We start from the raw sequence: 55566 nt of genomic DNA on the forward strand, positions 1-55566 counted from the left end.
AGTCGAGCGCGTCTACCAGTTCCGCCACAGGGGCCTTCGGTCTGCCCAAGGGACGTCGCGAAGCCGGCGGACTATAGCCATGGACAGGACGGGGTCAACCCGCGCCAAAGTGATCCCCGCCGTTCTCGACAGCCGCATGGGCCGGAGTTAGAGGCTTAGACGCGCGACCCATCGGAGAGAGGCTGCCGTGACGACCCGGAGTGCTGCCATACCAGCTTTCAAGCCGGCCAGCGCCGGTCCCGCGCTGACCGCCTCACTGCTCGTCACGCTGATCGCCGCCGCCACGATCGCGGGGGCCTGGTTCTTCCAGCTCGTGCTTGAGATTGTGCCCTGTCCGCTCTGCCTGGAGCAGCGCTACGCCTATTATCTCGCGATCCCGCTCGGTGCCCTCACGGCGCTTGCGGCCAGGAGCGGCGCGCCGCGGCCGCTGCTGCTCGCTGCGTTGGCGATCCTCGCGCTGGCGACGCTCGCCAATGCCGGTCTCGGCACCTATCACTCCGGCGTCGAATGGGGGTTTTGGCAGGGGCCGACTGACTGCTCCGGTCCCGTGGTCAATCTCGGCAACGCCGGCGACCTTTTCTCGCGGCTCGACACCGTGAAGGTGGTCCGCTGCGACGAGGTGCAGTGGCGCTTCCTCGGCCTCTCGCTGGCCGGCTACAACGTGCTGATCTCGCTGCTGATGGCCGCAATCGCCGCATGGGGATTTATGCGGACGGCGAAGCGTTAGGTAGCTGCCGTAGGGTGAGCAAAGGCGCTCTTCGCGCCGTGCCACCATTCATCGACGCTCACACCAGTCGCTGGTGGGCACGCTGCGCTTTGCCCACGCTACGAGAGCCCGTCAATCATCCACATCATCTTGCGTGCGCCCGAACAAGTGCACGATGCCGGGTGTCGCGATCGTCACGAAGACGAAGCGCGACAGATGATGGGCGCCGACGAAGATCGGGTCGATGTGTAGCGTCAGGGCCAGCGCCAGCATCGCGTCCATCGCGCCCGGTGCGAAGGCAACGACGACATCGGAGAATTTCACCGGCGTGGTGAGCGCGACGATGCCGACGAAGAGGGCGGAGACGGCGATTGCCACTGTAAACGAGCCCAGCGCCGCGTTGAGATGACCCGCGAGCGTCTTGATCCGCATCCGCGCGAAGCGGCTGCCGATCAGGGCGCCGATTCCGACCAGGGCCACGCCGCGTACCCAGTTTGGCAGGCCGCCCTCGACCCAACCGGCGCCATGCAGCACGCTGGAGGCGATCATCGCGCCGAACATCCAGCTCGCCGGAAATTTGATCAGCCGCAAGAAGAGCGCCACCGCCAGCGAAGCTGCGGCCAGCACCACGAGGCCGAGCGGCGAGGCGATCGTCGTCGTCAGCGACGGTGCGGCTGAGGGCGCCACGCCCGCGATCGCCAGCACCATCGGCAGCGCCGCGGTGAGGATGATGACGCGCATGGTCTGCACCACCGCGATGCCCGGCAGGTCGGCGCCGCGCTCGACCGCCAGGATCGTGATCTGCGACAGCGCGCCGGGACTACCGGCAAGGAAGGCCGAGGTACGGTCCCAGCCATGGACGCGCTGCAGGTAATAGCTCGATCCGAAGGTCGAGCAGAAGGTCGCGAGCGCAAGCAGGCCGATGGTGACGGGATAGGCGCTGACCTGCTGGATCAGATGGCGTGAGACCACCGAGCCCAGCGAAATGCCGAGCAGCACCAGCACGGTCTGGGTCAGGATCGGCGGCAGCGCCAGCTGGCGGCCGGCGATTGCGGCGATCCCGACCGCGATCATCGCGCCCGAGATCAGCCCGCCGGGAAGGCCCGCGACGAGAAACACGAGGCCACCGGCGGTGCCGATGACAAGCGTCTCCATCGTGCTCAAGACATTGGCACGGCTCGGCCATTCGAACGGCAGGGAGGCGACGATTTGTTTCACGCCGCCTTATCGCAAATCAGCGAGAAGCGCACAATTGCGGGTTCGTCATGCCGCAATGCGCATGCCTCTCACTGATGTTCGCGGAGGTCGGGACGGACTTACTTCTTGTCGGCGGCAGGGGCGGCGGGCGCGGCGGTGCCGGCCTTTGCTTCCTTCATGCACTCGCGGCGAAATTTCTTGCGCTCCTTGCCCTTCAATCCCTTGGCGTCCGCCTGCTTGGAGCATTCGAGCGATTCGGCCGAGCGCTCCTTCGGCGCCTTCCTGTCGGCGGTGGCAGCAGCGTCGGTTTTGGCGGCCGGCGCGGCGGTCTGTGCGAAGGCGGTGCCGGTGGCGAGCAGGGAGACGAGAGCGAGGGCGGCGAGGCGGGAGGTGAAGGTCATGTGTTGCACTCTTCTTGGGAGAATTGCGAAGGCTTGGGAACGTCGGCTCGCCTTGCTGAACGCGACATGAATGAGTTGAGCGACGGGATCACTATATTTTGCCGGCGCAACTCATCGCATCCTTGTCGCAAGCGATCGACACGCTAGGATAGCAATCCTCGTTTCACTTCCCTCGAGGAAGATCAAGGAGGAGACCCAGGGATGACCATTCAGACAAAATTGTTGTGTGCGATTGCAGCGTCAGGTGTCGCGGCATTGGTGGCGAGCGCGCCGGCGCAGGCACTGACCGCGCAGGAGTGCAGTGCAAAATATCAGGCGGCCAAGAAGGACGGCTCGCTCGGCACCATGAAATGGAATGACTTCCGCAAGGCCCAGTGCGGTGCAGACGCAACGCCTGCCGCTGCGCCCACGGCGGCTGCTCCGGCTGCGCCCGCCGCTCCCGCCGAGCCGAAGCAGGCGAAGAAGGAGGCCGCGCCCGCCGCCGCGCCGACGCTGCCGGCCGGACCCGCGATCTATCCGAACGCGGTCGATCCGAAATACGCCAAGGAGACCCCCGGCAAGGCGCGACTCCACACCTGCGTTGATCAATACAATGCCAACAAGGCCACCAACGGCAATGGCGGCTTGAAGTGGATCCAGAAGGGCGGCGGCTATTACAGCGAATGCACCAAGAAGCTGAAGGGCGCCGCCTGAGCTTCGAACCATGCACCGGCCGGAGCAACGCTCCGGCCGTTTTGTCTAGCCCAACAGCTTCTCGGCCGATTTCGCCACGAGCTGCGACCGCTTGCGCGGGCCGCGCTCGACGAACAACATGCTCTGGCCGAAGATGAAGCAATAGAACAGGAAGGCCTGCGCCTCGGCCTCCTCGGCCGCAAGGCCGGTCGCGCGATAGAGCTCGGCGACGTGCTTGAGCCGCGCCGCGTCCACGCTCGCCACCGCCGCCGCTGCGCCCTCATCGGAGCGAGCCCATTGCCGGATCGCGAGCTCGATCGCCATGGCTGCCGGATTGAGCCGCTCGGAATAGAGCTGGATCACCGCCTTCAGCCGCTCGCGGGGCTGTTGTCCGTCGAGACTCGTCTGCTGCGCGATCGCCGCGATACGTCCCTCGCGCCAGCGTTCCAGAATGGCTTCGAGCAGTGCGGCCCGGTCGGCGAAACGGCGATAGAAACCGCCCTTGGTGACGCCGAGATTCTTGGCGAGCACCTCCACCCGCACCCCCTCGACCCCCGAGCGGGCGAGCTCGGTAAACCCTGCCTCGACCCAGACATCGCCCTTGCCGTCGCTCATGAAGGAAGCCTCGCCGGTTTCTTGATACGGTACCGTATTGCTAGCGCGACGAAGCTCTGATACGCTACCGTATCAATCCGCAAAGGCGGAAGAAAAGGACAGGGAGCGAATTGCGATGGAGGAGGCGACCTATCGCGGCACGGTCTATCCGTGGCAATGCGATCATGTCGGCCACATGAACATCATGTGGTATGTCGGCAAGTTCGACGAGGCCAACTGGAATCTGTTCGCCCGGCTCGGACTGACGCCGAGCTATCTGCGCAGCTCGGGCCGCGGCATGGCCGCGGTGCAGCAGAACATCGCCTACAAGCGCGAGCTGCTCGCCGGCGACATCGTCGAGATCCGCAGCCATCTGCTTGAAGTTCGCGACAAGTCGATCCGCTTCCGGCATGACATGATGAATGCGGAGACCGGCGAATTCGCGGCGACCTGCGAGATCACCGGCGTGCACATGGATCGCCAATTACGGAAGTCCGTACCGTTCACCGATACCATCCGAGAGATCGCCATGAAGCACCTTTCCGTGCCGGCGGAGGCGTGAACCATGGTCGCATTCGAGCCGAAAAACCCCGATTACCGCGCGGCGGCCATGGCGATGTTCGCGGCCCAGCCGGCAATGCACACGCTCGGCATCTCGATTGTCCATCTCGCCCCGGGCGAGGTGGAGCTGGCGATGCTGCATTCGGCTGCCTTCACGCAGCAGAACGGGTTTGTCCATGCCGGTATCATCACCGCAGGCCTGGACAATGCCTGCGGCGTCGCCGCTTTCACCCTGATGCCACGTGAAGCGGACATCCTCACCGTCGAGTTCAAGACCACGCTGCTCGCACCTGCTCGCGGTGCGCGCTTTGTCTTCAGGGCCGAGGTAGTCAAACCCGGCCGCATGCTGACCTTCTGCGAGGCCAGGGCCTTTGCCGAACATGAGGGCAAGACGACGCTGATCGCTTCCATGACCGGCACGCTGATGGCGATGCTGCCACGCGCTGCGGCGTCGCAAGCGCCGGCCGCGATCCGCGCATAGCATGGCGATGACATCGCGCCCGCGACGCTCTATATCAGCCGTAACAATTCCCGGTCCCGAATCGTATTTGCGGCGATGGGACCGAAACGGGACGAGATATGGCTGGATCTGGGAATAAGCGCCTTGTGGCGACGCGGCGCGCGGCGTTGACGCTGATCGGGGCGGGTGCCTTGGCGGCGGGCGGGATCACTTTCGCGCGCGCCGCCGCCGATGACGACGAGGTGCTGACCGAAACCAAGGTGCTGCGCGATCCCGACACGCCGGTTGCCGGCAATCCCGACGGCAACATCACCATCGTCGAATGGTCCGACTACAATTGTCCCTATTGCCGCAAGCTCGAGCCCGAGCTGCGCCAAGTCGTCCAGGACGACGGCAAGGTGCGGCTGGTGATGAAGGATTGGCCGATCCTCGGGCCGGTCTCGGTCACGGCGGCGCGGACCGCGCTCGCGGCGAAATTCCAGGGCAAGTACCATCAGGCCCACGACGCCATGATGGGCGTCAGCTCGCGCCTGACCGAGCCGCGCATCAACGAGCTTCTCGCTGGCGCCGGCGTCGACATGGACCGCCTGAAGCACGATCTCGCCGGCCATGCCAAGGACATCGACGCGATTCTCAAGCGCAACAATGAGCAAGCTGAAGCCTTTGGCTTCCGCGGCACGCCGTCCTTCATTGTCGGCAAGTACCGCGTACCGGGCGTGCTGAGCATGAACGAGTTCGAGCAGGTCATTGCCGACGCACGCAAGGCCAAGATGAACTGAGCCGAGCGCTAAAGCATGATCCGGAAAAGTGCGCAGCGGTTTTCCGAAAAGATCATGCTCAAACAATAACCTAGAGCGCGATGACAATTCATCCTAATCTCATCGCGCTTTAGTCATCACGCAACACAAAGGCGCCGCCGCGGAGTTCGCGACGGCGCCTTGTTCATGATGCGGCGTCGCTACTTCGATGAGATCCGGACCCAGTCCTTGTGCGCTCGGTCGCGCAGCGCGTCCCAATCGGCCTTGGCGACATCCCAGTTCACGATGGTGCGATTGGTGGTCGCGACCTCGCCATTGGCGACCGACGACGTCTGCATGGAATCATAGACGTAAACGCCGCCCGCGAGCAGCAGTGCGCCCAGGATCATTCCAAAAAAAGTCTGCATAGCGAACCTCCGGTGACCGGCGATAACGTCGGCCCGGAGCAATGGTTCCCGCGGCAGTACGGCATAGATAAGGACGGATCGTTCATGTCCCATTCAGCCATTCCAGCAGCTCCGCGTTGATTTCGCGCGGATAGGTGTGACTGAGGTCGTCGATCTCCCGATAGGTGACGTCGGCGCCAGCGGCAGCGAGCGCCGCCTGCGTCTGCCGCGCGGTCTGCACCGGAAACATCCAGTCGAGCTTGCCGTGGGTGATGAAGACCGGCAGGCGCTGGAGGCGCGTGGCGTCCGCCATCTCCGCCATCAGCGGATGGAAAGTCGCCGACACCGGCGCAAGATGCGTGAATGGCGAGGCGCCGTCGAGGCCGGTGACGTAGCAGAAGGTGCCGCCGTCGCTCATGCCGGTCAGCAGCATCCGCGAGGCATCGACCGTCCATCGGCCGCGCACGGTCTCGAGGATGCGCATAAGATTCGGCGTGTCGCCATCGTCGCCCATCAGCGCCCAGGTCGGGCCGGTTGCCGTCGGCGCCACCAGGATTGAGCCAAGGCTGCGCGCATCGCGCAACCAGCTCCACAGGAAACCGCGCCCGTTACCGCTGCCGCCATGCAGCGCCATCACCAGCGGCATGGCGCGATCGGACATGTAATATTCGGGCACATAGACCGAGAAGCCACCGCGGCTGCCGGGCTCGTTGTGATCATGGAAGATGCCGGTATTTTCGCTCGCGCCGACTTCGAGCCGCGACAACAGATCGGCATTTTCGCGATTGGCAGCGTTGAGAAAGAAGCTGCTCACCGGGGGAAACTGCAGGGCCAGCGGATAGAGCGCCTCCTGTGCGCGCGGCAGGTGGCGCAGCGCGCGGAACACCGCGACGAGGTCGCCATTGCCACGCTCGACCTCGCGAATGCCGGCAAAGGCGGCGAGCGTCTCGTCGCAGGCGCGATCGAGCCGATCGCGTAGGCCGGCGAACTGCTCCGGCCAGTCGCCGATCGCTGCCTGCGCCGCTTGCAGCGCCTCGTCAGGCGCGCCGATCGCGTTCATCACCGACGCGAAGGCCGGCGGGTGCAGATGCCGCTGGAAGAAGCCGAGCGCCTCCAGCGCGTTGAGCAGCGGCGGCAGCACGGCCACGATGTCGTCCACCACGGCCTCGGTCATCGCGGCTTCCTCAAGCTTTTGGGTCAGTGCAGCTTCGGCGCCTTCAAAAGCTTGAAGCGATCGGTCGAGGTCACCGTGACGTCGAAGGTGACGCCTTCGTGATGCACGGTCAGCGGCACGTCGACGCCGGCGGCGCCGAGCGCCCACATCTTCTTGTAGAAACCGGTCTGGCTCGTGACCTTGTCGCCGTCCACGGCGAGGATGACATCGCCGGTCTTGAGCTCGGCGCGCGCGGCCGGACCGTTGGCGGAGATCCCGATCACCACCACGCGGTTGTCGATCTCGGTCGAGTAGAGCCCGAGCCAGGGCCGTGCCGGCTTGTTGACGCGGCCGAACTTGCGCAGGTCGTCGAGGATCGGCTTCAAGAGGTCGATCGGCACGATCATGTTGACATGCTCGGCCTTGCCGTCGCGTTCGCGCTCGAGTTGGAGCGAGCCGATGCCGATCAACTCGCCGCGTTCGTTGAGAAGCGCGGTGCCGCCCCAATTCGGATGTGCGGGATAGGTAAAGATGGCCTCATCCAGCAGATATTCCCAATAGCCGGCGAATTCCTGCTTGGCCACGATCTGGCTCGCAACCGAGCGCGTGCGGCCGCCGGCGCCGCCGACCACGACGCGGTCGCCGATCCGCGTTTCCGCCGAGGTGCCGAGCGGCAGAGGTTCGACGTCGAGCTGGCCGAGCGCCTGTACGAGGCCGAAGCCGGTGACGGAATCGAAGCCGAGCGCATGCCCTTCGACCACACGCCCGTCGGCGAGGTGCAGCCATACGGATTCCGCCTCGGTGATGAGGTAGCCGATGGTGAGCACCAGCCCGTCGTCGATCACGACGCCGTTGCCGGCGCGTTCGGTGCCCAACGTCTCGGCGCTGAAGGCGTCCGGCGGGATGATGGCGTGCAGGCCGACGACGGAGCCGAGCGCGCGGTCGAGATCGAAACCATAATCGCTCGCACGCGGCTGGTTGGCCGGCGGCACTCTCCATTCGGTCAGGGTGGGCATGGAGTTCTCCTGGCTGAGAGCATCGCTCCGCCGTGGCCGGCGGAACGAGGCGCGAAGCACGCATAATTTAGGCCGGAGGACGCCGTCTTGAAAGCCTCGTTCCCAACTATTCCAGAGAACGCCGCGTGAAATCTTCGAAAGGCTTAGCGACGGTTCGTGCACAGACGGCGGGCGTCACTTCGATCCGGCCGCCGCCGCATGGCTGGTGTCCGGCGAGATGCTAGGCGGCGTGCAACGAAGCTGCTAACCATTGCCGCTTCGTTTGACCAGGGATCACGGATCGAAGCATGGATAACCGCAGCGACATCTGGCGTGGCGTCGACACGATCAAGGCGCGTTTCATCGACCTCAGCGACAAGGTCTGGGGCACGCCCGAGGTGTGCTACACCGAGGCGCGATCAGCCGCCGAGCATCTCGCCGAGCTGCGCCATCAGGGTTTCCGCATCACCGAGAACGTCGCCGGCATCCCGACTGCGCTGATGGGCGAGTGGGGCCAGGGCGGTCCGGTCATCGCCTTCATGGGTGAATATGACGCGCTGCCGGGATTGAGCCAGGAGGCGGGTGTCGCCGAGCACCGTCCGATCGAGACCGGTGGCCATGGCCATGGCTGCGGTCACAATCTGCTCGGTTCCGCCGCGCTGCTCGCCGCGACCGCGGTGAAGGACTGGCTCGCCGAGAACAAGGTGCCGGGCCGCGTGCGCTATTACGGGTGCCCTGCGGAAGAGGGTGGCGCGGCAAAGGCCTTCATGGTGCGCTCCGGTGCGTTCGAAGATGCCGATATCGCCATCACCTGGCATCCGCACAGCTTCTGGGAGGTGGCGGTGACGCCGTCGCTCGCCAACACGCGCGCGGATTTCATCTTCACCGGCCGCACATCGCATGCGGCGGCCTCGCCGCATCTCGGCCGCTCTGCGCTCGACGCGGTGGAATTGATGAACGTCGGCGTCAACTACATGCGTGAGCACATGCCGAGCGACGCGCGCGTGCACTATGCCTTGCTCGACACCGGCGGCATCGCGCCCAACGTGGTGCAGGCCCATGCGCGCGTGCGCTATTCGATCCGTGCCCGCGATCTTCCCGGCATGAACGAGCTGGTCGAGCGCGTGTCCAAGATCGCGCAGGGCGCGGCGCTGATGACCGAGACCAAGGTGGAAATGAAGATCATCTCCGCGGTCTCCAACATCCTGCCGAACACGCCGCTGGAACAGGCGCTGCACCGGGTGATGGAAGAGCTCGGACCGCCGCATTTCGACGACGCGGACAAGAGCTTTGCCGGCCAGATCCGTGCGACGCTGAGCGACAAGGACATCTCGTCGGTCTACTACGCGATCGGCATGGAGCCGACGGATCGGCCGCTGGCCGACTTCCTGGTGCCGCTGGATGCCAAGCGCAACCCGCTGGTCGGCTCGACCGATGTGGGCGACGTGAGCTGGGTGGTCCCGACCGTGCAGGTTCACGCACCGACGGTTGCAATCGGTACGCCCTTCCACACCTGGCAGGTGGTCGCGCAAGGCAAGAGCCCGCATGCACACAAGGCCATGGTGCAGGCGGCCAAGGCGATGGCCGGGCTCGGCATCAAGGCGCTGACGGAACCGGAGCTGATCAAGTCTGCCAAGGCGGATCTTCAGAAGCGGACGGCCAAGACGCCTTACGTTTGTCCGTTGCCGGACCACGTCGCGCCGCCGCTCGATATGTCCGTGGCGTAGAATTTCGCCTCGATACTTCGTCTGATCCGGCGAACAAATTTTCCGCAGTGCAGCGCGCAATCCAGCATGTTTTGATGCTGGATTGCCGAACGGATGGGCTCACGGAACGCCGTTTTGCCCAACAGGCAGCCAGAAGACCGTTTGCACACACACGGTCCCAGTTGACGTCCACCCCATTCGGTGTGCCATCTACTGCCAGCCAAATAGGCGGCCGCACTTCACGGCCGCCTTCATCACTATGGAAACCAGACGGGGGACAACCATGCTGGATAAAGAACTGCGTTCGATGATCGGCCAGGTGAAGGACGGGCGGATGGATCGCCGCGCCTTCATCCAGCGCCTGGCTGCCGTGGGCCTGACCGCACCGCTGGCCAACCAGATCCTCGCGCTCGGCGGTGTCGCCATGGCCGAGGGCGCCTCGACCTACAAGCCGACCAAGCGCGGCGGTGGCGGCGCATTGAAGCTGTTGTGGTGGCAGGGTCCGACCTTGCTCAATCCGCATTTCGCCACCGGCACCAAGGATCAGGACGGTTCGCGCCTGTTCTACGAGCCGCTCGCCTGCTGGGATCCGGACGGCAACATGAAGCTCGTTCTGGCGTCCGAAATTCCCTCGACCCAGAACGGCCTGCTGGCCGCCGACGGCAAGTCGGTGACGTGGAAGCTGAAGCCCGGCGTGAAATGGCACGACGGCAAGCCGTTCTCGGCCGACGACGTCGTCTTCACCTGGGAATACATCATCGATCCGGCGACCGCCGCCGTCACCGTGGCGACCTACCGCGACATCACGGTCGAGAAGGTGGATGACCTCACGGTTCGCCTCACCTTCAAGAAGCCGACGCCGTTCTGGGCGGACGCCTTTGTCGGTGCAACCGGACAGATTCTGCCCAAGCACCTGTTCGCCGAGTACAAGGGCTCCAAGTCTCGCGAAGCGCCGAACAACCTCGCGCCCGTCGGTACCGGCCCCTACAAGTTCCTCGAGTTCAAGCCCGGCGACCTGATCCGCGGCGAGATCAACAAAGACTATCACATGCCGAACCGGCCCTATTTCGACACGCTCGAGATGAAGGGCGGTGGCGACGCTGTGTCGGCCGCACGCGCGGTGATCCAGACCGGCGAGTATGATTTCGGTTGGAACATCCAGGTCGAGGACGACGTCCTCCTGCGCCTGGAGAAGGGCGGCAAGGGCAAGACCATCTATGCCGTGGGTGGCGACACCGAGTTCATCGCGCTCAATTTCACCGATCCCAACACCGAGGTCGACGGCGAACGCTCCTCGATGAAGACCAAGCATCCGTTGTTCTCCGACCCCGCCGTGCGCAAGGCGCTGTCGCTGCTGGTCGATCGCGAGTCCATCAAGAAGGCCATCTATGGCCGCGCCGGCCGCACCACCGCGAACTTCCTCAATGGCCCCGAAAAGTTCGTCTCCAAGAACACCTCATGGGAGTTCAGCATCGAGAAAGCCTCGAAGATCCTGGACGATGCCGGCTGGAAGCCGGGCGCCGACGGCATCCGCGAGAAGGATGGCAAGAAGCTGAAGCTGCTCTACCAGACCTCGATCAACGGCCCGCGCCAGAAGACCCAGGCGATCGTCAAGCAGGCCTGTCAGAAGGCCGGCATCGACGTCGAGCTGAAGTCGGTCGTGGCCTCGGTGTTCTTCTCGTCGGACGTCGCCAATCCCGACACCTATGCGAAGTTCTATGCTGACATCGAGATGTTCCAGATCCCGATGAGCCAGCCGGATCCGGCCCAGCACATGCGCCGCTATCATTCGAGCAACGTGGCGACGAAGGAGAACAAGTGGCAGGGCACCAACTTCCCGCGCTATGTCAACAAGGAGTACGACACCACCATCGACGCCGCCGACGGCGAGATGGATCCGGTCAAGCGCGCGGCGCTCTACATCAAGGCCAACGACCTCCTGTTCCAGGACACCGTGTTCATTCCGGCGCAGCACCGGCTCAAAGTGGAGGCGGCCTCGAACACGCTGCGCCCGGTGATCTCCGGCTGGGCCAATGAAACCGACAATCTGTTCGACTGGTACCGCGAGGAATGATCCCCCAACTCTAGACGGGGCCTTTCCCTCATGAGCCAATACGTCCTGCGTCGCCTGCTGATCGCGATTCCGAGCCTGCTCGGAATCTCGGTCGTGCTGTTCGTCGTGCTCGCGCTCGCGCCCGGCGATCCGTTCTCCGAGCTGGCGACCAATCCGAACGTGCCGCCCGAAGTGCAGGCGGCGCTTCGGGCCAAGTTCGGCCTCGACGATCCGATTCACCTCCGCTATCTGCACTGGCTCAACGCCATGCTGCACGGCGACTGGGGCTTCTCCTTCGTCAGCCGGATGAACGTCGACACGCTGATCCTCCAGCGCCTGCCGGCCACCCTCTACGTGATCGGCTCGGCGCAGATCCTGGCGCTCCTGATCGCAATCCCCGTCGGGGTCTATGCCGCGACCAAGCCGTATTCGTTGTTCGACCAGATCGCGAATACGCTCGCCTTCGTCGGCTTCTCGCTGCCGACCTTCTTCACCGGCATCCTGTTCATCCTGATCTTCTCGGTCACGCTGGACTGGCTGCCTTTCGTCTATACGACCGACATCAAGGCGACCGGCATCCGCTGGGTGCTGGAGATGATCAGGCAGGCGATCATGCCGGTGGCGGTGCTCGGCCTGTTCCAGGCGGCGTCGATGACGCGCTTCGTGCGCTCGGCGATGCTCGACGTGATCCGGCTCGACTACGTCACCACGGCGCGTGCCAAGGGCCTTGGCCAGGCCAAGGTCATCATCAAGCACGTGATGCGCAACGCCATGATCCCGGTCGTGACGCTGATTGCATTGCAGATGCCCGCGGTGTTCGGCGGCGCCATCGTCACCGAGCAGATCTTCCGCATCCCCGGCATCGGCTCGCTGCTGATCTCCTCCATCCTTTCCAACGACACGCCGGTGGTGATGGCCGTCACCTTCGTCTTCGCGTGCCTCGTCGTGCTGTTCAATCTCATCGCGGACGTGCTTTATGGCTGGCTTGACCCTCGCATCTCCCTCCGCTGAGCGGGGCGTCTACTCGCCCTGGCGCGAGACGTGGCGGCGCTACAGCCGCCACAGACTCGCCGTGATCAGCGCCTTCCTGCTCCTGATCCTGGTGCTGGCGGTGGTGATCGGCCCGTTCATCTGGCGCATCAAGATCAACGACATCGACATCATCGCAGGCATGCAGGGCCCATCGCTCGCCCATCCCTTCGGCACCGACGATCTCGGCCAGGACATCCTGGCGCGCATGATCTATGGCGGGCGGATCTCGCTCGCGGTCGGGCTCGCCGCCATGCTGGTTTCGGTGTTTATCGGCACGCTGATCGGCGCGCTCGCTGGCATGTCGCGCGGCGCGCTCGGACACGGCCTGATGTGGCTCACCGACCTCTTCCTGTCGCTGCCGCAACTGCCGCTGCTGCTGCTGCTCATCTATCTCTTCCGCGACGGGCTGAAGCAGTTGTTCGGACCCGAGGGCGGCATCTTCATACTGATCGTGCTCGTGATCGGAGGCCTTCGCTGGATGCCGGTGGCGCGCCTGGTGCGTGCGCAGTTCCTGTCGATCCGTGAGAAGGAGTTCGTCGAAGCCGCGCGCGCGCTCGGCGCCAGCCCGGTGCGGCAGGTGGTGCGCCACATCCTGCCCAATGCGGTCGGCCCGGTGATCATCGCCGGTACCATCGACGTCGCCGCTGCCATCATCGCGGAATCGACGCTGTCCTTCCTCGGCCTCGGCTTCCCGCCGGATACCCCGACCTGGGGCCGGCTGCTGTTCGATGCCAAGGACTTTCTCGACATCGGTCCGCACTGGGCGCTGTTTCCGGGCGGCGCGATCTTCATCGCGGTGGTCGCCATCAACTTCATCGGTGACGGCCTGCGTGACGCGCTCGATGCGCGACGGGTGATCTGATGGCTCCGCTGCTCGAAATCAAGGGCCTGAAAACCCACTTCTCCACCGACGACGGCATCCTCCAGGCCGTCGACGGCGTCGACATCTCCATCAACAGGGGCGAGACGCTCTGCGTCGTCGGCGAGTCCGGCTGCGGCAAGACCGTGACGGCGATGTCGATCCTGAAGCTGATCGCGATGCCACCGGGCCGGATCGCGGCGGGCCAGATCATCTTCGAGGGCCGCGATCTCGTGCCGCTGACGAGCAATCAGCTCGACGAGATCAGGGCCAAGGAGATCGGCTTCATCTTCCAGGAGCCGATGACCTCGCTCAATCCGGTGCTGACCATCGGCGAGCAGATCGCCGAGAGCCTGCGCCGGCATGAAGCGGTGACCAAGAAGCAGGCGCTCGAGCGCACCATTGAGATGCTGAAGCTGGTGCAGATCCCCAATGCCGAAGGCCGCGTGCACAACTATCCGCACCAGTTCTCCGGCGGCATGCGCCAGCGCGTGATGATCGCGATGGCGCTCGCCTGCAAGCCGAAGCTGATCATCGCCGACGAGCCCACCACCGCGCTCGACGTCACCATCCAGGCGCAGATCCTCGACCTGCTCCAGGACATGAAGGACCGCTTCGGCATGGCGGTGATGCTGATCACCCATGCAATGGGCGTCGTCGCCGAGACCGCGCAGCGTGTTGTCGTGATGTATGCCGGCAAGGTGGTGGAGGAGGCGTTGGTCGACGACCTCTTCGGCGATCCCCGCCATCCCTATACGCAAGGGTTGATCCGCTCGATTCCCCGCATCGACCTCGACAGCGAGCACAAGACGCGGCTGGAGGCGATCGGCGGCTCGGTGCCGATCCTGATCAATCCGCCGGTCGGCTGCCGCTTTGCCCCGCGCTGCAAGTTTGCCATGAAGGTCTGCACCGAGAAGGAGCCGCTGCTGCGCGAGATCGCGCCCGGCCACCGCATGGCCTGTCATCTGGGAGATCCGAGCCTGGGAGGCGCGTCATGAGCGAACCTTTGCTGCGCGTCAGCGGCCTGAAGAAGCATTTCCCTGTGCTCGGCGGCCTGTTGTCGCGCCAGGTCGGCACCGTCTATGCGGTCGACGGCGTGTCGTTCTCGGTCAATCGCGGCGAGACGCTTGGTCTCGTCGGCGAGTCCGGCTGCGGCAAGTCGACGACGGGACGCTGCGTGCTGCGCCTGATCGAGCCGACCGACGGAGAGGTCACCTTCGACGGCCAGGATGTGCGCAAGCTCGGCGGCAACGATCTGCGCGCGATGCGACGGAACATGCAGCTGGTGTTCCAGGATCCGTTCGCCTCGCTCAATCCGCGCATGACGGTCGGCGCGATCCTCGGCGAGGCCTTCACCATCCACAATCTCGCCTCATCCGCGAAGGAGCGCGAGGAGCGCGTCGCGGCTCTCCTGGTCAAGGTCGGGCTCAAGGCCGAGCACATGCGGCGCTATCCGCATGAATTCTCCGGCGGCCAGCGCCAGCGCATCGTGATCGCGCGCGCGCTCGCTGTCGAACCGAAACTGATCGTCTGCGACGAGCCGGTCTCCGCGCTCGACGTGTCGATCCAGGCGCAGGTGATTAACCTCCTGGAAGATCTCCAGGCCGAGCTGAACCTCACCTATCTGTTCGTCGCGCACGATCTCTCTGTGGTCGAGCACATCTCCGACCGTGTCGCGGTGATGTATCTCGGCCGCATCGTCGAGCTGGCGAAGGCGAGCGACCTCTACCGCAACCCGCAGCATCCCTACACCAGGGCGCTCCTATCCGCAGTGCCGGTGCCCGATCCCAAGCTCAAGCGCGAACGCATCCGCCTCAAGGGCGACGTGCCGAGCCCGATGAAGCCGCCATCCGGCTGCCACTTCCACACCCGCTGTCCGATCGCCCAGCCGCGCTGCGCGGAAAGCGCGCCGGAGCTGAGAGAAGGGGCGGGCGGGCATTTTGTCTCGTGCCATCTGGCTTGATGCCGGCGGAAGGCGGCGCGGATCATTCGTGAAGCAGGCCGAGCTCCGAAAGGGCCTGCCTGAAGCTCTCCACTGACGTGTGGTGATGCGCGAACAGACCCGCCTCGCGTGCGCCGGCGACGTTGGCCATGAGATCGTCGACGAACAGGGCGGTCTCCGGCCTGACGTTGAGTTCCGACAGACAGAGGCGGTAGCAGCGCGGGTCCGGCTTCGCGGTCTTGAACTGGGCTGAGGTGTAGATTCGGGAGCCGAACAGCGGGCGCAAGTCCGGTAGCAGCGTGTCGATATGATCAGCGACCAGCGTGGTGTTGTTGGTCAGGACGGCAATGTCGACGGTCTTACGCAAGCTGCCGGCAATCTCCAGCATCACGCCTTTGGCCTGCATTGAACGGCGCCGCGCCTCGACCCATTCGTCGAGCGAGAGCGGATAGCCGATGCGCTCGCCGAAACCGCGCAAATAGTCGGCGGCATCGAGAGCCCCGCAATCGCCGAGCAGCTCGAATCCGCTGTCCCAGATCGCCTTGTGGATGAACTCGCTGGTCGATCCCGCAAGCTCCGCCAGACACGCGACGCGTTTTCCCCTGTCGTAGTCGCACAGGACATTGTCCATGTCGAAGAGGACGAGCTTGATCCCATTAGTCACAGCAGCACTCTCGGAGTGGCCGAACATCCGGCCGTGATCCGAGTCATATCCTGTCCGAATACGGGCGACAAACGCGGAGCAGAAACCAGCCGATGCGAGGCCCGACGTCGGCGAGTTTCGAGGGCGGAATCTCCGACGTCACGCGCTCTTCGCGGGCCAGGGGACCACCTGTCCCGACATCACCAGCCGGTCACGGCCGCTGTCCTTGGCGGCGTAGAGCGCGCGATCGGCGGCCGCGACCAGCGTGCTGCAGTCCATCGTGGTCTGGGACGGAAGAGCAGCCGCGCCGCCGACGCTTGCAGTCACCAGCCGGGAAGGCGGATTCTGCGCATGCAGCATAGCGAGATCGAGCAGCGCCTGGCGGATTCCTTCGCCGACCTCGGCGCAACCATCCGGGCCGGTGTTCGGCAACAGCACCGCGAATTCCTCGCCGCCGTAACGCGCCGCGAGGTCGGCCGGACGTCTCGCGTAGGTGGACAGGATCCGGCCGAGCGCGCGCAGGCAGGCGTCGCCCGCCAGATGTCCGTAATGGTCGTTGAACTTCTTGAAATGATCGACATCGATCAGCAGCAACGAGAGCTGCGTGCCGTCGCGCCGGGCACGCGCCCATTCGTCGGCAAGGCGTTCGTCGAATGCGCGCCGGTTGGCGAGACCGGTGAGACCGTCGGTCGTTGCCAGCGAGGCGAGCTTGTCCTGAAGGTCCTTCTGCTCGGTCATGTCGCGCACCACCGCGACGACGCCGTCGATCGCGCCGCTGTCCGACGCCAGCGTCACGTGCAGCGCCGCCTCGGCCCAGATCTCGCCCTTGTCGCGATGATGCTGGCGATAGACGAACCGCGCCTCCTCGGCCTCGCCGTTCCTCAGCGCGGTGATGGCCTGCCGGACCCGTTCCATGTCGTCCGCGTGAATGCCAGCGAGCGCCGACGTGCCCAGCAATTCCTCGGCGGACCAGCCGGTGATGCGCGCGCATGAGGGAGAGACGTAGAGCACCCGGTTGTCCAGTCCGATCCGGGTCACCATGTCGCTGGATTGCTCGGCCAGCAGGCGGAAATTTGCTTCCTTGGCGACCAAGGCCTGGGCCATGCGCTGCCGCTGCACCAGCTGACGGACCAGGTAGGAGCCGATCAATGCGATCAGCACAACGAGGCCGAGGACGAAGGTCATGCGTGTGGTCGCTGCGCGCCGCCAGGAGGCCAGCACGTCGTCTTGCGACTTGCTCGCCAGCACCATCAGGGGATAGCGGCTGCTGCGCTGATAGTAGCTCAGCCGGTCCACGCCATCGATCGGCGACCTGAAATAGTAGACCGCCCCGGGGGGGCGGCTTTTCCAACTTCTGAACAAGGGCGCATTGGACAGGTCGCGTCCGACGAAGGCGCCGCTCTCGTCGCGACTGCGCGCCAGCATGATGCCGCTATTGTTGAGCAGCGATACCGAGCCGTTCGGCCCGAAGTCGAAGCGCTCGTAGAATTTGACGAAATAGCTGACGTCGATCGTGAGCAGGACAACGCCGGCGAAGCCGCCGTCGGAATCGTTGATCCGGCGGGACACGGTGATAATCCATTGGCCGCCGGCTTTGCTCTTGACGGGGGGTCCGATCAGCGTGCCCGTCGCCGGCGAGTCGCGATGATGACGGAAATAGTCGCGGTCGCTGTTGTTGAGCTTGGAGAAGTCGAGGTGTTCAGTCGTGGCAAGCCACCCGCCGGTCGCGTCGTAGACGAAGATGCCGCGGATGCGGTCTGATGATTTGCGTGTCGGCAGATAGGCCTGGAGTTTCGCAATCGCATCCGGACCCGTCCCGTCGATTTCGAGCCGGTGAACCAGCCCGACCAGGATCGTATCGGCGAGTTCGAACGTATCGTCCGCGTGCTGGATCAGCGAATGTGCCAGATTGGTGACGTCGATCTCGGCGGTCCTGAGATCGGCATTGCGCGCCTCCCATTCGCGCCAGGCGCTCAAGCCGAGGATCTCAACGCAAATCAGCACGATGAATCCCGCGGCCCAGAGCGGAAGGCGCGTCTTGCCGAGTTCGCGGCTCGTCACCATCAGGCTTGCTCCATTTCGGAGCAAACCTCTCACTTTGGCCTTAACGGCCTATTGCAACTTCTGCGATGATTTTGTGCGTCCGTATTCAACCGGAGGGAGTTGACGATATCTTGATTGACTCTCCTCGGCGGTTGTTAACCACCTTGCCGCAGCGCGACAGCTTCATCCGCGTCCGCTGCGTCATCCCTCCAGCGTGAAGCCGACGCGCAGCGTCACCTGATAGTGACGGACAGTGCCGTTCTCGATGTGACCCCGTGTCTGCACCACCTCGAACCATTTCATCTCGCGAATGGTCTTGGCGGCGCGGCCGATCGCGTTCTTGATCGCATCGTCGATCGACGTCTCGGATGATCCGACCAGTTCCAGGATCTTGTAGACGTGATCATGTTCGGCTGTGGGCATGATGAGCCTCCCTCGGTTGCGCCGCGGCACGGCGCAGCGTGCGCTCTCATCTGAACGAGCGCCGGCCGGTCCGGTTCCGTGCTGCGCGATGGTGTCACGCTCGGGTAGGCTATTCCGCGGCCTGCGTCACGATGGGGGCAGGCTGCAGTCCACGCCACAGCAGCCGCAGCAACATGGCCAACAGCGCCATCATCGCGAAGCCTCCGAGCGAAGGCGTAAACTTGTCATCCAGATCCGCTTCATTGCCGAACTGCGCCGCGAGCCTTGCCGATTGCAGCATTCCATAGGCGCCGGCAAGCAGGATCAGCCCGTAGACGAAGCTGCGCTCGCGCACGTTTGCCACTTGTGCCAGGTCGGGGAGCATCAACGCGAGGCCAATCCCGATGATCGGCAGGTCATAGTCATAGGCGTACGGGCTGATCATCACCGAGACCATGGCGACGACACCGAGCGCAAACGAGGGCGACATTCTGCGCGCCGCTCCAAGCCAGAGGGCAAGCACGATCGCAGACAAGGCGAGGCTCGCCGCAGCTGCCTGTGCCCAGAAGGCAATGCTCGGGGGTACGCCGGCCCGACTGAGCGCAGCGTAGGTTGAGACCATTCGGAACAGCGGATAAAAGCCGCGGTCGAGGAAGATCGCAGATTCCCTGATTGCGCCTAGCCATGCGGCCCAAATCTGCCATCCGAACACTAGCGTGCAGACGAGCGAGCTTGCGAGCACGACTGCTGCGGCGGTTGCAAGCGCCGTCCAGCGGCGCGTCGCAAGCATGTAGAGGCCCGCGGCGATAGCCAGATGTGGCTTGATCACCATTGCTCCGAGCGCAAGACCAGCGATGATCTGGCGCCGCTCCACGTTGAGGCAAACGATGCCGATCAGGGCGCCGGTGAGAAAGCCATTCTGGCCGCAGCCGACCGTGATCGCCAGCGCGGGAAACAGCACGACCAAGATGTGCGCGAAATTGTTGCGGGCGATGGCCCGAATCGTCAGGAGATAGGCAGTGAGCGTCGCGGTGATAAACAGCAGATAGGCGATGCCGGCCGGCAGGAGCGCAAAGGGAGCCACCAGCAGGTCGAATTGCGGCGGATAAGTCCAGGGCATGAAGCTGGTCGAACCGTTGAACGCCTGCTGAAGCTGGACCAGCGTCTCGAACCGGTAGACGAGATCAAGCTGACCATGCCAGATCTGCCGCGCAACGAGGTAGAAGGCGTCGAAATCGGACAGTTCGCGGACTTGCCAGGCGCTCCAGCGGCCGAACCTGAACGTCTTGAACAGCACCATCACCGCGAGCGTCGCGAGCACGAAGCGGACATAAATCGTTCGCTTCGACGGTGAGGATTGAACCGCTTCCAGCGTTTCGGCAAACATTGGTGACGACCTCGAACCTGACAGATCGCGGCCTGGCACGCGGTTCCGCGGATCCCGGCCAAACTGCCACCAGAGGTTTAAGGGACGGTAACGACTGCTACAGAATTTACGTCAGCATGGCCCCGGAAGAGCAGCTGATAGCCCATGTATAGAGCAGTTGCGGGGATAGGGGATGTGCGGTGGTCATCGTCGCGGCGCGTGGACAGGAACACGCCGCGGGTAAATTAGTTCGCACTCGCACTCGATACGACAATCGCCTTCAAGCACCCGAAATGCCCTTACGGATCCAGCTCGGTATCCCAGTAAAGATAGTCCAGCCAGCTGTCGTGCAGATAGTTCGGCGGAAACAGGCGGCCGTTGCGGTGGAGCTGGTGCACGGTCGGCGCGAACGCGTTCTGGCGCGGAAACATTTTTGCTTGCGCTGGCGTGAGATTGCCTTTGCGCAGATTGCAGGGCGAGCACGCCGCGACCACGTTCTCCCAGGTGGTCTGGCCGCCTTTGCTGCGCGGGATGATGTGATCGAAGGTGAGGTCTTCGGGCGAGCCGCAATATTGGCAATTGAAGCGGTCGCGGAGGAAGACGTTGAAACGGGTGAAGGCGGGATGGGTGGTCGGCTTGACGAAGGATTTGAGCGAAACCACGCTCGGCAGTTGCATCTCTAACGTCGGACTTCGAACCGCCTGGTCGTAATGCGCGACGATGTTGACGCGGTCGAGGAACACCGCCTTGATCGCGTCCTGCCACGACCACAGAGACAGTGGGTAGTAACTCAGCGGCCGGAAGTCCGCATTCAGCACCAACACCGGCCAACTGCCTTGCGAGACATGTGCGTTCAAGTAACGCTCCCGGCCTCCAATATACGCTGCGAAGCAGCATGTAGTGACATACTACATGCAGCGTGACGGGATTGTGAAGCCCGTTGAGCGACTTATTCAGTCGCGAGCAATGCGGCGGCGGGATGGCAAAAGCGCCCAAAAGGCCGCGATTCCGGGCAGGGCCATGCAGCCGGCCCGGAACCGCCTTCCCGGTGCGTTGCGCCTGCCTTAGCTACTCGCGCACCCGCTCAAGCTTTTGCAGGCACCGAGTCGTGCGCACCGCGGCCGGCATCTCCTCGTCCGGAAAGCTCGTCCTCCAGTCGGTGACGCCGACCTCGCCGACATAGATGTCGCCCTTCGAATCCAGCGCAATGCCGTGGGGCGCCAGGAATTTGCCGCTGGCGACGCCCGGACCTTCCTCGCCGCCGAGCCGGGCAATACGCTTGCCTTTGGCGTCCACGATCGACAGTCGCGGCCCGAGATTGGGCACCTTGCGGTTGACGGCCATGCCGGGGCCGAGTTCGCCGATCACGAAGGTCGGGCTCTTAGCCCCGCCGCAGCAGCACAGCGCGCAAGGGCGGTGCAGGTTGTTCCACTGCGTCTCGTATTTGCCCTCGCCGTTGAACACCTGCACCCGGTGGTTCTCGCGGTCGGCGACGTAAACCCAGCCGTCGGCGTCGGTGGCAACATTGTGCACGATGTTGAACTGCCCGGGATCGGTGCCGGGCTCGCCCCAGCTCTTAAGCAGCTTGCCGTCAGGCGTGAACTTGTGCACCCGCGCATTGCCATAGCCGTCGGAGACGTAGATCTCGCCCTTCGGCGACAGCGCGGTGTGGGTGCAGCGATGGAAAGGATCGCCGCTCATGAACGGCGCCGGCTTTTCGGGGATACCGATCGTCAGCAGCACCTTGCCGTCAGTGGTGCATTTGCGCACCGTGTGGTCGCCGTCATCGGTGCAATAGAGATTGTCGTCGGCGTCGATGTGCAGGCCGTGCGCGCGCGAGAACAGGCCTTCGCCGAAACTGCGCAAAAAGCTGCCCTCGCGGTCCAGCACCACCATCGGATGGGCACCGCGGTTGAAGACGTAGATCTGGTCCTTGCTGTCGACCGCGACGGAGGCGACGTCGGTGAGCTGCCAGCCGTCCGGCAGTTTTGCGAAATTTTCGACGACGCGGTAGCGGTGCTCGCCGGTGCCGAGAATGGCTGGCATGTGTATCTTCCCTCAATTCCCGAGTGGGGGTGCGATGCAGTCCCCACGTTGTCATTGCGAGCGCGGCGAAGCAATCCAGAATCCCTCCGCGGAGACAGCCTGGATTGCTTCGCTGCGCGCGCAATGACGATGTTGCCCAAGCTGTGCTCAATGGCATAGTCACAGCGCTTGGCAAAATCCCTTCCTCGATCGCCTTGATCTGGAGCGCGAGATATTTCGAGGTGATCCGGCACAGATCCCGAAAGTGTGCAGCGGTTTTCCGAAGCGATCATGCTTCGAAATGAGCTGACGCTATACTGGTTCGGCTGACGTCAAAAGCGTTTTACCCGGAGTGCCGTCAACTGTGGTTTGCCCAATAAGGATCGCGCAGCTTGCGCTTGAAGATCTTTCCGGTCGCCTCACGGGGCAACGCGTCCAGGAATTGGACCTCCTTCGGCACCTTGAAGTTGGCCAATCGCTCGCGCAGAAAAGCCCGCACGCCCGCGGCCGTGAGCTGCGCACCGGACTCCGGCTCGACGCAGGCGCACAGCCGCTCGCCAAATTCGGCGTCGGGAATGCCGAACACGGCGCAGTCGCGCACCCCTCGCATTGCGATCAGCACGCTCTCGATCTCGGCGGGATAGATGTTGACGCCGCCCGAGATCACCATGTCGCGCTTGCGGTCGCACAGGAACAGATAGCCGTCTTCGTCGAGATAGCCGACGTCGCCGACGCTGACGAGGCCGTCGCGTCCGGCTTCGGCGCGGGCCTGCGCCTTGCCGTGATAGTCGAAGTCCGGCACCGCCGTTTGGCGCATGTAGATCTCGCCGACCTCATTGACGTCGCAAAGGCTGCCGTCATCGCGAAAAATCTTGACGATGCCGCCTTCAATGGCGCGGCCCACCGTGCCGGGCTTTTTCAGCGCCTCCTCGGCCGAGTGCCAGACCGGGATGCCCGTCTCGGTCGAGCCGAAATATTCGTTGATGACCGGTCCCCACCAATCGATCATGGCGCGCTTGACCTCGGGCGGGCAGGGCGCGGCGCCATGCACGACGAAGCGCAGCGACGACAGGTCGTAGTGCTGCCTGACGGCTTCGGACAGGCGCAACAGGCGGACGAACATGGTCGGCACCATGTGGATATGCGTCACACGGTGGCGCTCGATCAGCGCCAGCAACTCCTCGGCGTCGAACCGCGCCTGGAGCACGATGGTGCAGCCGTTGCGGAAGGCCATCATGCCGTAGGAATGCGGCGCCGAGTGATACATCGGGCCGTTGATCAGCACGACCTGGTCCTCGCGCGGCTTGATGCCGTAGGCGATCGCGCCGACGCGCTCGGAGGCGGCCGCCTGTTCCGGCTGCATCGGCATGCGCCGCACGCCCTTCGGCATGCCCGTGGTCCCCGACGTGTAGATCATCGCCGCGGCACGGCGCGGCGGCTCCTGCATTTCCGGATGGCTGTCCCGCCAGCCGTCCCAATCGGTCAGTCCGGCCGGGACCTCGGTCAGCTCATGGGAAATGGCGAAGGTCGTCGCCAGCTCGGGCGGTGTCGCGACGACGAGCAGGCGGACGTCCTCGGGCAAGCCGGCGCGGATCTGCGGCAGCAGGTCGGCGTGGCAGACCAGGATCTTCGCACCGCTATCCGTCAGGATATAGCGGACCTCCTCGGCTTTCAGGTGCCAGTTGATCGGTACCACGGGGCTGCCGAGCGCGGCCGAAGCCGCGACCACCTCGAACAGAGCGAAATCGTTACGCAGCATCATGGCGACCGGCGTGCCTTCGGCAAGGCCGAGGGCGCGAAGCCCGCTCGCCGCGTGTCTGATGCGCGCCTGGATCTCGTCGTTGCCGATCTGGCGCTCACCGCTGATGATCATTGTGTGTCCTCGAGTCTAGCGATCGTCCAGCACGTCACCGAACCCTACCCAGCTCTTGCCATTGAAGCGCCGGAGCTGAAGCTGCTGGAACGGCAGGTAGTCGTCGGGGCCGGTGGTGACGGACATGCCCGGCAGCAGCAGCGGCAGCTTCACCTCCTTCAGCGAGGCCGCCTGGCGCATGATGTTGTCGCGGCTTAAATCATCCTTGCACGCCTTCAGCACGGTCATCAGCAGCGTCGCATAGTGGTAGCCGGCTGCGTAGTTGGAATTGGAGAGATCCGCGTTCGGCATGTATTGCTTCATGAAGGAGAAATATTCCTTCACGCCGGGATCGCTGGCCCATTGCGGGTCCATCGTGTCTTTCTGGTTGCTCGACGAGATCAGGCCGACGGCGTTGTCGAGCCCGGCGGGCTCCAGGAACGAGATCGACGAGGCTGAGGTCGGCACGAAGAACAGCTCGGGCTTCCAGCCGATCTCAGCCACGCCCTTGATCATCTGCGAGGTGAACTTGCCGAGCACGACGCCGAACAGCACGTCGGCGCCCGACGCCTTCAGGGTCGAGAGCTGCGAGCTGATCGTCGGCGCGCTGGTCTCATAGGTCTGCTCCGCAACGATCATGCTGGCGGCCTTGGCGCCGAGCGCGCGTTTGAAGCCCGCGACATAGTCGCGGCCGAAATCGTCGTTCTGGGACAGGATGGCGATCTTGGCGTCGGGCTTGGTCCGCAGCACGTGCTTGGCATAGACCACGCCCTCGGACTCGTAGGCGGCCATGCCGGGCATGGTCCACGGATATTTCTGCGGATCGGCCCATTTCGTCGCGCCCGAGAGCACGAACAGCTGCGGGACTTTCTTGCCGTTGAGATAGCGCTGCACGGCGCTGTTGGTGGCGGTGCCGAGCGAGCCGAACATCATCAGCACTTCGTCCTGTTCCACCAGCTTGCGGGTCTGCTCGACTGTTTTCGGCGGCGAGTAGGCGTCGTCCAGCGTGATGAACGTGACCTTGCGGCCGTTGATGCCGCCCTCGGCATTGACCTTCTCGAAGAAGGCCTCCTGCGTCCGCCCGATCGCGCCGAAGCCGGAGGCCGGACCGCTATAGGGCAGGGTTTGTCCGATGCGGATCTCGCCGTTGCCTTCGGCATGGGCGCCGCCGCTGGCGAGCGCCAGCAGGGACAGGCCGATCAGTGCGGCTGCCAGCTTCATGATGTCCTCCCGCTCTTTCTTGCCCGGTCCGAGACGTCAGGCGCTCACACGCATCAGGAAATCCTGGCGGGCCTGATCGAATTCACTCTTCATGCGGTCGACGAGCTCCGCGACGGGAGGGACATCGGTGATCTGTCCGATGCCCTGGCCCGATCCCCAGATGTCGCGCCACGCTTTCGATTTCATGTTGCCGCCGGAGCCAAAGTTCATCTTCGATTTGTCGGCGACCGGGAGATTGTCCGGGTCGAGCCCGGCGGCAGCGATCGAAGGGCCGAGATAGTTGCCGTGCACGCCGGTGAACAGGTTGGTGTAGACGATGTCGTGCGCGGCGTGCTGCGTCAGCGCCGACTTGTAGGCTTCGTCGGCATTGGCTTCCCTCGTGGCGATGAAGCGCGTGCCCATATAGGCGAGGTCGGCGCCCAGCGTCAGCGCGGAGGCGATGCCAAAGCCGTCGCTGATCGCGCCCGACAACAGAATCGCGCCGTCGAACCATTGCTTGACCTCGCGCACCAGCGCGAAGGGCGACAGCGTGCCGGCATGTCCGCCGGCACCGGCGCAGACCAGGATCAGGCCGTCGACGCCCTGCTCGGCGGCTTTGCGTGCATGCTTGACGTTGATGACGTCGTGGAACACCAGCCCGCCATAGGAGTGCGCGGCCTTGACGATCTCCGCCGGCGGCCGCAGCGAGGTGATGATGATGGGCGCCTTGTGCTTGACGCAGGTCTCCATGTCCTTCATCAGCCGGTCGTTGGAGGCATGGCAGATCTGGTTGACGGCGTAGGGCGCGACCTTCTTGCCGGGATTGCGCGATCTGTATTCGCCGAGCTCGTCCTCGATCCGGCTCAGCCACTCGTCGAGCTGCTCGGCCGGACGGGCATTGAGCGCGGGAAACGAGCCGACGACGCCTGCCTTGCATTGGGCGATCACCAGCTCCGGGCCGGAGACGATGAAGAGGGGCGAGCCGACGACGGGCAGCTCGAGCGAATCCTTCAAGAGAGTGGGCAGCGCCATCATGTCCTCCTGAAACGCGGCACCGCCGGCGGGCGGATGACGAGGCGTTTCCATGTTGATTGTGCCTGGGCGGATTGGCGCCCGTGTTGCAGATTTGATCCCATTATAAGGTTGGACGGCGCGGCCCGGCCGTTCAATAATGAACGGACAACCTTTTAGATTTGAACAAGGCTGCCGATGGACTGGGACCTTTGCAAGACCTTCGTTGCGGTCGCCGATACCGGCAGCTTCACCGCCGCCGCCCGCAGGCTGCACACCAGCCATCCAACCGTCAGCCGCAACATCGCGGCGCTGGAAGCCCAGCTCGGCACGCGGCTGGTGGCGCGCGCCGCCGACGGCCTGGCGCTGACCGCGGATGGAAGGACGTTGCGCGAGCACGCCGAGGCGATGGCAGCTGCGGCGCTACGGGCCGAGACCGCGGTTGCGGCGAAGGGACACAAGGCGCGCGGTATCGTCAAGCTATCGATCGGCGCGACGCTGGCCTCGCATTGGCTGATGCCGCGCTTGCCTGCCTTCCTGCGTGCGCACGACCATATCCAGCTCGAGATCATCACCCATCCGTTTCCGGCAAGCGTGCGCCGGCGTGAGGCGGACGTGGTATTGCGGCCTGTCGACAGCGGCGAGGAAAACCTGGTTGGCCGCAAGATCGGCCGTCTCGGCACGGGATTCTATGCCTCCCGCGATTATGCCGCCGGGCGGTCACTGCCTGAACGGCGCGGCGAGTGGAAGGAGCACAGCGTCATCGGCTTCGCCGACCAGACGTCCAATGCGCAGCTTGCGCGCTGGAGCGACGTCGTCACGCGGCAGGCGAGGGTGGTGATGCGCTGCTCCTCCCAGGGGGACATGCTGGCGGCGGTCCGCGCCGGGATCGGAATCTCGGCACTGTCGTGCTTCGTCGCCGAAGCCTATTCCGATCTCGTGCGCGTCGCCCCGCAGAAGCTCGCCAGCGTCGCGGATCTGTGGCTGCTGGCCCATCCCGACCTTGTCGAGCTGCCGGCGGTGCGCGCCGTGGTCGATTTCGTCGCCGAATGCGCCCGGGCCGACCGCGCGCGGCTGCGGGGCTAGCCCGCCCCCGCGAGCACGCCCTCGCGCTTCTTCACCGCGCGATAGTAGCTCCACCACAGATGCGCCGCCGCGCCGCGCAGCGGACGCCAGGGCTCGGCGAGCGGCGCCATCTGCTTCTCCGTCGGCCGCGCCTTGAGGCCGAGACCAAGCTTGATCCCCTCCTGCACGGCGAGGTCGCCCGCCGGCCAGGCGTCGCCATGACCCAGGCAAAACAGCAGATAGACGTCGGCCGTCCAGGGGCCGATGCCGGGCAGCGAGATCAGCGTGTGATGCGCGGCGTCGGCATCCTCTTCGGCGAGAACCTCGAGGTTCAGCCGTTGCGCCGTGATCTCGCGCGCAAGGTGTTTCAGCGTCTTGATCTTGGCGGCGGACAGGCCGAGCCGCCCCAGCCGGTCGGTGCGGGCGCGGCGGACAGCCTCGTGGTCGAACGGATCGAGGGCGGCGGCCAGCCCCCCCCAGATCGCCGCCGCGCTCGCCGTCGAGAGCTGCTGCCCGCACACGATATGGGCGAGCCCCGCAAAACCCGGCTCGCGCCGCCGCAAGGCCGGCATGCCGGCGATTTCCAGCACGGGCTTGAGGCGCGGGTCGCGCTTGATCAGCGCATGGACGGCCTCTTCGAGATCGGATTGGGATTCGAGGTGGATGGTCATTGCTTGCTCAACTCGTCATGCGCGGGCTTGCCGTCTCTGCTAAAGCTACGCTGGCCCAATACCGTAAAGCCCGCCGAAGCCTTCGGCGTAGGCGGGACCCGCGCATCCATCTCCTAACGAGAGTCCTGGAAGATGGATTGCCGGGTCAAGCCCGGCAATGACGAATACACCGAGAACTCATGCCACCCGTTTTCCGATTTGCCCCAAGCCCGAACGGCTTCCTGCATCTCGGCCACGCCTATTCCGCGCTGCTGAACTTCGAACGTGCACGCGAGACCGGCGGGCGGCTGTTGCTGCGGATCGAGGACATCGACGCGACGCGCTGCCGGCCGGACTATGAGACGGCGATCTACGAGGATCTCGCCTGGCTCGGAATCTCCTGGGAGACACCGGCGCGGCGACAGTCCGAGCATCTTGCCGACTATCGCGCCGCGCTGGACAAGCTCTCTGCGCTCGGTCTCGTCTATCCGGCCTTTGAAAGCCGCGCCGAGATCGCAAGGCTTATAGCCGCGCGCGAGGTGGATGGGCCGTGGCCGCGCGATCCCGACGGCGCGCCACTTTATCCCGGCGACGCCAAGTCGCTGTCGGCCGGCGAGCGCGAGCGGCTGATGACATCCGGCGCGCCTTACGCGCTGCGGCTCGACATGGCGGCTGCCTGTCGGCGCGTCGCCGGCCTAACTTGGAACGAACTCGGCGCGGGGCCGGATGGCGAGCGCGGCATCGTGTCGGCGCGACCGGAAGCCTGGGGCGACGTGATACTCGCCCGCAAGGAGACGCCGACCAGCTATCATCTGTCCGTGGTGGTCGACGACGCCCACCAGGGCGTCAGCGAGATCGTGCGGGGCCAGGACCTGTTTCACGCCACATCGGTACACCGCCTGCTGCAGATCCTGCTTGGCCTGCCGGAACCGGCTTATCGCCACCACGCTCTGATCCGCGACGGCGAGGGGCGGAAGCTGTCGAAATCGAGCCGCTCGACCGGCCTGCGGGAATTGCGCGCCGCCGGTGCCACGCCGGCCGGCATCCGTCGATCGGTGGGATTAGGTTAAGTTTCTCTGGGGGTTAGCCAAACGCCGCCGTGACTCCGGGTGTTCCGCCGTGCCATGCTTGCCCGAGAGCCCGGGGTTCGAAGGGGATCTATGGCGGCGAAAACGCGCCCAATGCGCACCACGCGAACGTCCAGGCGACCGCCTCGGAAGAGGTCCGGGGCGGCCGGCCGGTTGCGTAAGCGCAGCACCAAGGCGGTCGCGCCTGACGTGGTCCAGGCCGCGCTCGCCGCCTTTGCCCACGAGGTCCGCACCCCCCTGACCGGTATTCTGGCGATCAGTGACCTGCTCGCGACCTCCGATCTCGGCGAGCGGGAGCGGCGCTGGGCCGACACCATCAAGGCCGGCGCCGAACATCTGGCGAGCCTTGCGACGGTGTTTGTGGACGCTGCCCGGACAGGAAAGGGGGGAAGCACGCTGCGGCAGGACCTGTTCGACCTGCGGACGCTTGCCCGCAGCGCCGGCGATTCGCTGGCCGGCCGCGCCGCGGCCAAGGGTCTTCAGGCCCAGGTCGACATTTCCGAGAAGTTGCCGGGGCTGGTGGTCGGCGATCCCGTCCGCCTGCGCGCTGCGCTCGAGAACCTGATCGACAATGCCGTGAAATTCACCGATCAGGGCGGCGTGGCGCTTGCGGTGGCGCCCTGGCGTCCCGCCAAGGACGAGCGCAAAGGCAAAGCCAAGGATAAGGGCAGGGTCGGCATCGCCTTCGCGGTGTCCGACAGCGGCATCGGTCTTACCATGGCCGAGATCAAGCGGCTGTTCCGCCCATTCACCCAGGCCAATGTCACCATTGCATCGCGCTTCGGCGGCGCCGGTCTGGGTCTATCCTCGGTGAAGCAGCTCGCGCGCGCGATGGGCGGCGACATCACGGTCGCTCCGCGCCGCGGCGGCGGCGCCACGTTCACGCTGACGGTATCGCTGGATGCGGCGGGATCGGGCAAATCGCGCAAAGGAAAGAACGGTAGCGAGCCCGAGGCGGTGACCGCCCTCCGCGTGCTTAGCGTCGAGGACAATCCGTTCGGCCGCGTGGTGCTCAACACCATTTTGACCGAGCTCGGCCATCATGCCGAGTTCATCGGTCGCGGCGAGGATGCGGTCGGTCGGCTCGCGCAAGGAGCGTTCGACGCGGTGCTGATGGACATGGTGCTACCGGGTATCGACGGCGTCGAGGCCATCAGGCGGATCCGCACGCTGCCGACGCCGCTGGCTCAGATCCCCATCATCGGCGTTTCCGGTCGCGGCGAGGACGAGGCGGCCTCGCGCGAGGCCGGTGCCGACGCCTTCCTGGTCAAGCCTGTGTCTCCGCGGGCTTTAGCGACTGCGCTGCTTGAAGCGACACGCCGTGAGGCAGCCGCGACTTGATGATCGCGGCATTGAGCTCGCCGCCGTACACGAAAATCGCGGCGATGAAATACAGAAACACCAGCGCGATGATGACCGAGGCCAGCCCCGCATACATCGTCACGTAATTGTTGGCGAAGCGCGCCAGGTATTGCCCGAAGACGACACCGGAGACCAGCGACGCCACCACCGTGAAAACGATGCCCGGCATGATCTGGAGGAAGCTGCGGCGTCCCGCCGGCAGCCATGCGTGCAGGATGAACAGCGCCACCACCAGCGCGCTGATGGTGATGCCGTACCGCACCCAGGTGAGGATGCTTTCGTTGGACTCGACGAACAGCGGGATATGGCGTCGCGCCGCTTCGATCAGGAGCGGGCCGAGCACGATCAGGAACGCCATGGCAAGCGCAGTGAAAGCTGCGATCAACGTGTAGGCAATCGATTCCAGCCGCAGCCAGTACCAGCGGCGCATCTCCACCACGGCATAGGCGCGGTTGAGCGCGACGCGGAGTGCCTCGACGCCGTTGGAGGCGAAATAGACCGACAGCGCCGCGCCGATGGTCAGAATGCCGGTGCGGGTGGTGGTCAGCACGTCGTGGACCTCGCCGGAGATCGAATCGGCGACCTGCTTGGGCCAGACCTGGAGCATCAGGCCGGCGGCCTGATCAGCGAGTTCCTTGGAGCCGAAGAAGCCGGCAAGCGAGGTCAGCACGATCAGGAACGGGAACAGCGCCATCAGCGTCGACAGGGCGATGTGGCTCGCGATCGCCCAGCCGTCGTCAGCGAGGAACGTGTAGAACGCGTCCATCACGACGACGTAGATGTAGCGGATCGCTTTCATGCGCGACCTACACTGCTCTCTCTCCGCGCGCGGGGAGAGAGGTGGGGTAAACAGGCAATTGGCGCAAATCGGAAATCATTCCGCTACCATCTGATATTATTGGCCTAAAAGCCAGATCGCGCAGGCGATAGCCTGTCCCTCTCCGGCGTCATTTCCGGGGCGCGCGCAGCGCGAGGCCGGAATCCATTTAGCTGCAACGTACCTGGAGCGATGAATTCCGGGCTCGATGCTCCGGGCCGCGTCGCGCGCTCCCGTCGCATCGCCCGGAATGACGGCGGCGGCTGCCGCGGCACCATGGCGCATCTGCAAGCACAGTGTTATCTACCCCTAATGGCATCTATCTTGAGTACTTTCATCCTGCCGATCGCGGTCGGCGCCGTGGCGCTCGTGCTGCTGCTCGGGCTCGTCAACATGATGCGTGGCGGCTCGCCCAACACCTCGCAGAAGCTGATGCGCTGGCGCGTGCTGCTTCAGTTTGTGGCGATCATCCTTGCCATGCTCGCAGTCTGGGCCATGGGGCGATAGGACATGATCCGGAAAAAAGTGTGAAGCGGTTTTCCGACGAGATCATGCCCCAAAATTAAGAGGTCTACGTGGTCACGTTGAACCGCATCTACACGAAAACCGGTGACGACGGCACGACGGCGCTCGGCTCGGGCGAGCGTCGTCCGAAATACGATCTGCGCATCGAGGCCTATGGCACCGTGGACGAGACCAATGCCGCGATCGGCGTGGTGCGGCTCCACACCTCGGATATGCCCGAGCTCGATGCGATGCTTGGCCGTATCCAGAACGATCTGTTCGATCTCGGCGCCGATCTTGCGGTGCCCGAGCGCGAAGGCAAAGCGGAGCGGCTGCGGGTGGTGGCGAGCCAGGTCGAGCGGCTCGAGCGCGACATCGACGCACTCAACGACAAGCTCGCGCCGCTGACCTCTTTCGTGCTGCCGGGCGGCACGCCGGCCGCGGCTCATCTTCACGTCGCGCGCACAATATGCCGCAGGGCGGAACGGGTGATGGTGAAACTGGCTGCTCAGCCCGGCGAGCCGGTCAGCGCGGCTGGCATCCAATATATGAACCGCCTGTCGGACTTCCTGTTCGTGGCCAGCCGAGCCGCCAACGGGAATGGCGCCGGCGACGTGCTTTGGGTTCCCGGCCAGAACCGCTGACCCATTGAGCGGGCGCATTTCTAAGGTCTAAAATTTGGCTCGTTCGCGCGTTGACCGGGCCTGATCAGGCCTTTAGGTTCCGCGCCAGTTGATAACTCCCCTCCCAAATTGAGTGAAAGAGGATCGATGAAGGTCTTAGTGCCGGTAAAGCGGGTGGTCGATTACAACGTCAAGGTCCGCGTCAAGAGCGATGGATCGGGCGTTGAACTCGCCAACGTCAAAATGTCCATGAACCCGTTCGATGAAATCGCGGTCGAGGAAGCGCTGCGCCTGAAGGAAGGCGGCAAGGCGACCGAGGTGGTGGTGGTCTCGATCGGACCGGCGCAGGCATCGGAGACGATCCGCACCGGTCTCGCGATGGGCGCTGACCGCGGCATCCTGGTGAAGGCCGAGGGCAATGTCGAGCCGCTCGCGGTCGCCAAGATCCTGAAGAAGGTTGCTGAAGAAGAGCAGCCGGGCCTGATCATCCTCGGCAAGCAGGCGATCGACGACGACTCCAATCAGACCGGCCAGATGTTGGCCGCTCTGCTCGGCTGGTCGCAGGCGACTTTCGCCTCCAAGCTCGAGGTCGAAGGTTCTGACTTCAAGGTCACGCGCGAAGTCGACGGTGGTCTGCAGACCGTGAAGCTGAAGGGACCGGCGATCGTCACCACCGACCTGCGTCTCAACGAGCCGCGCTATGCCTCGCTGCCCAACATCATGAAGGCCAAGAAGAAGCCGATCGCGGAAAAGACCGTCGCCGATTACGGCGTCGACGTCGCCGCGCGTCTCGAGATTCTCAAGACGACGGAGCCGGCGGGCCGCAAGGCGGGCGTCAAGGTCAAGGACGTCGCCGAGCTGGTGTCGAAACTCAAGAACGAAGCCGGGGTGCTCTGATGACGACGCTTCTGATTGCCGAACACGACAATGCGTCGCTCAAGGATGCGACCAACAAGGCTCTCACCGCGGCGGCCGCACTCGGCGCGGACGTCGAGGTGCTGGTGGCCGGCCAGAACGCCAAGGCCGCGGCGGATGCCGCTGCCAAGCTTGCCGGCGTGAAGAAGGTGCTGCTCGCCGATGGCGAGACCTACGCGCACGATCTCGCCGAGCCGCTGGCCGCGCTGGTCGTATCGCTGGCTTCCGGCTATGACGCGATCGTTGCGCCTGCGACCTCGCGCTTCAAGAACGTGATGCCGCGAGTCGCAGCCCTGCTCGACGTCATGCAGGTCTCGGAGATCATCAAGGTGGTCGCCCCCGACACCTTCGAGCGTCCGATCTATGCCGGCAATGCCATCCAGACGGTGAAGTCGAAGGACGCCAAGAAGGTCATCACGGTCCGCACCTCCACCTTCGCCGCAGCAGGCGAAGGCGGCAGCGCGCCGGTCGAGAACGTGGCGGCGGCGGCCGATCCGGGCCTGTCGTCGTTCGTCGGCGAGGAAGTCGCCAAGAGCGACCGTCCCGAGCTGACCTCGGCCAAGATCATCGTCTCCGGTGGCCGCGCCATGCAGAGCCGGGAAAACTTTGCAAAATACATCGAGCCGCTCGCGGACAAGTTAGGGGCCGGTGTCGGTGCCTCGCGCGCGGCGGTCGATGCCGGCTATGCGCCGAACGATTGGCAGGTCGGCCAGACCGGCAAGGTCGTGGCCCCCGAGCTCTATGTCGCGGTCGGCATTTCCGGCGCGATCCAGCATCTGGCCGGCATGAAGGACTCCAAGGTGATCGTCGCGATCAACAAGGACGAGGACGCGCCGATCTTCCAGGTTGCCGATTACGGCCTGGTGGCCGATCTCTACCAGGCGGTTCCGGAGCTGACCGCCGAACTCGGCAAGCTCGGCAAGTAAAACGAGCCAAAAACACCGGCCGGAGCTATAAACTCCGGCCGGTGTTGCTTTTTTGAGGCGTTTTCTTTGGTGTGGGGCCGCCTTCGAAGCGATCCAATCTAGGTTTCGAGCCAAGGTTCTGATTAAATCGGACTCCCGGCTCAAGGGGATAGGCAGGCGCGACATGCGCGCCGTTCCGGTGGATGACATTATGGCGGCAGTGATCAAGAAGGTCGGCGTGATCGGCGCGGGTCAGATGGGCAACGGCATCGCGCATGTTGCGGCGCTGGCCGGCTTCGACGTGGTGCTCAACGACGTCTCGGCTGACCGCCTCAAGTCGGGCATGGCCACCATCAATGGCAATCTGGCGCGGCAGGTCTCCAAGAAGGCCGTCACCGAGGACGACAAGGCCAAGGCGATAGCGCGGATCAAGCTTGCCGAGAAGCTGGACGACCTCGCCGATTGCGATCTCGTGATCGAGACCGCGGTCGAGAAGGAGGAGGTCAAGCGCAAGATCTTCCACGAGGTCTGCGCCGTGTTGAAGCCGGAGGCGATCGTCGCCTCCGATACGTCGTCGATCTCGATCACCCGGCTCGCCGCCGCCACCGACCGGCCCGAGCGTTTCATCGGCATTCACTTCATGAACCCGGTGCCGCTGATGGAGCTGGTGGAGCTGATCCGCGGCATCGCCACCGACGATGCGACCTTCGAGGCGTCCAAGGAGTTCGTCGCCAGGCTCGGCAAGCAGGTCGCGGTCTCCGAGGATTTCCCGGCCTTCATCGTCAATCGCATCCTGCTGCCGATGATCAACGAGGCGATCTACACGCTGTACGAAGGCGTCGGCAACGTCGAGGCGATCGATGCCGCGATGAAGCTCGGTGCGCACCATCCGATGGGCCCGTTGGAGCTCGCCGATTTCATCGGCCTCGACACCTGCCTCTCCATCATGCAGGTGCTGCACGAGGGCCTCGCCGACTCCAAGTACCGTCCGTGCCCGCTGCTGGTGAAATACGTCGAGGCCGGCTGGCTCGGCCGCAAGACCCAGCGCGGCTTCTACGACTATCGCGGCGCCAAGCCGGTTCCGACAAGGTAAGGCAACGGTGCCGTAGGGCGGGCAAAGGCGCAAAGCGCCGTGCCCACCATCCCTCCGCAACCAGGATCCTGATTGGTGCGCACGCTTCGCTTTGCCCACCCTTACGGCACCGTCGTCCTTCGGCGCGCATCCGCTTCGTGACAATTCATGTCCCATTAACCCCTCGCGCCTAGGTTACGGCCGGTAAGAGGGTTCGCGTAATGGACATGATGGCGATGGTCAGCACCATGCTGGCCGCTCAGCAAGGCGCGCTGCAATCGAATATCGCGGCGACGCTGACCAAGCAGAATATGGACATGGAGAAATCCACCGTCCTGACGCTGCTGGGCGCCGGTCAGCCCTCGCTCGCCAATGTCGGCCCCGGCGTCGGCGGCAATCTCAACGTCACGGCCTAACCCTCAGCGCATGAACCGGAAAAGTGGGCCCCGGTTTTCCGATCAGATCATGCGCCAATAACTAAAGCGACGCGGCGGCCTTGCCGGTCGCGGCCCGGATCAGCTTGAGCGCGTCCTCGCTCGCCCACTCCGCCGGCCCCGCGATCGTCGCGATCTCGCAGCCTTGCGGATCGACCAGCACCGATGTCGGCATCCCCAGTGCCCGGCCTATTGCCTTAAGATCCTGAAAAACCTTGGCTTTTTGATCATTGAAATAGCCGAGCCGGGTCAGATTGGCCTCTTTCAGGAAGGTCTTGGGCTTCTCCGAATCGCGGGTGTCGATATTGATCGCCACCACCTCGAAATTCGGGCCCGATAGCTTGCCCTGAAGCTCGTCCAGCGCCGGCATCTCCTTGCGGCAGGGCACGCACCAGGTGGCCCAGAGGTTCACCAGCAGCGTCTTGCCGCGGAAATCGGACAACTTCTTCGGCTTGCCGTCGGCGTCCTCGAACGCGAGGTCGGGCAACTTCAACGGGGCGCTCGCCATGGTCAGCGCCGCCACCTCGCCATGGGCGAGCGGCGCGATCTTCTGCGCGGTCGCCACCGCGGACCGGCAGGACGGATCGCCTGACGGCGACCGGCTCAGGCCCAGCCCGTACAGCGCGGCGAAGCCGGCCAGACCGCCGATCGCCACGGTGGCGATGACGAGGGGGATCCGGCGCGTGGCGGAGGGCGTCTTGTCGAGCATATCGTTTGTCATCCGGTCGCAGATATGGCTATCAGGGGCCTCTTAATACGGCTGGCGGCGGCCAGCAAACGTGGCTAGCGACAAGCAAGGGCGTGAGCAGGGGATCATGAGCAACAAGATGTGGGGCGGCCGGTTCTCGGAACGTCCCGATGAGATCATGGAAGAGATCAACGTCTCCATCGACGTCGATCGTCACCTCTTCGCCCAGGACATTGCTGCGTCCAAGGCCCACGCCGCGATGCTCGCCAGCCAGGGCATCATCACGGCCTCTGATGCGAAAAATATCGGCAAGGGTCTAGACACGATTTTGTCAGAGATCGGCAAGGGCGGCTTCGCGTTCAAGCGCGCGCTCGAGGACATTCACATGAATGTCGAGAGCCGCCTGTCCGAGCTGATCGGCCCCGCCGCCGGACGGCTGCACACGGCGCGCTCGCGCAACGACCAGGTCGCGACCGATTTTCGCCTGTTCGTCCGCGACGTCATCGATGAGACCGATGTGGCGCTCGCCGCGTTCCAGCAGGCCCTGGTGGAGCGCGCGCTGGAGCACGCCGCAACCGTGATGCCCGGCTTCACGCATCTTCAGACCGCGCAGCCCGTCACCTTCGGCCACCACCTGCTTGCCTATGTCGAGATGGCCGCGCGCGACCGCGGCCGCTTCCAGGACGCGCGCAAGCGGCTGAACGAATCGCCGCTGGGCGCGGCCGCGCTCGCCGGCACCTCATTCCCGATCGACCGCCACGCCACCGCGAAGGCGCTGCTCTTCGACCGGCCGATGGCGAACTCACTCGATGCGGTGTCCGACCGCGACTTCGTGCTGGAGACGCTGTCGGCGGCCTCGATCTGCGCCGTGCACATGTCGCGCTTTGCCGAGGAGATCGTGATCTGGACCTCGCCGCTGGTCGGCCTGATCCGCCTCAGCGACAAGTTCACGACCGGCTCCTCGATCATGCCGCAGAAGCGCAACCCGGATGCCGCCGAGCTCGTGCGCGCCAAGACCGGCCGCGTGATCGGCGCGCTCAACGGGCTCCTGATCGTGATGAAGGGCCTGCCGCTCGCCTATCAAAAGGACATGCAGGAGGACAAGCAGGGCGCCATGGAGGGGTTTGCCGCGCTGTCGCTGGCGATCCGCGCCATGACCGGCATGGTCCGCGACCTCGTGCCCGACGAAGCGAAGATGAAGGCGGCCGCCGGCGAGGGCTACGCCACCGCGACCGATCTCGCCGACTGGCTGGTGCGGACGCTGAAGATGCCGTTCCGCGAGGCCCACCACGTCACCGGCCGCATCGTGGCCAAGGCCGCCGAAGGCGGCGTCGCGCTGCACGAGCTGCCGCTGAAGGAGATGCAGGCGATCGAGTCCAAGATCACCAAGGACGTGCTCGGCGTGCTCTCGGTCGAATCGTCGGTGAAGAGCCGGACCAGCTTCGGCGGCACCGCGCCGAAGAACGTGGCGTCGCAGGCCAAGGCCTGGGCGAAGCGGCTGGAAAAAGAGCGAAAATCGGGCTGAGGGCAAAATTTCGCTTATGTTTCATGGTCATCCGGCTCTCGCCAGAGCGCGCCAATCTCTGTATGGTGCGCGCCGCGTAGTGGGGATTTCGTCGTGACGTCAAAGTTTCGCCCGGCCGGCTCGGGGTGGGCCATCATTGTCCTTAGCCTGACGGCGCTGGCGCTCGCCGGTTGCGGCCGCAAGGGCCCGCTGGATCTGCCGCCGACCGCCTCCAATGCACCCACGGCCAACGGTGCTGCGCCTGTTGACACCGAGACCGAAGCCCAGAGGACGCCGAGCGTGTTCAATCCCACCTACGGTGTGGACGCCGCGCCTGCGGCGGCCAAGGGCAGGAAGAAACCGTTTATTCTCGACCCGCTCCTGGACGAACCTCCCGGCAATAAATAAGCCGGGACAACCGAGCCTGCGCCATGAACCATTTCGACTATCGCAACGGCGTGCTGCACGCCGAGGCGGTGAACCTGTCCGAGCTGGCCGCAACCGTCGGCACGCCGTTCTATTGCTATTCGACCGCAACGCTGGAGCGGCACTATCGCGTCTTCACCGAGGCCTTCGCCGGCGAGAAGGTGCTGGTCTGCTACGCCATGAAGGCGAACTCCAACCAGTCGGTGCTGCGCACGCTGGCCAAGTTGGGAGCCGGCGCTGACGTCGTCTCCGGCGGCGAGTTGAAGCGGGCGCTAGCCGCCGGCATTCCCGCTAGCAAAATCCTGTTCTCCGGTGTCGGCAAGACCGAAGACGAGCTGCGCGCCGCGCTGGCCGCGGACATCCTCTGTCTCAACGTCGAATCCGAGCCCGAGCTCGAGCTGTTGTCGCGGCTTGCGGCCGAGATGGGCAAGACCGCGCGCATCTCCGTGCGCGTCAATCCCGACGTCGATGCCGGCACGCATGCAAAAATCTCCACCGGCAAGTCCGAGAACAAGTTCGGCATTCCGATCGCCCATGCCCGCGAGGTCTATGCGCGCGCCGCAAGACTCCCGGGCATCGAGGTGACCGGCACCGACGTACATATCGGCAGCCAGATCACCGACCTCTCCAAGATGGAGACCGCGTTCCGGATCCTCTCCGAATTCGTGCAGACGCTGCGCGCCGACGGCCACAACATCAGCCATGTTGATTTCGGCGGCGGCCTCGGCATTCCCTATTACATGGACCGCGAGGCGCCGCCGGCACCCGACGCCTATGCCGCCATGGTCAAGCGCGTCAGCCACAATCTCGGCTGCACGCTGATGTTCGAGCCGGGGCGCATGATCGTCGGCAATGCCGGCATCCTGGTCACCAGGGTCATCTACGTGAAGCACGGCGACGGCAAGAATTTCGTCATCATCGACGCCGCGATGAACGATTTGATCCGCCCGACGCTATACGAGGCGCATCACGACATCCTGCCGGTGACGCAGCCCGCCAAGGGCGCCGCGACCATCACGGCCGATGTTGTCGGTCCGGTCTGCGAGACCGGCGACTACCTCGCGCTCGACCGCACGCTGCCGACGCCGCAGCCGGGCGACCTGCTCGCCATCATGACCGCCGGCGCCTATGGCGCGGTGCAGGCCGGCACCTACAACACGCGGCCGCTGGTGCCGGAGGTGCTGGTGAAGGGCGATCAATACGCCGTGGTGCGCCCCCGCATCGAGGTCGAGCAGCTGATTGCGATGGATACGCCGGCGCCTTGGTTGTGAGGCGCGCGGCGGCTCAACAAATCCGATGTCGTCCTGGCGAAGGCCAGGACCCATTACCCCAGGGCTGATTTGGCGCGAAGCTGCTAACTACGAGTCTTCGCCAAACCTCTCGCTGGGGTAATGGGTCCCGGATCTGCGCTTCGCTTGTCCAGGACGACATCGGGGGGAATTGCACGCGATGCTACTTCCCCGCCAATCCGCCCTTCGCTCCAACCACCACCCCCGCCTTCCGCTCGATCGGCTTGATCGCCGCGGTGAAATCGGATTCTGCGCCTTCCGCGCTGATCACAGTCTCCCACAACCGCCCCACGGCATCAGCGACTTCCATCGACAGGCCGAGCTGCTTCATCTCCTCCAGCGCCAGCCGCACGTCCTTCACCATCAATCCCGTGGCGAAGCCGAAATCGAACGTGCGCGGCAGCACCGAGCGCGGAAACTTGTCGCGGCTCGCGGTGTTCATGCCGGAGCCCGCATTGATGACGTCGATCATCACCGCGGGATCGAGCCCCGCCTTGACTCCCATCACCACGGCTTCCGACGTCGCCACGATCGCGGTGGCCGAGAGGAAATTGTTGGCGAGCTTCATGGTCTGCGCCGCGCCCGGCTGCTCGCCGATGAAGAACACCTTTCCGATCACGTCGAGCGCAGGCTTCAGCAGCTCGAACTCCGCCTTCGGCCCCGAGACCATCACCGCCAGCGTGCCTTTCTCGGCGCCGCCGACGCCGCCGGACACGGGACAGTCGATCTGCACGATGTCGCGCTTGGCCAAGAGGCCGTGGATCTTCGCAGCCATCGCCGAGCCGACGGTGGAGAGATCGATGAAACGTTTCGCGCGCTTGCCCTCGATCACGCCGTTTGCGCCCGTCGCGACCTCGAGCGAAGCCTGCAGCGAAGGCAGGCTCGCCATCACGGTCTCGATCTGGTCGGCGACGTCCTTCGGCGATGTCGCAGCAGTGGCGCCGCGTGCCACCAGCTTGTCGACGACCTCCTGGCGCATGTCGAACACGACGAGCTTGTGTCCTGCTTCAATCAGCCGTCGCGCCATCGGGAAACCCATGTTTCCGAGCCCGATGAATCCGATGTCCATGGTATTTCCTTGTGGTTGTTGTTCGTTGTTGTGAAAGATGCGCACTCCACCCTCGGTGTCGTCCCGGACCAGCGCGCCTTAAGCGCGCGCCGATCCGGGACCCATAACCACAGGCAGAAATTGTTGCGCGAAAGCGGTAACTCCGGGTCCCCGCAACCACACCGGCCTGTGGCTATGGGTCCCGGATCTGCGCTTACGCTTGTCCGGGACGACGGCGGCGGGTGGCTTGCCGCTCACGCCTTCCCATCGATCTCCGAAAACACCTCGCGCGCGATGCGAAAACTGTCGACGGCCGCCGGCATGCCGCCATAGATCGCGACTTGCATCAGGATCTCGCGGATCTCCTCGCGGGTGACGCCGTTGGTCAGCGCGCCCTTCAGATGTGCGCGGAATTCGTGCTGGCGGTTAAGGATCGCGATCATCGCGATGTTGAGCATGCTGCGGGTCTTGCGCGGCAGTTCCTCGCGGCCCCACACCGTGCCCCAGCAATATTCGTTGAGCATTTCCTGGAACGGACGGTTGAAATCGTCGACGTTCTTCAGGGCGTTGTTGACATAGGCCTCGCCCAGCACCGCTTTGCGGACTTCCAGGCCCTTGTCGTGCATCTTCTTGTCCATGGCGTTTCCTTCGTTTTCCTCGGGATGGCGCCGCGGAAATTACGGGGTCGAGCCGGGCCAGTCACGTCCTCGTGTTATGCGGGAAAAGGGGTGTCTCCCGTCCAGGAACGGATGCCTCAGTGCTGCCGTTGTGATAGGCTTCTCTCTACCGGGCAACCTGGAGAGCTGATTGAACGGCGTCACCCCCGACCCGTCAGACCCGATCCGCGATGGCGACGCTCTGTCGCGGCTGAAGCTGGCGCAGGCCCTCGATCGGGCCATTTATGCCATCGCGTGGGAGCGTGCCTGGCCGAACCTGGCGCGGCTTCTGACCGTCATCGGTCTGTTCCTGGTGGTGTCCTGGGCCGGGCTGTGGCTATCCTTGCCGTTCGTCGCCCGCGCCATCGGTCTCGTGATTTTCGCCGGCATCGCGATTGCCGCTCTGTTCCCGTTGATTCGCTTCCGCTGGCCGAGCCGGGAGGAGGCGCTGAGCCGGCTCGATCGTGGCTCCGGTATCCGTCACCGCCCGGCGACCACGCTCACGGACACGCTGACCTCGCAGGACCCGGTTGCCAAGGCGCTGTGGCAGGCGCAGCGCGAGCGCACGCTGGCCTCGCTCAAGCGCATCCGCGCCGGCCTGCCGCATCCGCGGCTCGCGCTCCACGATCCCTGGGCGCTGCGCGCGCTCGTCATGGTGATGCTGGTTGCGACCTTCTTCGCCGCCGGCGACGAACGTGCGATGCGGCTCGGGGCCGCCTTCGACTGGAACGGCGTGCTGGCCCCGACCAATGTTCGCGTCGACGCCTGGGTGACACCGCCGCTCTACACCGGCAAGCCGCCGATCATCCTGTCGGCCGCCAACAAGGAAGCCGCAGCACTGCCCGCCAGCGGCCCGCTTGCCGTTCCCGCCGGCTCGACCCTGATCGTACGTTCCTCCGGCGGCAGCCTGGATGTCGCGGTCTCCGGCGGTCTCAAGGAGGTCGCCCCCACGGAAGCCGCGCCCAAGGGCACCAACGAAAAGCACTTCGCCATCGCTGCCGACGGCACCGCGCATGTCCGCGCGCCCTCGGGCCAACCGCAATGGGCGTTTGCGGCAACGCCGGACCGTCCGCCGACGATCGCACTCGCCAAGGACCCCGAGCGCCAGGCGCGCGGCGCGCTCCAACTCTCCTACAAGATCGAGGACGATTACGGCGTCACCGGCGCCGACGCGCACATTGCGATCCGCCCCGCCGACGCCAAGGATAACATCAAGGACGCCGGCAAGAATGGCGGCAAGGATAACGCGAAGGACAACAGCAAGGACGCCGACGCCAAAGGCGCGGCGCGGCCGTTGTTCCAGCCGCCGCAATTCCCGCTCGTGCTGCCGAACGCGCGCACCCGTAACGGCGTCGGCCAGACGGTGAAGGACCTCAGCGAGGATCCCTATGCCGGCGCCGACGTCACGCTGACGCTCACCGCCAAGGACGAGGCCGGCAACGAGGCGCGAAGCGAGCCCTTCAACCTGCGCCTGCCCGAGCGTCTCTTCACGAACTCGCTCGCGCGAGCGCTGATCGAGCAGCGCCGCATCCTCGCGTTAGACGCCAACAGGAATTCCGAGGTCTACACCGCGCTCGACGCGCTGATGATCGCGCCCGAATTGTTCACACCGGACGCCGGTTGCTATCTCGGCCTCCGCAGCCTGGCGTCCCAGCTCGAGGCGGCCCGCACCGACGACGCGCTGCGCGAGGTGGTGGCGAGCATGTGGGCGTTCGCGGTCACCATCGAGGACGACGGCGTCGCCGGCAGCGTCAACGCGGCGCTGCGCTCGGCGCAGGACGCACTCAAGGCGGCGCTGGAACGCGGCGCCAGCGAGGACGAGATCAGGGTGCTGACGCAAAAGCTCCGCGAGGCCATGGCCGGCAAGGTGCGTGACCTCGCCCGGCGCGCCGAGCAAAATCCGCTCGGACCGCGGCAGCCGTTCCCCGCGGAGGTCCAGCTCATCCTCGACAAGGCCGTCGAGTTGCGACAGAAGACCCAGCATGCGACGCCCGAGCAGCTCGAGGAGCTGGCGCAGCAGCAGGACGCACTTCGCCAGCAGCTTCAGGCCTATCGGAAGTCGGCGAGCAACCGGGCCAAGGCGGGTAACGAGGGGGCCAACCAGTTTACGCGAGACCGGAAATGCGGAAGCTAGCACGCGTGCCAGTCTTGAGGGCGATGTCGATCGCCAGTCTCGCCTTCTTGTTGGGAGGCTTGTCTCCTGCGGCTGCCCAGCTGGATCAGGATCCCGATGCGCTGCTCGACAGCGCCGAAAAGGCCATGCAGGATTCCGGCGACAGCCTCAGGCAGAAGGAATCCGGGAAGAGCCTGAACAACCAGTCCGACGCCATCCAGAAGCTCGAGGAATACAAGCGGGCGACGGAACGGAGCCAATCCTCCAGCCGTGATCGCAACGTCATCACGCAACGCGATCTCGACGACCTCCTGAGGCAGATCGAGAAGGCGGCGCGCGAAGGCAATCGCGAGGCGGCCCAGCGCATGCTCGAGCAGCTCGCGCAGATCATGGAAAATCTCCAGATGGCGCAGCCCGGGCAATCCGGCGACAGCGACATGGAGCAGGCGCTCAACGAGCTCAGCGACATGATCCGCAAGCAGCAGCAATTGCGCGACAAGACATTCAAGCAGGGCCAGGATTCCCGGCGTGACCGCTCACGCGGCAAGCAGGGCGATCAGTCGATGTCGGACCTTCAGCAGGACCAGCAGGCGCTGCGCGACCGCCTGAAGAAGTTGCAGGACGAGCTCGCCAAGCGCGGCCTCGCGCAGAAGGGACAAAAAGGTCAGAAGCAGCAGGGGCAGAAGGGGCAGCAGGGCGAGCAGGGCCAGTCCGGCCAGAATGGCGATCAGGACGGCGACCAGGGCGATGACGACAGCAGTCTGGATGACGCCGACGGGGCCATGGGCGATGCCGGATCGAAGCTCGGCGAGGGCAATGCCGACGGCGCCGTGGATTCGCAGGGCAAGGCCCTCGAGGCCTTGCGCAAGGGCGCGCAGAAGATGGCCGAGGCGATGCAGCAGGGTGATGGCGACGGGCAGGGCGATGGTCCCGGCAATCGCGCCGGCCGTCAGCAGAGCGGCGGCAATCAGACCGATCCGCTGGGCCGTCCGCTTCACGGCCGCGATCTGAGCGACGACTACACCGTCAAGATCCCCGGCGAGATCGATGCCCAGCGTGTCCGCCGCATCCTCGAAGAGCTCCGCCGCCGCCTGGGCGATACCTCGCGCCCGCAGATCGAGCTCGACTATCTCGAGCGGCTGCTGAAGGATTTTTGACAACTCGATTTCTGGCCGCACACCCAGTGTCATCGCCCGGCTTGACCGGGCGATCCAGGGCGGATTCAACCGCTCGTCGCAACACTCCGTGTATCACTCACCTGTAACAATTGGTCGAGAGTTTTGGCGGGTGTTTTCCAGCCGAGCGTCTTTCTGGGCCTGGTATTGAGTGCGAGAGCCACGGCCTCGAGGTCCTCGGCATTGTGCATGCTGAGATCGGTCCCTTTTGGAAAGTACTGACGCAGCAACCCATTCGTGTTCTCGTTGGTGCCGCGCTGCCATGGGCTATGAGGGTCGCAGAAGTAGACCTGTACGCCTGCATCGATCCTCAGACGTGCATGCTGTGCCAGCTCGGCTCCTTGATCCCAAGTCAGTGACCGACGCAGTTGCTCTGGCATGGTGACGATTGCGCGGATGATGGCATCGCGCACGGCCTCAGCGCCATGTCCGGCGAGTGCTTTCTTCACCCCAGCTTCCTGTTCCTGGCCCGTCATGCGCGGTAGATGCAGCAGAATGGTAAAACGGGTCGTGCGCTCCACCAGAGTGCCGATCGCGGAGCTTCCAAGGCCCATAATGAGGTCACCTTCCCAGTGGCCCGGCACAGCTCGATCGGCGGCCTCCGCCGGACGCTGACTGATCATGATCTCGGAAGGAATAAAGCTTCGGCCTTTACGCGCGCGCGCCCTTGGCATCCGCAACGCCCGCCCGGTGCGCAAGCAGGCCGTCAGTTCGCGACGCAAAGCCCCTCGTCCCTGCACATAAAGCGCCTGATAGATCGCCTCGTGACTGATGCGCATCGTCTCATCCTCGGGGAAGTCGAGCCGAAGTCGCCGCGGAAATCTGTTCCGGGCTCCATGCCGTCGCCCAGCGCCGGTTTTGCCGATGTACAGCCCGGCGCCCCTTCCACACCACCTTCGGGCCAGGGAGGGGCTTCCCGTCCGGCTTGGCGATCATACCGGCAAGCCGGTCTTGCACATAATCCCGCAGGGCCGGATTGATTGCCAACTTCGCCAATTTGGGCCGTCGGGCGGATCGATCAGCGCGCCATTGTGCCGTGGTCGCGCGGTACTCTGCAGCGCCGTGGCGACGCGCCACATTGCGTCGGAGCTCACGAGAGATCGTGCATGGCGGCCGATCGAGCTGGCGAGCTATGGCTCGCACCCCATGCCCCTGCGCGCGCAAGATGGCGATCTCCTCACGCTCGGCGAACGAGAGGTAGCGCCCTGATGAGGGTTTTGACGACCGCGACAAATGTGTTGGCGGCATACCGCCCGCCCTCCGGAACCAGCGCACTCCGACCGCCGGCGACACCCCGGCCTCAATCGAAGCATCCTCGCTCGATCGCCCCGAGGCAATCGCGACCCAGAACGGTCTGTAATGCTCTCGCAGGGCCTTCTGAGCACGACCCACCCGCACACAGCTCTCCATCGCAACCTCCTTGCTGGAGTGTTGCGACGAGCGGTTGAATCCGCCCAGTATTCCAGAGACGGAAGTGATTGAGTCGAGAGGCTGCGGCGTACTGGATGCCCCGGTCCCGGCTCCGCCAAGGCTACGCCGGGGCCACAAGGGTGCTCGGCCGCCGAAGCTTTAGCGAAGGCGGCAAGCCGGCGCATGACAGCGGAATGTGTAGCTCGCCCCGCCGCTACCTCTTCTTCGCCGCCAGCGCATCCGCCACCGCGGTGCGGATGTCGGCGACCGAGAACGGTTTTGTCACGACGTCGTGCACCAGCGCGTTGAGGTTCGAGGCGCGCTCGCGCTGGTCGGCAAAGCCGGTCATCAGCAGGATGGTCAGGCCGGGGAAATCGCGCGCGGCGGAGAGGGCCAGTGCGATGCCGTCCATGACAGGCATCTGGATGTCAGTGAGCAGCAGGTCGAACGCGCCGTCCTCGCGGGTCAGGATCTCCAGCGCCTCGGCGCCGTCCTGCGCGGTGACGGTCTCGTGGCCGTCCATGGCGATGGCGCGCGCCACCAGCGTGCGCATCGAATCCTCGTCGTCGGCGATCAGGATTTTCGGCATGAGACCAAACCTTGGGACCAACTCCCGCTTGCGAGGCTGATTATACGCTGCCGCCGGCAATGTCGCGGCGGTTGAAGAAGCGAACGTCGATATTGCGGCCCTCGGGCGGCGGCGAGGCCAGGCGCGAGCGGAAGAAGGCGCGCTCGCCGGGCCGCAGCACGGTCTGCTCCAGCACCGTGTTCCAGGCGTAGATCTCGGCGCCCTGCGCGTCGCGCACGGCGAAGCGCAGGCGCGGGATGTCGAGCGGCTTCTTGCCCTCGCCGACGATCACGCCCTCGATCACTAGCACCTGCTTACCGTCGACGGTTTCGCTGGACAGTTTGACGTCCTTGAAGGCCAATCCTCTCAGATTAACCTCGAGCCCGACCATCTTGTAGAACGCTGCCGTCTGCGGCAGCAGCCGCACCATGTCGCCACGCCAGATCGCGAGCGCCACGACCAGCGCGCCCATGGCGGCGCAGGCGGTCGGCAGGCCGAAATAGGTTTTTCGCGGCGCCGTGGCGGCGGCCGGGCGGCTGACCCGCGCGCCGCGGCGACGGAACAGGCCGCGGAACCAGGACTGATGCTGCGCGCCGGCGACGTCCTCCTCGGCGGCCCGGGCCGCCGCTGACCACTCGTCCTCGATCTCCCTGGTGTCCTCGGTCGGCCAGTCGCTGGCGATCGAGGGGCTTTCGACCATCGGGGTGTCAGCCGCGCTATCGTCCTTGGCGTAGGAGTTCCACTGCTCGGCGAGGTCGGACTGGTCCTCCGCCTGGCTGGCCGCGGCCATGGCCGGGACGGACGCCTCCTCGATGGCATCCTCAGCATGGGCGACCCAGGTCTCCTTGCAACGGGAGCAGCGCACCGTCCGGCCGTTCGCGCCCAAGCTCGCGGGCTTGATGGCGTAGGATGTCGTACAATGAGGGCAGACGATATGCATGGACGAGCCTTGATGCATGGACGAGGACTTGGACTGGTCTTGACGATGTCACGGTCGTGGAGAACCGGGCGGCCCTTATGCTACCGGGCGAGCGTTAACGAACCGGAAACCATAACGGTCGCAAAACCCGTTAATCGCGTATGTCGGGGCACAACCGTGTGGCCCGCGCCCCCTCTCGAACGGAGCTGAGCTTGGTTCGGTTCGAAAATGTCGGATTGCGTTACGGTCTGGGGCCGGAGATCCTGCGCGACCTCAGCTTCCAGATCCCGGCGCATTCGTTTCAGTTTCTCACCGGACCGTCCGGTGCTGGCAAGACCTCGTTGTTGCGCCTGTTGTTCCTGTCGCATCGGCCGACGCGGGGCCTGGTCAATCTGTTCGGCCACGATATCTCGCGGCTCGGCAAGGACGAGATCGCCGACCTGCGCAAGCGCATCGGTATCGTGCTCCAGGATTTCCGCCTGCTCGACCACATGACGACCTATGAGAACGTCGCGCTGCCGTTCCGCGTCATGGGGCGTAGCGAGTCGAGCTATCGCAAGGAGGTCATCGATCTCCTGCGCTGGGTCGGCCTCGGTGACCGCATGGATGCGCTGCCGCCGATCCTGTCCGGCGGCGAGAAGCAGCGCGCCGCGATCGCGCGCGCGGTGATCTCGCGCCCGCAGCTGCTGCTCGCGGACGAGCCGACCGGCAGCGTCGACCCAACGCTCGGCCGCCGCCTGCTGCGGCTCTTCATCGAGCTCAACAAATCAGGCACGGCCGTCATCATCGCGACCCACGACATCGGCCTGATGGACCAGTACGAGGCGCGGCGGCTGGTGCTGCATCAGGGACGGCTGCACGTCTATGAGTAGGACCGACGAGCGCGGCGTACTGGTCGACCTCGGGCAGGAGCGTCCGCAGCTTCCGGCCAAGGCACGCAACATGTCGCCGATCGTGCCGCGTGCCTCGATCCACGGTCGCGCGCTGGTCGCCGTCGTCGCCATCATGACCTTCCTCGCCTCGATGACGACAGGCACGGTGCTGCTGGTCAGCGCTTCCGCCGCCGAATGGCAGTCGGAGGTCGCCAGCGAAATCACCATCCAGGTCCGTCCGCTGGCTGGCCGCGATCTCGAACGCGACACCGCGGCGGTGACGGAGGCGATGCGCGCGCAAGCAGGCATCGTCGAGGTCAAGCCGTTCACCAAGGATGAAAGCGGAAAGCTGCTCGAGCCCTGGCTCGGCACTGGCCTGTCGATGGACGATCTGCCGGTACCGCGCATGATCATCGCGCGCGTGCAACCGGGCACGCCACTTGATCTCGGCGCCCTGCGCGCACGCGTCACCCAGGTGGCGCCGAGCGCGAGTGTCGATGATCACCGTGCCTGGATCGAGCGCATGCGTTCGATGACCAATGCCACCGTCCTCGCCGGCATCGGCATCCTCGCGTTGGTCATCATCGCCACCATCATCTCGGTGTCGTTTGCGACCCGCGGCGCCATGGCGGCGAACCGCCCGATCGTCGAGGTCCTGCATTTCGTCGGCGCCGGCGACCGCTACATCGCCAACCACTTCCTGCGCCATTTCCTTAGGCTCGGCTTGGAGGGCGGCGTGATCGGCGGCGGCGTGGCGATGCTGCTGTTCGGCTTCTCCGAGTCGATCGCCGGCTGGTTTTCCGGCACCCCCGTCGGCGACCAGTTCGCAGCCCTGCTCGGCACCTTCTCGCTGCGGCCATCCGGCTACATCGTGCTCGCGGTGCAGGCGGTGCTGATCGGCGCCATCACCGCGGTCGCGTCACGCCAGACACTGTTCGCGACCCTGAACGATGTCGAATGAGATTTCTTCGCCTCTCCCCGCTTGCGGGGAGAGGCCGGAATGCGCGCTGAAGGCGCGGATTCCGGGTGAGGGGGACTCTCCGCGAGTCCGACTGTCTCCGTCCCTGCGGAGAGTCCCCCTCACCCCAACCCTCTCCCCGCAAGCGGGGCGAGGGAGCGCAGCCGCCGTCGCGGATAGCGTTGTTGTCCATCGCGTTGATTGAGCCCAACAAACCAGACTCCACTTCGCCTCAAAACGTCTTAAAATCACCTCAGGGAAGGGATCACCGACATCGCATGACCTCGCCGACCGAAGATCGATCGCCGAAACTGCCGCGCGGCTGGCTGCGCGCGACAATCGTGTCGACGATCGCGCTTGCCTTCGTCGGCGCGGCAGCGGGCTTCGTTGCGTTCCTGTCGCAATTGCGCGGCGCCGAGATGGTGCCGGACCGCAAGGCCGACGGCATCGTGGTGCTGACCGGCGGGTCCTCGCGGGTGTCGGACGCGATGGAGCTGCTCGCTGCCGGCTACGGCAGGAGGCTCCTGATATCGGGCGTGCATCCGACCTCGACGGCGAGCGATATCTCCCGGACCCTGCCGGAGAACCAGTCCTTCATGACCTGTTGCGTCGATCTCGACCGCACCGCGCTCTCGACCCGCGGCAATGCGGCGGAGGCGCGGCGCTGGGCCGAGGGACGCCGGTTCAAATCGCTGATCGTGGTCACCTCGAATTATCACATGCCGCGCGCGCTGGTGGAATTCTCACACGCGATGCCGCAGACGACGCTGATCCCGTTCGCAGTCGTCGGCGACAAATGGCGCGAGGAGCCGTGGTGGACTTCGCCGTCGACGTTGCGGCTGCTGCTGTCGGAATATGCCAAGTACGTCGCGGCCGAGGCCAGGGTGCGGCTGGAGAATTTCGGGATTGACCTTTCGCCCGAAGTGTCGGAGCAGCCTTCAGGCTTGCAGCCGAAGCGACCTGCCACCGCACAGGCCAATTGACCGGCAATGATCGGATCGTCGATGTTTCTGATTTTCCTGCGCTCGCTCGTGTTCAACGTGCTGTTCTACGCCGTGCTGATATGCCTGGCGATCGTGGCGCTGCCGACCTTTGCGCTGCCGCCGCGCGCCATGCTGACGGTCGCGGAATGGTGGGCAAAGGCGACGCTGGTCCTGATGCGCGTGATCTGCAACATCAAGGTGGAATTCCGCGGGGTCGAGAAGATTCCGCAGGGCCCATTGCTGATCGTGGCCAAGCACCAGTCGTTCTGGGAGACGTTCGTGCTGCCCGGCTTCTTCGACCGTCCGATATTCATTCTCAAGCGTCAGCTCATGCAGATCCCGGTCTTCGGTCAGTTCCTGGTCAAGACCGGCATGATCGCGATCGACCGCAATGCCGGCGTGAAGGCGCTGCTGGACATGACGCGGCGGGCGCGCGTGGCGGTGCGCAGCGGCCGTCAGCTCGTGATCTTTCCGGAAGGCACGCGGCGCGCGCCGGGCGCTGTCCCCAACTACAAGACCGGCTTTGCGCAGATCTATTCCTCCTGCGGCGTGCAGTGCCTGCCGATCGCGCTCAATTCCGGCCTGTTCTGGCCGCGCCGCACCTTCATGCGCTATCCCGGCACGCTGGTGGTGGAATTCCTCGATCCACTGCCGGCGGGCCTGCCGAAGGACGAGTTTCTCGCGCGCGTGCAGACGGCGATCGAAGACGCGACCAGCCGTCTCGTCGAAGCCGGCCGGAAAGAGCAGGAGCAGTTGATCGGCTCCGCGCCGAGCTATGCGCCGTCGGAGAGTTAGCGATCTCGATCTTCGGCCGGCGCCGGCGCGTGCAGAGAATGCGCATCACCGTGCAGCATCGTCGCAAGCCGGTGCAGCTGCGTGTCGCGAAAGCCTTCGGCCTCGATTGCTTTCACCGTCGCGGTCACGTAGTCCCGATTGGCGCCGGACTGGCCATGGCCCTGGATGACATGGCGGTGCTGCTCGGTAAGCGACAGCCGGCCGGCATATTGGACATGGCCGCGGTCGACGACATAGGTGAGTGCGGAGACGCGCTGGCGCGCATCGTTCTCCAGCCACACCGAGCGCATCACCTCACGGTAGACCGAGGTGACCTGCTCGCGTTCCCGCAAGTAGGCGACGACCTCGGTGCGGTTCTTCTCGGCGACGCGGAAGGCAATGCCGCGGCAGGCGCCGCCGCGGTCGAGCCCGAGCACCAGACCCGGCTTCTCCGGCGTGCCGCGGTGCACGAAGGAATAGACGCAGAGCGCGCGATGCTCGCCGACCAGCCGCGCCGGGACGCGCTCCTCGAATTCGAAGCCCGGCCGCCACATCAGCGAGCCGTAGCCGAACACCCAGAGGTCATCCTTGGCTGTGGTGACGGAAGGGAGGGGGATTTCCGACATTTCCGGCACGGCTACCAGAACCGTGCCCCCAAGCGAAGCGAATTCTCCGCCTTTCGTCGGGGGCCGGCCTCGCTTACATTTGCCTGAATCTGGGGGCAAAGGGTCGCCGCATGTCCAATATGACCGTTGCCGCAGGCCGCCGCTCCCGTTGGGGCCTTTTCATTGCACCCGTTCTCGTCCTGATCCTCGCCGTCGCCTGGAGCTGCTTCTGGTTCTATGCGGCGTCGCAGGCCGAAATCGCCGCAGACGCCTGGCGCGCGCAGGAGGCCAAGTCGGGTCGCATCTATGATTGCGCCAAGCGCTCGATCGCGGGCTTCCCGTTCCGCTTCGAGGTCCAGTGCTCCGGTGCCAGCGTCGCCCTGGTGTCGCAGAATGCGAGCAAGACGCCGTTCACGGCGAAGCTCGACAACATCCTGGTCGTCGCCCAGGTCTATGACCCCAAGCTCGTCATCGCCGAGTTCTCCGCGCCGGCGACGCTGACCGACGGCGTCACGCAAAACACCTTCGTGGTGAACTGGAGCAAGGGCCGCGCCAGCGTGGTCGGTCTGCCGGCCGTGCCGGATCGCGCCTCCATCGTGTTCGACGAACCCGGCCTCAACCGTCTCGACGGCAGCGTCCAGGTGCCGCTCGCGCGCGCCAAGCAGATCGAGCTGCACGGCCGCCTCGCGGACGGATCGCCATCCGATCACCCGGTGATCGAGACGGTGGTCCACGTCGCGCAGGGCAGCATCCAGGGCGTTCATCCCTTGCTCGCCGAGCCGTTCGAGGCGGACACCCGCGCGAAGGTCACCGGCCTCACCGATCTCACGCCAAAACCCTGGCCGCAGCGCTTCCGCGAGATCCAGGCCGCCGGCGGCCATATCGAGATCGTGCAGTCGCGGATCCAGCAGGGCGAGATGATCGCGGTTGCGGCCGGCACGCTCGGCCTTTCAGCCAATGGCCGGCTCGACGGCGAATTACAGATGACGGTGGCGGGCCTCGAGCGCGTCATCCCGGCGCTTGGCATCGAGAAGATGCTGGAGGAAGGCGTGCCGCAGGCAACGCTCGACCGCGTCGCGCCGGGTGTGAAGTCGCAGGATCTCAACAATTTGTTCGGCGCGCTCGACCGCGCCGTGCCGGGCCTCGGCAAGGTCATCAAGCAGAACGCCAATGCCGGCGTTGCCGCCGGCATCAATTCGATCGGCACCGAGAGCACGCTGGAAGGCAAGAAGGCGAGAAGCTTCCCGCTCAAATTCGTCGACGGCGCCGTGCTGCTCGGCCCAGTCAAGGTCGGCCAGATCCCGCCGCTGTATTAAGGGCGGAGAGCTCTCCACACCGTCATTGCGAGCGCAGCGAAGCAATCCAGACTGTCTCTGCGGAGGTATCCTGGATTGCTTCGCTACGCTCGCAATGACGAAGAATGAGCAGTTTCGCTACGGCTTCTTCAGCGCCGCATGGGGCCGGCCGAAATCCGGCGCGGCCGAATCCTGGCCTATCTCGACGATGCCGCGGCGGATGGCGCGGGTGCGGGTGAAGTGGTCGAACAGCGCCTCGCCGTCGCCGCGGCGGATCGCGCGGGTGAGCTTGGCGAGATCCTCGGTGAAGGTGCCGAGCATCTCCAGCACGGCTTCCTTGTTGGCGAGGAAGACGTCGCGCCACATCGTCGGGTCGGACGCCGCGATACGGGTGAAATCGCGAAAACCGCCGGCAGAGAATTTGATCACCTCGGATTCCGTCACCTGCGCCAGCTCGTCGGCGGTGCCGACTATGGTGTAGGCGATCAGATGCGGCAGGTGACTGGTGATCGCGAGCACGAGATCATGATGATCCGGCGTCATCACCTCGACCTTGGCGCCCATCGCCGCCCAGAAGGCGCGCAGGCGATCGGTGGCAGCCGCATCGACGCCTTCCGGCGGCGTCAGGATGCACCAGCGGTTGATGAAGAGCTCGGCGAAGCCGGAATCCGGACCCGAATGCTCGGTGCCTGCGACCGGATGCGCCGGCACGAAATGCACGCCCTGCGGCAGATGCGGGGCCATGTCCCTGACCACCGCGCCCTTGACCGAGCCGACGTCGGAGATGATCGCGCCCGGCTTGAGATGCGCGGCGATCTCCCGCGCCACCTCGCCGCAGGCGCCGACGGGAATGCAGAGGATGACGAGATCGGCATCCTTCACTGCTTCCACATTGGTCGCCACGATGTGGTCGACGATGCCGAGCTCGGCGACCCGCGCGCGCGTCTTCTCCGAGCGCGCGGTGGTGACGATCTCGCCAGCTAAGCCCTGGAGCTTCGCCGCACGCGCGATCGAGCCGCCGATCAGCCCGAAGCCGATCAGCGCGACGCGCTGGAAGTGCGCCTGCGCACTCATTTGCCGGCCATGAAGTCGCGCAGGGCCTCGATCACGAGGCGGTTGGCCTCCTCGGTACCGATGGTCATGCGCAGCGCATGCGGCAGGCCGTAGTTCTTCAGCGCGCGCAGCACCAGGCCCCGTTTGGTGAGGTAAGCGTCGGCATCGTCCGCGGTCTTGCCCCTGTCGGAAGGGAAGTGGATCAGCACGAAATTGGCGACGCTCGGCGTCACCTTCAGCCCGAGCTTGCCGATCTCTTCTGTCAGCCGATTGCGCCAGGTCTCGGTGAACTGCTTCGACATCGCCTGGTGCGCGGTATCCTCGATCGCGGCGACTGCGGCATACATTGCCGGCGTCGACACGTTGAAGGGACCGCGGATGCGGTTGACCGCGTCGATGATGTGCTCGGGCCCGAACATCCAGCCGATGCGCAGCGCGGCCAAGCCGTGGATCTTGGAGAAGGTATGCGTCACCACGGTGTTCTCGGTGGTGGCGACGAGCTCGATCCCCATCTCGTAATCGTTGCGCGAGACGTAGTCGCAATAGGCGGCATCCAGCACCAGCAACACGTGCGACGGCAGGCCGGCGCGCAGGCGCTTGACCTCGTCGAACGGCAGATAGGTGCCGGTCGGGTTGTTGGGATTGGCGAGCCAGATCAGTTTTGTCCGCGGTGTCACGGCCTTGAGGATGGCGTCGACGTCGGCGGTGAAGTTGGTTTCGGGCGCGACCACGTTCTTGGCCCCGTTCGCCATGGTCGCGATCGGGTAGACCAGGAAGCCGTGGGTGGTGGAGATCGCCTCGTCGCCCTGGCTGAGATAGGTGTGCGCGAGCAGATTGAGGATCTCGTCCGACCCGGCGCCGCAGATGATGCGGTTGGGGTCAAGACCGAAGGAACGGCCAATCGCCTCGCGCAGCACGCGCGAGGTGCCTTCCGGATAGTCTTCCAGGTGATCCGCCACGTGCTTGAACGCCTCGATCGCCTTGGGCGAGGGTCCGAACGGCGTCTCGTTTGCCGAGAGCTTGAACACCTTGCGGCCCGGCTCCGCCACCGGGCTCTTGCCGGGCGTGTAGGGCGCAATGTCGAGAATGCCGGGATTCGGCACGGGGCGGGACATCTTCAACTCCGAAAGTGGCTTCAGGCGGTTCGCGATCTACGATTTTGGCCCGGTCGGGGGCACCGTATAGCGCGTTGCGTGGCTGCCGACGAGGGCCGTGGAGCGCACCGAGGCCCCCGCCTCGATCAGGGCAGCCTTGATTTTGTCGATGCTGGTCGCGCTCGTGACCGAGACCAGCAATGCCGCGCCGTCGAAGGCGGTATCGGGCACTGCCACGATCTCGGCAAGCGGCGACAGCGCGCGCGCGACCTCGGCGTTCCACCCGGAGACGCGGACGCTGAAGGTCTCGACCTCCGTCACCAGGGCGCTGTCGGCGACGCGCGAGATCGCGAACACCGGCAGTGCGGCCGGATGGTCGGCGCGCTCGACGAACGGCATCCGCGCGATGATCTTGGGCGCGCCGTCGGCTTCCAACTCCAGCCACCACGGCGTGCGGCTCGAGGTCGCCGAGACCAGCGCCAGGTCGCCCTTGGATTTCGCCACCGCCTCCACCGCGGCCTGCGCGCTGAAATGCGCGACGTAAGGCACGGTGAAGCCGAAATGAAAGCGCGCGGAATCGCGCATCGCCGGCTCGCTCACCGAGATGTCGGCATGCACGGAGAACGGCGCCTGCACATAGGTGAAGGTCGAGATGATGACGCGCCAGATGCTCTCGACCGTGTC

At 65.0% G+C, this 55566-nt stretch carries 56 protein-coding genes, 1 tRNA gene and 1 pseudogene (2 of these 58 only partly in view); 30 read left to right on the forward strand and 28 right to left on the reverse strand.

What is annotated here, in order from left to right; all coding sequences use genetic code 11:
- Positions 1-34 (reverse strand) — tRNA-Leu (locus XH85_RS06185) (it extends 51 nt beyond the left edge of the window).
- A gap of 153 nt (positions 35-187) precedes the next feature.
- Here XH85_RS06185 and XH85_RS06190 point away from each other — a divergent pair.
- Positions 188-727, forward strand: coding sequence for a disulfide bond formation protein B (locus XH85_RS06190; RefSeq protein ID WP_128931176.1), 540 nt, complete (start codon positions 188-190; stop codon positions 725-727).
- A gap of 111 nt (positions 728-838) precedes the next feature.
- Here the strand turns inward: XH85_RS06190 and XH85_RS06195 are convergent, their stop codons facing one another.
- On the reverse strand, positions 839-1924 hold the full coding sequence (locus XH85_RS06195; protein WP_128931177.1) for an AbrB family transcriptional regulator: 1086 nt from the start codon (positions 1922-1924) through the stop codon (positions 839-841).
- Between the two features lie 98 nt (positions 1925-2022).
- Entirely contained in the window at positions 2023-2304 is a 282-nt protein-coding gene (locus tag XH85_RS06200; RefSeq protein WP_128931178.1) for a PsiF family protein, read from the reverse strand.
- A gap of 201 nt (positions 2305-2505) precedes the next feature.
- Here XH85_RS06200 and XH85_RS06205 point away from each other — a divergent pair, with 201 nt between their 5' ends.
- Entirely contained in the window at positions 2506-2997 is a 492-nt protein-coding gene (locus XH85_RS06205; protein ID WP_128931179.1) for a hypothetical protein, read from the forward strand.
- 45 nt (positions 2998-3042) lie between these two features.
- On the opposite strand, the gene XH85_RS06210 is transcribed toward XH85_RS06205, so the two are convergent.
- The gene (locus tag XH85_RS06210; RefSeq protein WP_128931180.1) at positions 3043-3591 is read right to left on the reverse strand and encodes a TetR/AcrR family transcriptional regulator; all 549 of its coding nucleotides are present in this window, start codon (positions 3589-3591) and stop codon (positions 3043-3045) included.
- A 115-nt stretch (positions 3592-3706) separates the two neighbouring features.
- Here XH85_RS06210 and XH85_RS06215 point away from each other — a divergent pair, with 115 nt between their 5' ends.
- The 3 genes from XH85_RS06215 (at position 3707) to XH85_RS06225 (ending at position 5370) form a co-directional block, all read left to right on the forward strand.
- On the forward strand, positions 3707-4132 hold the full coding sequence (locus XH85_RS06215; protein ID WP_128931181.1) for an acyl-CoA thioesterase: 426 nt from the start codon (positions 3707-3709) through the stop codon (positions 4130-4132).
- A gap of 3 nt (positions 4133-4135) precedes the next feature.
- Positions 4136-4612, forward strand: coding sequence for a PaaI family thioesterase (locus tag XH85_RS06220; protein WP_128931182.1), 477 nt, complete (start codon positions 4136-4138; stop codon positions 4610-4612).
- Between the two features lie 98 nt (positions 4613-4710).
- Positions 4711-5370 (forward strand): DsbA family protein, encoded by a 660-nt coding sequence (locus tag XH85_RS06225; protein WP_128931183.1) that lies wholly within the window; start codon positions 4711-4713, stop codon positions 5368-5370.
- A 179-nt stretch (positions 5371-5549) separates the two neighbouring features.
- Here the strand turns inward: XH85_RS06225 and XH85_RS06230 are convergent, their stop codons facing one another.
- The 3 genes from XH85_RS06230 to XH85_RS06240 all read right to left on the reverse strand — a co-directional run bounded on the left by XH85_RS06230 (position 5550) and on the right by XH85_RS06240 (position 7904).
- Entirely contained in the window at positions 5550-5756 is a 207-nt protein-coding gene (locus tag XH85_RS06230) for a hypothetical protein (RefSeq protein ID WP_018316294.1), read from the reverse strand.
- Positions 5757-5838: 82 nt separating this feature from the next.
- A complete protein-coding gene (locus tag XH85_RS06235) occupies positions 5839-6909 on the reverse strand; it encodes an alpha/beta hydrolase (protein WP_128931184.1) in 1071 nt (356 codons plus the stop codon).
- A gap of 23 nt (positions 6910-6932) precedes the next feature.
- On the reverse strand, positions 6933-7904 hold the full coding sequence (locus XH85_RS06240; protein ID WP_128931185.1) for a S1C family serine protease: 972 nt from the start codon (positions 7902-7904) through the stop codon (positions 6933-6935).
- Between the two features lie 287 nt (positions 7905-8191).
- Between XH85_RS06240 and XH85_RS06245 the strand changes: the two genes are divergently transcribed.
- From XH85_RS06245 to XH85_RS06270, 6 genes are all read left to right on the forward strand, one after another.
- Positions 8192-9610 carry a M20 family metallopeptidase gene (locus XH85_RS06245; protein ID WP_128931186.1) on the forward strand — a complete coding sequence of 473 codons (1419 nt, stop codon included), beginning with the start codon at positions 8192-8194 and terminating at the stop codon, positions 9608-9610.
- 262 nt (positions 9611-9872) lie between these two features.
- Positions 9873-11663 (forward strand): peptide ABC transporter substrate-binding protein, encoded by a 1791-nt coding sequence (locus XH85_RS06250; RefSeq protein ID WP_128931187.1) that lies wholly within the window; start codon positions 9873-9875, stop codon positions 11661-11663.
- Between the two features lie 30 nt (positions 11664-11693).
- Positions 11694-12653: an ABC transporter permease gene (locus tag XH85_RS06255; RefSeq protein WP_091891317.1), complete on the forward strand. Its 960-nt coding sequence runs from the start codon at positions 11694-11696 to the stop codon at positions 12651-12653.
- Complete coding sequence (locus XH85_RS06260; RefSeq protein WP_128931188.1) at positions 12619-13536, forward strand: ABC transporter permease; 918 nt, start codon at positions 12619-12621, stop codon at positions 13534-13536. Before XH85_RS06255 ends, XH85_RS06260 begins: the two co-directional genes overlap by 35 nt.
- The gene (locus XH85_RS06265) at positions 13536-14531 is read left to right on the forward strand and encodes an ABC transporter ATP-binding protein (protein WP_128931189.1); all 996 of its coding nucleotides are present in this window, start codon (positions 13536-13538) and stop codon (positions 14529-14531) included. The genes XH85_RS06260 and XH85_RS06265 overlap by 1 nt, the downstream gene beginning before the upstream one ends.
- Positions 14528-15496, forward strand: a complete 969-nt coding sequence (locus XH85_RS06270; protein ID WP_128931190.1) for an ABC transporter ATP-binding protein — start codon at positions 14528-14530, stop codon at positions 15494-15496. Before XH85_RS06265 ends, XH85_RS06270 begins: the two co-directional genes overlap by 4 nt.
- A gap of 22 nt (positions 15497-15518) precedes the next feature.
- Here XH85_RS06270 and XH85_RS06275 read toward each other — a convergent pair whose 3' ends face one another.
- The 9 genes from XH85_RS06275 to XH85_RS06315 all read right to left on the reverse strand — a co-directional run bounded on the left by XH85_RS06275 (position 15519) and on the right by XH85_RS06315 (position 26038).
- Positions 15519-16166 (reverse strand): HAD family hydrolase, encoded by a 648-nt coding sequence (locus XH85_RS06275; protein WP_128931191.1) that lies wholly within the window; start codon positions 16164-16166, stop codon positions 15519-15521.
- A gap of 111 nt (positions 16167-16277) precedes the next feature.
- Positions 16278-18182: a sensor domain-containing diguanylate cyclase gene (locus XH85_RS06280; RefSeq protein ID WP_128931192.1), complete on the reverse strand. Its 1905-nt coding sequence runs from the start codon at positions 18180-18182 to the stop codon at positions 16278-16280.
- Positions 18183-18362: 180 nt separating this feature from the next.
- The gene (locus tag XH85_RS06285) at positions 18363-18584 is read right to left on the reverse strand and encodes a dodecin (protein WP_128931193.1); all 222 of its coding nucleotides are present in this window, start codon (positions 18582-18584) and stop codon (positions 18363-18365) included.
- Positions 18585-18693: 109 nt separating this feature from the next.
- Positions 18694-19950 carry a glycosyltransferase family 87 protein gene (locus XH85_RS06290; RefSeq protein WP_128931194.1) on the reverse strand — a complete coding sequence of 419 codons (1257 nt, stop codon included), beginning with the start codon at positions 19948-19950 and terminating at the stop codon, positions 18694-18696.
- A gap of 278 nt (positions 19951-20228) precedes the next feature.
- Positions 20229-20786, reverse strand: a complete 558-nt coding sequence (locus tag XH85_RS06295; RefSeq protein ID WP_128931195.1) for an HNH endonuclease — start codon at positions 20784-20786, stop codon at positions 20229-20231.
- A 211-nt stretch (positions 20787-20997) separates the two neighbouring features.
- Positions 20998-21975 (reverse strand): peptidyl-alpha-hydroxyglycine alpha-amidating lyase family protein, encoded by a 978-nt coding sequence (locus XH85_RS06300; protein WP_128931196.1) that lies wholly within the window; start codon positions 21973-21975, stop codon positions 20998-21000.
- Positions 21976-22312: 337 nt separating this feature from the next.
- Positions 22313-23827 carry an acyl-CoA synthetase gene (locus tag XH85_RS06305; protein ID WP_128931197.1) on the reverse strand — a complete coding sequence of 505 codons (1515 nt, stop codon included), beginning with the start codon at positions 23825-23827 and terminating at the stop codon, positions 22313-22315.
- Positions 23828-23842: 15 nt separating this feature from the next.
- Positions 23843-25027: an ABC transporter substrate-binding protein gene (locus tag XH85_RS06310; RefSeq protein ID WP_128931198.1), complete on the reverse strand. Its 1185-nt coding sequence runs from the start codon at positions 25025-25027 to the stop codon at positions 23843-23845.
- A gap of 36 nt (positions 25028-25063) precedes the next feature.
- Positions 25064-26038 (reverse strand): NAD(P)H-dependent flavin oxidoreductase, encoded by a 975-nt coding sequence (locus XH85_RS06315; protein ID WP_128937124.1) that lies wholly within the window; start codon positions 26036-26038, stop codon positions 25064-25066.
- Positions 26039-26215: 177 nt separating this feature from the next.
- Between XH85_RS06315 and XH85_RS06320 the strand changes: the two genes are divergently transcribed.
- A complete protein-coding gene (locus XH85_RS06320) occupies positions 26216-27103 on the forward strand; it encodes a LysR family transcriptional regulator (protein WP_128931199.1) in 888 nt (295 codons plus the stop codon).
- Here the strand turns inward: XH85_RS06320 and XH85_RS06325 are convergent.
- Complete coding sequence (locus XH85_RS06325) at positions 27100-27753, reverse strand: DNA-3-methyladenine glycosylase family protein (RefSeq protein WP_128931200.1); 654 nt, start codon at positions 27751-27753, stop codon at positions 27100-27102. The two genes, XH85_RS06320 and XH85_RS06325, sit on opposite strands and share 4 nt — an antisense overlap.
- A gap of 179 nt (positions 27754-27932) precedes the next feature.
- On the opposite strand from XH85_RS06325, the gene gluQRS reads away from it, so the two are divergent.
- Both gluQRS and XH85_RS06335 read left to right on the forward strand, forming a co-directional pair.
- Complete coding sequence (gene gluQRS, locus XH85_RS06330; protein ID WP_128931201.1) at positions 27933-28802, forward strand: tRNA glutamyl-Q(34) synthetase GluQRS; 870 nt, start codon at positions 27933-27935, stop codon at positions 28800-28802.
- 90 nt (positions 28803-28892) lie between these two features.
- Positions 28893-30161, forward strand: coding sequence for an ATP-binding protein (locus XH85_RS06335; protein WP_128931202.1), 1269 nt, complete (start codon positions 28893-28895; stop codon positions 30159-30161).
- Here XH85_RS06335 and XH85_RS06340 read toward each other — a convergent pair.
- Complete coding sequence (locus tag XH85_RS06340) at positions 30088-30981, reverse strand: YihY/virulence factor BrkB family protein (protein WP_128931203.1); 894 nt, start codon at positions 30979-30981, stop codon at positions 30088-30090. The genes XH85_RS06335 and XH85_RS06340 overlap by 74 nt on opposite strands.
- 330 nt (positions 30982-31311) lie before the next feature.
- Here XH85_RS06340 and XH85_RS06345 point away from each other — a divergent pair, with 330 nt between their 5' ends.
- The 6 genes from XH85_RS06345 to XH85_RS06370 all read left to right on the forward strand — a co-directional run bounded on the left by XH85_RS06345 (position 31312) and on the right by XH85_RS06370 (position 35434).
- Positions 31312-31506 (forward strand): twin transmembrane helix small protein, encoded by a 195-nt coding sequence (locus XH85_RS06345; protein WP_128937125.1) that lies wholly within the window; start codon positions 31312-31314, stop codon positions 31504-31506.
- A gap of 68 nt (positions 31507-31574) precedes the next feature.
- Positions 31575-32147 carry a cob(I)yrinic acid a,c-diamide adenosyltransferase gene (locus tag XH85_RS06350; RefSeq protein ID WP_128931204.1) on the forward strand — a complete coding sequence of 191 codons (573 nt, stop codon included), beginning with the start codon at positions 31575-31577 and terminating at the stop codon, positions 32145-32147.
- 126 nt (positions 32148-32273) lie between these two features.
- On the forward strand, positions 32274-33023 hold the full coding sequence (locus XH85_RS06355; protein WP_128931205.1) for an electron transfer flavoprotein subunit beta/FixA family protein: 750 nt from the start codon (positions 32274-32276) through the stop codon (positions 33021-33023).
- Positions 33023-33967 (forward strand): electron transfer flavoprotein subunit alpha/FixB family protein, encoded by a 945-nt coding sequence (locus XH85_RS06360; RefSeq protein ID WP_128931206.1) that lies wholly within the window; start codon positions 33023-33025, stop codon positions 33965-33967. Before XH85_RS06355 ends, XH85_RS06360 begins: the two co-directional genes overlap by 1 nt.
- 190 nt (positions 33968-34157) lie before the next feature.
- Complete coding sequence (locus tag XH85_RS06365; RefSeq protein WP_128931207.1) at positions 34158-35039, forward strand: 3-hydroxybutyryl-CoA dehydrogenase; 882 nt, start codon at positions 34158-34160, stop codon at positions 35037-35039.
- 200 nt (positions 35040-35239) lie between these two features.
- Entirely contained in the window at positions 35240-35434 is a 195-nt protein-coding gene (locus XH85_RS06370; protein ID WP_027562813.1) for a putative motility protein, read from the forward strand.
- Positions 35435-35495: 61 nt separating this feature from the next.
- Here the strand turns inward: XH85_RS06370 and tlpA are convergent, their stop codons facing one another.
- Positions 35496-36161 carry a thiol:disulfide interchange protein TlpA gene (gene tlpA, locus XH85_RS06375; protein WP_128931208.1) on the reverse strand — a complete coding sequence of 222 codons (666 nt, stop codon included), beginning with the start codon at positions 36159-36161 and terminating at the stop codon, positions 35496-35498.
- 106 nt (positions 36162-36267) lie between these two features.
- Here tlpA and argH point away from each other — a divergent pair, with 106 nt between their 5' ends.
- From argH to lysA, 3 genes are all read left to right on the forward strand, one after another.
- Complete coding sequence (argH, locus tag XH85_RS06380; protein ID WP_128931209.1) at positions 36268-37665, forward strand: argininosuccinate lyase; 1398 nt, start codon at positions 36268-36270, stop codon at positions 37663-37665.
- Positions 37666-37758: 93 nt separating this feature from the next.
- Positions 37759-38052, forward strand: a complete 294-nt coding sequence (lptM, locus tag XH85_RS06385; protein ID WP_091891254.1) for an LPS translocon maturation chaperone LptM — start codon at positions 37759-37761, stop codon at positions 38050-38052.
- A gap of 23 nt (positions 38053-38075) precedes the next feature.
- A complete protein-coding gene (gene lysA / locus XH85_RS06390) occupies positions 38076-39341 on the forward strand; it encodes a diaminopimelate decarboxylase (protein ID WP_128931210.1) in 1266 nt (421 codons plus the stop codon).
- Between the two features lie 181 nt (positions 39342-39522).
- On the opposite strand, the gene XH85_RS06395 is transcribed toward lysA, so the two are convergent.
- Both XH85_RS06395 and XH85_RS06400 read right to left on the reverse strand, forming a co-directional pair.
- On the reverse strand, positions 39523-40428 hold the full coding sequence (locus XH85_RS06395; RefSeq protein ID WP_128931211.1) for an NAD(P)-dependent oxidoreductase: 906 nt from the start codon (positions 40426-40428) through the stop codon (positions 39523-39525).
- A gap of 233 nt (positions 40429-40661) precedes the next feature.
- A complete protein-coding gene (locus XH85_RS06400; protein ID WP_091891246.1) occupies positions 40662-41045 on the reverse strand; it encodes a carboxymuconolactone decarboxylase family protein in 384 nt (127 codons plus the stop codon).
- Between the two features lie 169 nt (positions 41046-41214).
- On the opposite strand from XH85_RS06400, the gene XH85_RS06405 reads away from it, so the two are divergent.
- Both XH85_RS06405 and XH85_RS06410 read left to right on the forward strand, forming a co-directional pair.
- The gene (locus tag XH85_RS06405; RefSeq protein WP_128931212.1) at positions 41215-43197 is read left to right on the forward strand and encodes a TIGR02302 family protein; all 1983 of its coding nucleotides are present in this window, start codon (positions 41215-41217) and stop codon (positions 43195-43197) included.
- On the forward strand, positions 43185-44333 hold the full coding sequence (locus tag XH85_RS06410) for a DUF4175 family protein (protein ID WP_128931213.1): 1149 nt from the start codon (positions 43185-43187) through the stop codon (positions 44331-44333). The genes XH85_RS06405 and XH85_RS06410 overlap by 13 nt, the downstream gene beginning before the upstream one ends.
- Positions 44334-44398: 65 nt before the next feature.
- On the opposite strand, the pseudogene XH85_RS06415 reads toward XH85_RS06410, so the two are convergent.
- The 3 genes and pseudogenes from XH85_RS06415 to XH85_RS06425 all read right to left on the reverse strand — a co-directional run bounded on the left by XH85_RS06415 (position 44399) and on the right by XH85_RS06425 (position 47269).
- Positions 44399-45761 (reverse strand): annotated as a pseudogene (locus XH85_RS06415) (IS30 family transposase).
- 214 nt (positions 45762-45975) lie between these two features.
- Positions 45976-46350 carry a response regulator gene (locus XH85_RS06420; protein WP_128931214.1) on the reverse strand — a complete coding sequence of 125 codons (375 nt, stop codon included), beginning with the start codon at positions 46348-46350 and terminating at the stop codon, positions 45976-45978.
- Positions 46351-46390: 40 nt separating this feature from the next.
- A complete protein-coding gene (locus XH85_RS06425; RefSeq protein ID WP_164940424.1) occupies positions 46391-47269 on the reverse strand; it encodes an MJ0042-type zinc finger domain-containing protein in 879 nt (292 codons plus the stop codon).
- A 191-nt stretch (positions 47270-47460) separates the two neighbouring features.
- Here XH85_RS06425 and ftsE point away from each other — a divergent pair, with 191 nt between their 5' ends.
- From ftsE to XH85_RS06445, 4 genes are all read left to right on the forward strand, one after another.
- The gene (gene ftsE / locus XH85_RS06430) at positions 47461-48120 is read left to right on the forward strand and encodes a cell division ATP-binding protein FtsE (protein ID WP_020508614.1); all 660 of its coding nucleotides are present in this window, start codon (positions 47461-47463) and stop codon (positions 48118-48120) included.
- The gene (locus XH85_RS06435) at positions 48113-49081 is read left to right on the forward strand and encodes a cell division protein FtsX (RefSeq protein ID WP_128931216.1); all 969 of its coding nucleotides are present in this window, start codon (positions 48113-48115) and stop codon (positions 49079-49081) included. Before ftsE ends, XH85_RS06435 begins: the two co-directional genes overlap by 8 nt.
- A 275-nt stretch (positions 49082-49356) precedes the next feature.
- Positions 49357-50061, forward strand: coding sequence for a YdcF family protein (locus tag XH85_RS06440; protein ID WP_128931217.1), 705 nt, complete (start codon positions 49357-49359; stop codon positions 50059-50061).
- Positions 50062-50082: 21 nt separating this feature from the next.
- Positions 50083-50856, forward strand: coding sequence for a lysophospholipid acyltransferase family protein (locus XH85_RS06445; protein WP_128931218.1), 774 nt, complete (start codon positions 50083-50085; stop codon positions 50854-50856).
- Here the strand turns inward: XH85_RS06445 and XH85_RS06450 are convergent.
- Positions 50853-51461, reverse strand: coding sequence for a gamma-glutamylcyclotransferase (locus tag XH85_RS06450; RefSeq protein ID WP_164940423.1), 609 nt, complete (start codon positions 51459-51461; stop codon positions 50853-50855). The two genes, XH85_RS06445 and XH85_RS06450, sit on opposite strands and share 4 nt — an antisense overlap.
- Positions 51462-51571: 110 nt before the next feature.
- Here XH85_RS06450 and XH85_RS06455 point away from each other — a divergent pair, with 110 nt between their 5' ends.
- On the forward strand, positions 51572-52756 hold the full coding sequence (locus XH85_RS06455; protein ID WP_128931220.1) for a DUF2125 domain-containing protein: 1185 nt from the start codon (positions 51572-51574) through the stop codon (positions 52754-52756).
- A 117-nt stretch (positions 52757-52873) separates the two neighbouring features.
- On the opposite strand, the gene XH85_RS06460 is transcribed toward XH85_RS06455, so the two are convergent.
- The 3 genes in view from XH85_RS06460 to XH85_RS06470 are tightly spaced (at most 36 nt apart) and all read right to left on the reverse strand, a layout consistent with a single transcriptional unit that may run on beyond the window.
- Positions 52874-53809: a prephenate/arogenate dehydrogenase family protein gene (locus XH85_RS06460; RefSeq protein ID WP_128931221.1), complete on the reverse strand. Its 936-nt coding sequence runs from the start codon at positions 53807-53809 to the stop codon at positions 52874-52876.
- Entirely contained in the window at positions 53806-54903 is a 1098-nt protein-coding gene (hisC, locus tag XH85_RS06465) for a histidinol-phosphate transaminase (protein WP_128931222.1), read from the reverse strand. The genes XH85_RS06460 and hisC overlap by 4 nt, the downstream gene beginning before the upstream one ends.
- 36 nt (positions 54904-54939) lie before the next feature.
- A protein-coding gene (locus XH85_RS06470) for a chorismate mutase (protein WP_128931223.1) crosses the window boundary here: on the reverse strand, positions 54940-55566 show its 3' portion. It continues 222 nt past the right edge of the window; 627 of the gene's 849 nt are visible here — the last part of the coding sequence; its start codon lies off the right edge, out of view; the stop codon is at positions 54940-54942.

The organism is Bradyrhizobium zhanjiangense, from assembly GCF_004114935.1.
GTDB classification, from domain to species: Bacteria; Pseudomonadota; Alphaproteobacteria; order Rhizobiales; family Xanthobacteraceae; genus Bradyrhizobium; species Bradyrhizobium zhanjiangense.

Bases quoted from the DNA above. Each gene is read 5' to 3' on its own strand.
- XH85_RS06205 (WP_128931179.1), top strand. From the start codon at position 2,506: ATGACCATTCAGACAAAATTGTTGTGTGCGATTGCAGCGTCAGGTGTC.
- XH85_RS06215 (WP_128931181.1), top strand. From the start codon at position 3,707: ATGGAGGAGGCGACCTATCGCGGCACGGTCTATCCGTGGCAATGCGAT.
- XH85_RS06360 (WP_128931206.1), top strand. From the start codon at position 33,023: ATGACGACGCTTCTGATTGCCGAACACGACAATGCGTCGCTCAAGGAT.
- XH85_RS06320 (WP_128931199.1), top strand. From the start codon at position 26,216: ATGGACTGGGACCTTTGCAAGACCTTCGTTGCGGTCGCCGATACCGGC.
- XH85_RS06255 (WP_091891317.1), top strand. From the start codon at position 11,694: ATGAGCCAATACGTCCTGCGTCGCCTGCTGATCGCGATTCCGAGCCTG.
- XH85_RS06230 (WP_018316294.1), bottom strand. From the start codon at position 5,756: ATGCAGACTTTTTTTGGAATGATCCTGGGCGCACTGCTGCTCGCGGGC.
- XH85_RS06325 (WP_128931200.1), bottom strand. From the start codon at position 27,753: ATGACCATCCACCTCGAATCCCAATCCGATCTCGAAGAGGCCGTCCAT.
- XH85_RS06355 (WP_128931205.1), top strand. From the start codon at position 32,274: ATGAAGGTCTTAGTGCCGGTAAAGCGGGTGGTCGATTACAACGTCAAG.
- XH85_RS06315 (WP_128937124.1), bottom strand. From the start codon at position 26,038: ATGGCGCTGCCCACTCTCTTGAAGGATTCGCTCGAGCTGCCCGTCGTC.
- XH85_RS06335 (WP_128931202.1), top strand. From the start codon at position 28,893: ATGGCGGCGAAAACGCGCCCAATGCGCACCACGCGAACGTCCAGGCGA.
- XH85_RS06270 (WP_128931190.1), top strand. From the start codon at position 14,528: ATGAGCGAACCTTTGCTGCGCGTCAGCGGCCTGAAGAAGCATTTCCCT.
- XH85_RS06440 (WP_128931217.1), top strand. From the start codon at position 49,357: ATGACCTCGCCGACCGAAGATCGATCGCCGAAACTGCCGCGCGGCTGG.
- gluQRS (WP_128931201.1), top strand. From the start codon at position 27,933: ATGCCACCCGTTTTCCGATTTGCCCCAAGCCCGAACGGCTTCCTGCAT.
- lysA (WP_128931210.1), top strand. From the start codon at position 38,076: ATGAACCATTTCGACTATCGCAACGGCGTGCTGCACGCCGAGGCGGTG.
- XH85_RS06210 (WP_128931180.1), bottom strand. From the start codon at position 3,591: ATGAGCGACGGCAAGGGCGATGTCTGGGTCGAGGCAGGGTTTACCGAG.
- XH85_RS06265 (WP_128931189.1), top strand. From the start codon at position 13,536: ATGGCTCCGCTGCTCGAAATCAAGGGCCTGAAAACCCACTTCTCCACC.
- XH85_RS06310 (WP_128931198.1), bottom strand. From the start codon at position 25,027: ATGAAGCTGGCAGCCGCACTGATCGGCCTGTCCCTGCTGGCGCTCGCC.
- XH85_RS06275 (WP_128931191.1), bottom strand. From the start codon at position 16,166: ATGTTCGGCCACTCCGAGAGTGCTGCTGTGACTAATGGGATCAAGCTC.
- XH85_RS06425 (WP_164940424.1), bottom strand. From the start codon at position 47,269: ATGCATATCGTCTGCCCTCATTGTACGACATCCTACGCCATCAAGCCC.
- XH85_RS06450 (WP_164940423.1), bottom strand. From the start codon at position 51,461: ATGTCGGAAATCCCCCTCCCTTCCGTCACCACAGCCAAGGATGACCTC.
- XH85_RS06410 (WP_128931213.1), top strand. From the start codon at position 43,185: ATGCGGAAGCTAGCACGCGTGCCAGTCTTGAGGGCGATGTCGATCGCC.
- XH85_RS06285 (WP_128931193.1), bottom strand. From the start codon at position 18,584: ATGCCCACAGCCGAACATGATCACGTCTACAAGATCCTGGAACTGGTC.
- XH85_RS06445 (WP_128931218.1), top strand. From the start codon at position 50,083: ATGTTTCTGATTTTCCTGCGCTCGCTCGTGTTCAACGTGCTGTTCTAC.
- tlpA (WP_128931208.1), bottom strand. From the start codon at position 36,161: ATGCTCGACAAGACGCCCTCCGCCACGCGCCGGATCCCCCTCGTCATC.
- XH85_RS06300 (WP_128931196.1), bottom strand. From the start codon at position 21,975: ATGCCAGCCATTCTCGGCACCGGCGAGCACCGCTACCGCGTCGTCGAA.
- hisC (WP_128931222.1), bottom strand. From the start codon at position 54,903: ATGTCCCGCCCCGTGCCGAATCCCGGCATTCTCGACATTGCGCCCTAC.
- XH85_RS06395 (WP_128931211.1), bottom strand. From the start codon at position 40,428: ATGGACATCGGATTCATCGGGCTCGGAAACATGGGTTTCCCGATGGCG.
- XH85_RS06280 (WP_128931192.1), bottom strand. From the start codon at position 18,182: ATGGTGACGAGCCGCGAACTCGGCAAGACGCGCCTTCCGCTCTGGGCC.
- XH85_RS06400 (WP_091891246.1), bottom strand. From the start codon at position 41,045: ATGGACAAGAAGATGCACGACAAGGGCCTGGAAGTCCGCAAAGCGGTG.
- XH85_RS06235 (WP_128931184.1), bottom strand. From the start codon at position 6,909: ATGACCGAGGCCGTGGTGGACGACATCGTGGCCGTGCTGCCGCCGCTG.
- XH85_RS06340 (WP_128931203.1), bottom strand. From the start codon at position 30,981: ATGAAAGCGATCCGCTACATCTACGTCGTCGTGATGGACGCGTTCTAC.
- XH85_RS06290 (WP_128931194.1), bottom strand. From the start codon at position 19,950: ATGTTTGCCGAAACGCTGGAAGCGGTTCAATCCTCACCGTCGAAGCGA.
- XH85_RS06260 (WP_128931188.1), top strand. From the start codon at position 12,619: ATGGCTGGCTTGACCCTCGCATCTCCCTCCGCTGAGCGGGGCGTCTAC.
- XH85_RS06455 (WP_128931220.1), top strand. From the start codon at position 51,572: ATGTCCAATATGACCGTTGCCGCAGGCCGCCGCTCCCGTTGGGGCCTT.
- XH85_RS06435 (WP_128931216.1), top strand. From the start codon at position 48,113: ATGAGTAGGACCGACGAGCGCGGCGTACTGGTCGACCTCGGGCAGGAG.
- XH85_RS06460 (WP_128931221.1), bottom strand. From the start codon at position 53,809: ATGAGTGCGCAGGCGCACTTCCAGCGCGTCGCGCTGATCGGCTTCGGG.
- XH85_RS06200 (WP_128931178.1), bottom strand. From the start codon at position 2,304: ATGACCTTCACCTCCCGCCTCGCCGCCCTCGCTCTCGTCTCCCTGCTC.
- XH85_RS06365 (WP_128931207.1), top strand. From the start codon at position 34,158: ATGGCGGCAGTGATCAAGAAGGTCGGCGTGATCGGCGCGGGTCAGATG.
- XH85_RS06220 (WP_128931182.1), top strand. From the start codon at position 4,136: ATGGTCGCATTCGAGCCGAAAAACCCCGATTACCGCGCGGCGGCCATG.
- argH (WP_128931209.1), top strand. From the start codon at position 36,268: ATGAGCAACAAGATGTGGGGCGGCCGGTTCTCGGAACGTCCCGATGAG.
- XH85_RS06420 (WP_128931214.1), bottom strand. From the start codon at position 46,350: ATGCCGAAAATCCTGATCGCCGACGACGAGGATTCGATGCGCACGCTG.
- XH85_RS06245 (WP_128931186.1), top strand. From the start codon at position 8,192: ATGGATAACCGCAGCGACATCTGGCGTGGCGTCGACACGATCAAGGCG.
- XH85_RS06250 (WP_128931187.1), top strand. From the start codon at position 9,873: ATGCTGGATAAAGAACTGCGTTCGATGATCGGCCAGGTGAAGGACGGG.
- XH85_RS06225 (WP_128931183.1), top strand. From the start codon at position 4,711: ATGGCTGGATCTGGGAATAAGCGCCTTGTGGCGACGCGGCGCGCGGCG.
- XH85_RS06345 (WP_128937125.1), top strand. From the start codon at position 31,312: ATGGCATCTATCTTGAGTACTTTCATCCTGCCGATCGCGGTCGGCGCC.
- XH85_RS06305 (WP_128931197.1), bottom strand. From the start codon at position 23,827: ATGATCATCAGCGGTGAGCGCCAGATCGGCAACGACGAGATCCAGGCG.
- XH85_RS06240 (WP_128931185.1), bottom strand. From the start codon at position 7,904: ATGCCCACCCTGACCGAATGGAGAGTGCCGCCGGCCAACCAGCCGCGT.
- XH85_RS06370 (WP_027562813.1), top strand. From the start codon at position 35,240: ATGGACATGATGGCGATGGTCAGCACCATGCTGGCCGCTCAGCAAGGC.